General features: G+C 63.8%; 42 protein-coding genes and 1 pseudogene (2 of these 43 running past the window's edge). 19 read left to right on the top strand and 24 right to left on the bottom strand.

All coding sequences use genetic code 11. The features are described 5' to 3' along the window. The 3 genes from AC0L3X_RS15240 to AC0L3X_RS15230 all read right to left on the bottom strand — a co-directional run. Window positions 1–604: the 5' end (the start) of a filamentous haemagglutinin family protein gene (locus AC0L3X_RS15240; RefSeq protein WP_354099362.1), read on the bottom strand. The gene continues 12,773 nt to the left of window position 1, outside the view; the window shows 604 of its 13,377 coding nt (coding positions 1–604); it begins with the start codon at window positions 602–604; the stop codon falls past the left edge of the window. Between the two features lie 333 nt (window positions 605–937). Then, the gene (locus tag AC0L3X_RS15235; protein ID WP_283018557.1) at window positions 938–1,783 is read right to left on the bottom strand and encodes a hypothetical protein; all 846 of its coding nucleotides are present in this window, start codon (window positions 1,781–1,783) and stop codon (window positions 938–940) included. Between the two features lie 219 nt (window positions 1,784–2,002). Next, window positions 2,003–3,505 carry a substrate-binding domain-containing protein gene (locus tag AC0L3X_RS15230; RefSeq protein WP_231144459.1) on the bottom strand — a complete coding sequence of 501 codons (1,503 nt, stop codon included), beginning with the start codon at window positions 3,503–3,505 and terminating at the stop codon, window positions 2,003–2,005. A gap of 546 nt (window positions 3,506–4,051) precedes the next feature. On the opposite strand from AC0L3X_RS15230, the gene AC0L3X_RS15225 reads away from it, so the two are divergent. From AC0L3X_RS15225 to AC0L3X_RS15210, 4 genes are all read left to right on the top strand, one after another. Then, on the top strand, window positions 4,052–4,981 hold the full coding sequence (locus AC0L3X_RS15225; RefSeq protein ID WP_231144458.1) for a peptidylprolyl isomerase: 930 nt from the start codon (window positions 4,052–4,054) through the stop codon (window positions 4,979–4,981). 50 nt (window positions 4,982–5,031) lie between these two features. Next, on the top strand, window positions 5,032–5,946 hold the full coding sequence (locus tag AC0L3X_RS15220; protein WP_085402769.1) for a glycosyltransferase family 2 protein: 915 nt from the start codon (window positions 5,032–5,034) through the stop codon (window positions 5,944–5,946). Between the two features lie 45 nt (window positions 5,947–5,991). Further along, window positions 5,992–8,187 carry a glycoside hydrolase family 55 protein gene (locus tag AC0L3X_RS15215; protein WP_231144457.1) on the top strand — a complete coding sequence of 732 codons (2,196 nt, stop codon included), beginning with the start codon at window positions 5,992–5,994 and terminating at the stop codon, window positions 8,185–8,187. Between the two features lie 159 nt (window positions 8,188–8,346). After that, the gene (locus tag AC0L3X_RS15210) at window positions 8,347–10,116 is read left to right on the top strand and encodes a carbamoyltransferase family protein (protein WP_231144456.1); all 1,770 of its coding nucleotides are present in this window, start codon (window positions 8,347–8,349) and stop codon (window positions 10,114–10,116) included. Between the two features lie 97 nt (window positions 10,117–10,213). Here the strand turns inward: AC0L3X_RS15210 and AC0L3X_RS15205 are convergent, their stop codons facing one another. Beyond that, a complete protein-coding gene (locus AC0L3X_RS15205; RefSeq protein WP_166351439.1) occupies window positions 10,214–11,599 on the bottom strand; it encodes an MBOAT family O-acyltransferase in 1,386 nt (461 codons plus the stop codon). A gap of 47 nt (window positions 11,600–11,646) precedes the next feature. Further along, a complete protein-coding gene (locus AC0L3X_RS15200) occupies window positions 11,647–12,624 on the bottom strand; it encodes a hypothetical protein (protein ID WP_231144454.1) in 978 nt (325 codons plus the stop codon). A 509-nt stretch (window positions 12,625–13,133) separates the two neighbouring features. On the opposite strand from AC0L3X_RS15200, the gene asnB reads away from it, so the two are divergent. The 4 genes from asnB (at window position 13,134) to AC0L3X_RS15180 (ending at window position 19,283) form a co-directional block, all read left to right on the top strand. Further along, window positions 13,134–14,918 carry an asparagine synthase (glutamine-hydrolyzing) gene (asnB, locus tag AC0L3X_RS15195; RefSeq protein ID WP_231144453.1) on the top strand — a complete coding sequence of 595 codons (1,785 nt, stop codon included), beginning with the start codon at window positions 13,134–13,136 and terminating at the stop codon, window positions 14,916–14,918. 10 nt (window positions 14,919–14,928) lie between these two features. Next, the gene (locus AC0L3X_RS15190; protein ID WP_283018555.1) at window positions 14,929–16,095 is read left to right on the top strand and encodes a glycosyltransferase; all 1,167 of its coding nucleotides are present in this window, start codon (window positions 14,929–14,931) and stop codon (window positions 16,093–16,095) included. Window positions 16,096–16,633: 538 nt separating this feature from the next. Next, window positions 16,634–18,019, top strand: a complete 1,386-nt coding sequence (locus tag AC0L3X_RS15185; RefSeq protein WP_283018554.1) for a glycosyltransferase WbuB — start codon at window positions 16,634–16,636, stop codon at window positions 18,017–18,019. Window positions 18,020–18,044: 25 nt separating this feature from the next. Then, a complete protein-coding gene (locus tag AC0L3X_RS15180) occupies window positions 18,045–19,283 on the top strand; it encodes an acyltransferase family protein (RefSeq protein WP_231144450.1) in 1,239 nt (412 codons plus the stop codon). A 46-nt stretch (window positions 19,284–19,329) separates the two neighbouring features. On the opposite strand, the gene AC0L3X_RS15175 is transcribed toward AC0L3X_RS15180, so the two are convergent. Then, window positions 19,330–20,676, bottom strand: a complete 1,347-nt coding sequence (locus AC0L3X_RS15175) for a hypothetical protein (RefSeq protein ID WP_231144449.1) — start codon at window positions 20,674–20,676, stop codon at window positions 19,330–19,332. Window positions 20,677–20,924: 248 nt separating this feature from the next. Between AC0L3X_RS15175 and AC0L3X_RS15170 the strand changes: the two genes are divergently transcribed. Then, window positions 20,925–23,423, top strand: a complete 2,499-nt coding sequence (locus tag AC0L3X_RS15170) for a tetratricopeptide repeat protein (RefSeq protein WP_354099366.1) — start codon at window positions 20,925–20,927, stop codon at window positions 23,421–23,423. Window positions 23,424–23,452: 29 nt separating this feature from the next. Continuing rightward, window positions 23,453–24,715 (top strand): O-antigen ligase family protein, encoded by a 1,263-nt coding sequence (locus tag AC0L3X_RS15165; RefSeq protein WP_231144447.1) that lies wholly within the window; start codon window positions 23,453–23,455, stop codon window positions 24,713–24,715. Between the two features lie 56 nt (window positions 24,716–24,771). Here AC0L3X_RS15165 and gspM read toward each other — a convergent pair whose 3' ends face one another. The 9 genes from gspM to AC0L3X_RS15120 are packed head-to-tail and all read right to left on the bottom strand — an operon-like array spanning window position 24,772 to window position 32,116. Beyond that, window positions 24,772–25,329, bottom strand: a complete 558-nt coding sequence (gspM, locus tag AC0L3X_RS15160; RefSeq protein WP_071915597.1) for a type II secretion system protein GspM — start codon at window positions 25,327–25,329, stop codon at window positions 24,772–24,774. Beyond that, a complete protein-coding gene (locus AC0L3X_RS15155) occupies window positions 25,326–26,396 on the bottom strand; it encodes a PilN domain-containing protein (protein ID WP_231144446.1) in 1,071 nt (356 codons plus the stop codon). The genes gspM and AC0L3X_RS15155 overlap by 4 nt, the downstream gene beginning before the upstream one ends. After that, on the bottom strand, window positions 26,393–27,340 hold the full coding sequence (locus AC0L3X_RS15150) for a type II secretion system minor pseudopilin (protein WP_231144445.1): 948 nt from the start codon (window positions 27,338–27,340) through the stop codon (window positions 26,393–26,395). Before AC0L3X_RS15150 ends, AC0L3X_RS15155 begins: the two co-directional genes overlap by 4 nt. Continuing rightward, complete coding sequence (locus AC0L3X_RS15145; protein ID WP_231144444.1) at window positions 27,337–28,020, bottom strand: PulJ/GspJ family protein; 684 nt, start codon at window positions 28,018–28,020, stop codon at window positions 27,337–27,339. The genes AC0L3X_RS15150 and AC0L3X_RS15145 overlap by 4 nt, the downstream gene beginning before the upstream one ends. After that, the gene (locus AC0L3X_RS15140; RefSeq protein ID WP_231144443.1) at window positions 28,020–28,424 is read right to left on the bottom strand and encodes a prepilin-type N-terminal cleavage/methylation domain-containing protein; all 405 of its coding nucleotides are present in this window, start codon (window positions 28,422–28,424) and stop codon (window positions 28,020–28,022) included. Before AC0L3X_RS15140 ends, AC0L3X_RS15145 begins: the two co-directional genes overlap by 1 nt. Further along, complete coding sequence (locus AC0L3X_RS15135) at window positions 28,402–28,896, bottom strand: prepilin-type N-terminal cleavage/methylation domain-containing protein (RefSeq protein ID WP_354099368.1); 495 nt, start codon at window positions 28,894–28,896, stop codon at window positions 28,402–28,404. Before AC0L3X_RS15135 ends, AC0L3X_RS15140 begins: the two co-directional genes overlap by 23 nt. Next, window positions 28,853–29,323, bottom strand: a complete 471-nt coding sequence (gene gspG, locus AC0L3X_RS15130; protein WP_231144442.1) for a type II secretion system major pseudopilin GspG — start codon at window positions 29,321–29,323, stop codon at window positions 28,853–28,855. Before gspG ends, AC0L3X_RS15135 begins: the two co-directional genes overlap by 44 nt. Before the next feature lie 17 nt (window positions 29,324–29,340). After that, window positions 29,341–30,558: a type II secretion system F family protein gene (locus tag AC0L3X_RS15125; protein ID WP_231144441.1), complete on the bottom strand. Its 1,218-nt coding sequence runs from the start codon at window positions 30,556–30,558 to the stop codon at window positions 29,341–29,343. 4 nt (window positions 30,559–30,562) lie between these two features. Beyond that, window positions 30,563–32,116, bottom strand: a complete 1,554-nt coding sequence (locus AC0L3X_RS15120) for a GspE/PulE family protein (protein WP_231144440.1) — start codon at window positions 32,114–32,116, stop codon at window positions 30,563–30,565. A gap of 528 nt (window positions 32,117–32,644) precedes the next feature. Here AC0L3X_RS15120 and gspD point away from each other — a divergent pair. From gspD to AC0L3X_RS15075, 9 genes and pseudogenes are all read left to right on the top strand, one after another. Continuing rightward, the gene (gene gspD / locus AC0L3X_RS15115; protein WP_231144439.1) at window positions 32,645–34,918 is read left to right on the top strand and encodes a type II secretion system secretin GspD; all 2,274 of its coding nucleotides are present in this window, start codon (window positions 32,645–32,647) and stop codon (window positions 34,916–34,918) included. Window positions 34,919–34,949: 31 nt separating this feature from the next. After that, window positions 34,950–35,447 (top strand): tetratricopeptide repeat protein, encoded by a 498-nt coding sequence (locus tag AC0L3X_RS15110; protein ID WP_283018551.1) that lies wholly within the window; start codon window positions 34,950–34,952, stop codon window positions 35,445–35,447. A gap of 202 nt (window positions 35,448–35,649) precedes the next feature. Continuing rightward, the gene (locus tag AC0L3X_RS15105) at window positions 35,650–36,297 is read left to right on the top strand and encodes a transglutaminase-like cysteine peptidase (RefSeq protein WP_231144437.1); all 648 of its coding nucleotides are present in this window, start codon (window positions 35,650–35,652) and stop codon (window positions 36,295–36,297) included. Window positions 36,298–36,544: 247 nt separating this feature from the next. Further along, complete coding sequence (locus tag AC0L3X_RS15100; protein ID WP_231144436.1) at window positions 36,545–37,930, top strand: hypothetical protein; 1,386 nt, start codon at window positions 36,545–36,547, stop codon at window positions 37,928–37,930. A gap of 446 nt (window positions 37,931–38,376) precedes the next feature. After that, window positions 38,377–41,538 carry an AIDA repeat-containing protein gene (locus AC0L3X_RS15095; protein ID WP_283018550.1) on the top strand — a complete coding sequence of 1,054 codons (3,162 nt, stop codon included), beginning with the start codon at window positions 38,377–38,379 and terminating at the stop codon, window positions 41,536–41,538. Window positions 41,539–41,784: 246 nt separating this feature from the next. Next, complete coding sequence (locus AC0L3X_RS15090) at window positions 41,785–43,983, top strand: type I secretion system permease/ATPase (RefSeq protein ID WP_085402748.1); 2,199 nt, start codon at window positions 41,785–41,787, stop codon at window positions 43,981–43,983. Beyond that, window positions 43,970–45,391 (top strand): HlyD family type I secretion periplasmic adaptor subunit, encoded by a 1,422-nt coding sequence (locus AC0L3X_RS15085; RefSeq protein ID WP_231144434.1) that lies wholly within the window; start codon window positions 43,970–43,972, stop codon window positions 45,389–45,391. The genes AC0L3X_RS15090 and AC0L3X_RS15085 overlap by 14 nt, the downstream gene beginning before the upstream one ends. A gap of 133 nt (window positions 45,392–45,524) precedes the next feature. Further along, window positions 45,525–48,066, top strand: a pseudogene (locus AC0L3X_RS15080) (arylsulfatase). Continuing rightward, window positions 48,063–48,413: a hypothetical protein gene (locus AC0L3X_RS15075; protein WP_085402745.1), complete on the top strand. Its 351-nt coding sequence runs from the start codon at window positions 48,063–48,065 to the stop codon at window positions 48,411–48,413. Before AC0L3X_RS15080 ends, AC0L3X_RS15075 begins: the two are co-directional and overlap by 4 nt. Before the next feature lie 84 nt (window positions 48,414–48,497). On the opposite strand, the gene AC0L3X_RS15070 is transcribed toward AC0L3X_RS15075, so the two are convergent. From AC0L3X_RS15070 to AC0L3X_RS15030, 9 genes are all read right to left on the bottom strand, one after another. After that, the gene (locus AC0L3X_RS15070; protein WP_063986547.1) at window positions 48,498–49,178 is read right to left on the bottom strand and encodes a response regulator transcription factor; all 681 of its coding nucleotides are present in this window, start codon (window positions 49,176–49,178) and stop codon (window positions 48,498–48,500) included. A 274-nt stretch (window positions 49,179–49,452) separates the two neighbouring features. Beyond that, window positions 49,453–51,030 (bottom strand): Do family serine endopeptidase, encoded by a 1,578-nt coding sequence (locus AC0L3X_RS15065; RefSeq protein WP_028149896.1) that lies wholly within the window; start codon window positions 51,028–51,030, stop codon window positions 49,453–49,455. Between the two features lie 219 nt (window positions 51,031–51,249). Next, entirely contained in the window at window positions 51,250–52,593 is a 1,344-nt protein-coding gene (locus AC0L3X_RS15060) for a methyl-accepting chemotaxis protein (protein ID WP_063984544.1), read from the bottom strand. Window positions 52,594–52,721: 128 nt separating this feature from the next. Next, window positions 52,722–53,204 carry a cytochrome c-type biogenesis protein gene (locus tag AC0L3X_RS15055; protein WP_063984545.1) on the bottom strand — a complete coding sequence of 161 codons (483 nt, stop codon included), beginning with the start codon at window positions 53,202–53,204 and terminating at the stop codon, window positions 52,722–52,724. 4 nt (window positions 53,205–53,208) lie between these two features. Then, window positions 53,209–55,188, bottom strand: coding sequence for a heme lyase CcmF/NrfE family subunit (locus tag AC0L3X_RS15050; protein ID WP_063984546.1), 1,980 nt, complete (start codon window positions 55,186–55,188; stop codon window positions 53,209–53,211). After that, a complete protein-coding gene (ccmE, locus tag AC0L3X_RS15045) occupies window positions 55,185–55,694 on the bottom strand; it encodes a cytochrome c maturation protein CcmE (RefSeq protein WP_063984547.1) in 510 nt (169 codons plus the stop codon). Before ccmE ends, AC0L3X_RS15050 begins: the two co-directional genes overlap by 4 nt. Before the next feature lie 37 nt (window positions 55,695–55,731). After that, window positions 55,732–56,841 (bottom strand): c-type cytochrome biogenesis protein CcmI, encoded by a 1,110-nt coding sequence (gene ccmI / locus AC0L3X_RS15040; RefSeq protein WP_063986548.1) that lies wholly within the window; start codon window positions 56,839–56,841, stop codon window positions 55,732–55,734. A 131-nt stretch (window positions 56,842–56,972) separates the two neighbouring features. Continuing rightward, window positions 56,973–57,242: a hypothetical protein gene (locus AC0L3X_RS15035; protein WP_028149902.1), complete on the bottom strand. Its 270-nt coding sequence runs from the start codon at window positions 57,240–57,242 to the stop codon at window positions 56,973–56,975. Window positions 57,243–57,341: 99 nt separating this feature from the next. Then, on the bottom strand, window positions 57,342–57,671 hold the final stretch of the coding sequence (locus tag AC0L3X_RS15030) for a hypothetical protein (RefSeq protein ID WP_063984548.1). 1,074 nt of this gene lie beyond the right edge of the window; the window shows 330 of its 1,404 coding nt (coding positions 1,075–1,404); its start codon lies beyond the right edge, outside the window — the gene reads right to left on this strand; the stop codon is at window positions 57,342–57,344.

Raw genomic sequence — 57,671 nt, 5'->3', positions numbered from 1 at the left:
TCAGGTAGACGCCGCCGATGGCATTGATCTGGCCAAGAATGCGGCTCGGCGAGGCGCTGGGATCCTGCACCCGGTTCAGCGCAATCCAGTCGGACGCGGACTGCCTGAAATTGACCGTGGTGTTGGCGCCGACGTTGAACGTGTCCCAGTAAAGAATGCTCTTCTTCTGGGTCTGCTGGATATCGACCGAGACCTTCGAGCCGCTCGTCGTCTGCTTCGGCAAATTCGCGCCGAGCCATTTGGAGGCATCGGCCTTGATGCCCGCCAATGGATCGCCCGCGGTGCCGCCGAACGGCATCAATCCGCCCGGGCTCAATCCATTCGGGACGGACGACGCAGCGGCCTGGGCGGCGGCGGCAGCATCCGACTGGAGCTTGCGCGCGGCGGCAAGCGCTGCTGCCGCACGGGCAAGCGAGGTCTGGGCCTGGGTCGCCGCGCCGGCAGCCTGCTGCGCGGCCAAAATCGCCGCCTGCTGTGCGGCCGCCGTCGGCACCACCGTGCTGGCGCCCGGCGTGAGGCTGCGTGCATGGCCGAAACCGCCCGCGACCGACAGCGCCAGCAGGCTGACGCCACAAAGCAGCGTCCGCTCAAACGCACGCCGCATCCCGGGGGGAGAAACAAGGATATCGCGATGGGGCACGCTGCGGCACTTTCTGATTGCAAGTTCCAGTCGAGCACGCCGCTGATGCAGGCGCATTCGCGCCTCGCATTTACTTTTCGTTTACTAACATTCATATGTCAGATTTGTAGCATTGAAGCACTATGTGCATCCGCGACATCGCGTTCCTCCGGCCGAGGTGCGGCAAAATCGCTTCAATTTCAGCAGGAAAGCGTGCGATTAATTATGTTATTGCTTGTTATCAGCGCGTTATCGCGTCGATGCGGGCTGCGGCGGCCCGGCCAGAATGGCCCTAAAGCATGATGAGATTGAGCTGCCCTAGCGCTGGCCCTGGTTGGCAAACGGGCTAAGCAGACCCGGCGGCAGCTTGAAATTTGCCGGCTGCGCACTCTTGTTGATCGTCAGGTTCTTGCTGGCGCCAGGGTGGACGTCGGAAGCCGGGGTTGGCCCACCTCGCGGAGGCGGGACCGGCATGGCGACCGGAACGGGCGGCGGCCCTGCAAGCACTGGCCCGCCCGGAACCGCGCCGGCCTTCATGTCGGGCGACGGGATGTCCAGCACGGTAATATCGAGTCCCCTCGCGAACTCCACCTGGCGCCGCTCGACCGCCCGAAGGGTCCATCCTTTGTGGTTTTCGCCCGCTTTCAGCCGGACCACGGACTTGCTGGCGGAATCAATGAACAAGCCGATCTTTTCGCTGCCGACGATGGTGCCGAGCAGAGAAAGCTGCGGCCTCTCGGGTTCGGCCGGCGGCGGCGGAGCTACCTGCACGGGCGCCGGCATGGCAACCGGTGCGGGCGCAGGCGGCCGTCGCGTGGGCGCAAACAGCGGCCGCTCGCGGCCGGCTGTCAAACGCCCGAGCGGGATAGCCCACAGCGGGTTGTCGCTGAGCGCGCGTTGTGCCGGCGGAGGCGCCGGCGGCCGTTCGACAATCGCGGGCGCCGGCACGACGGCGGGAGCTGGGGCCGGGCCGGTCGGCTTCGTGGCAAACAGATCATCGCGCGACTCGGCGGACGGAGAATCCATCGAACCTGGCGCGCTGACGGCGAACGCCTGGACGCTTCCCCCGGCAAGGATGCCAGCGAGCAAAGCAATGTATAGGCGCGTCGACATGGCACTGACCGTCCCTGATCGGACCCGAGCGATAACCGTCATGAATATCAATCATGTGACATTTGCGAGCAGGGAACCGATGTCCCAGGCCGGTCCGCGGGATCGCAGGGCATGTCAGCATCAATGCGCGCGCGCCCTATCGTCCGCCGCCATCACATCTACTGGGGCACGATGTTGGATCAAAGCCGGGCGCGCTTCAAAAAAATGCACCCGGCGCGAGCCGGGTGCAAAGTGTTGTCGATCGTCGATCAGGCTGAGACCTGATAGCGATCAGTAAGCGCCGACCTTGCCGGTGCAGCCGCTGCCGCCCACACCGTTGGTCGGGTCGTTGAGGAGCGTGTAGATTTCGCCCTGCCAGACAGCCGGAACCTGAGCGAAGCCGTTGTCGTTCATGATCAAAGCCGACCCGCTGCCGTAAACGTAGTCGAGGAAGGTCTTGAACCAGATGAACGCGTTGTTGCTGTTCGAGTGCGTCTGGTAGCACTGATACATTTCGAACCAGGAGAAGCCGGAGATCGGATACGAACCGGAAACCACCGGATTCGGATTGACACCCTGCAAGCTCCAGGTCAGCGGGTTCGCACGGCTGACGCTGTCGAACTGCGGGATGGCGGTCGCCATCGCCTTCTGCGCACCCTGGAAGGTCGGCGGCTGGAACTTGCCGGTCGCGCCGGTGATGTCCCACTGCGACTGGAGGTTGGCGGTCTTCAGGCCACCGGCCTTGACGGGCAGCCAGAAGTCCTGGGAGGCGTAGCCGATCGCACCGTTCGTCGAGGTGACGAGGGTGACGAGGGCGCCGCTGCCCGAGGCGTTGGCGAACGTGCCGGGGCTGGTCACGGCGTTGCCGCACTGGTCGGTCGGGAACTGATCCGGCCAGTTCAGCTGGTTCGCACCGCGCGCGAGCAGCGGAGTGGTGCAGGCCTGCGAACGATCGGTCCAGGGGAAAGCGTACGACACGACGGTCGCATCGCTCTCGCTGTTCGGTCCGAACTCATAACGGCACTGCTCAACCAGCGCGTTGGAGAGCAGGAAGGTGGTGCCGCTGCCGTCCTGACGATGCACGAAGGTGATGTTGCCGGTGCCGAGCGTGCCACCGTTGAGCGTGGTCAGGATCGCGTTGTTCCACTTGGTGATGTGGCCCGACGCGATGCCGCAGAACGCGTTACGCGACAGGTTGAGGCCGCTGCTGCCGCCAGCCGGGGTCGCCGGCAGAATGTTCAGGGTAGCGCCGGCACCATCCTTGCCGTTCAATCCAAACGCAACGGCGCCGATGACCGCCGGAATCTGGATGAGATTGCCGAACTTCGACTGCGCGCTGCTGGCGCCGCCCGTGTTCCAGGCGGTCATGTCGGCGGCGTTGACGACGTCGTCGCTGCCGATGAACTGCACGCCATCATAGTCGGAGATGTTGTTGATGCCGAAGTTGCTGCTGGTGTAGGCGGGAGCGGAAGAGGAAGGCGTTCCGATCTGGGTCTTGTCGTTGGTGCGCAGCACGGTCTTGCCGTTGCCCGAACCGGTACCGGCATAGAGAATCGCGCCGCCGATGCCGCTGGTGTTGAAGCTACCGCAGCTCGCAGCCTTGGCCATCGGACCCGGCTTGCCGGGGCTGCCCTGCGCCTGGGTGTAGATGCAGTCCATCAACTGCCGATAGACAACCTGCGGGAACGTCGCGCCCGCGCCAAACGCAACCGACTGCGCCTGAGCAGATTCGGAAGCAACGCCCATCGCAGCGAACGCAACCGATCCCAAGAGTAAAGTCTTCAAGTTTCGCATAACCTCAGTCTCCCTGTTTGGATACCCCAAGCCTGCTACGATCAGCAGCCGGGCCCCGGAGCGAGGCGGACGCTATCGGCGGTATGTGAGACTTTGATTGTTGTTTTGTGAATTATGATACTCATCCCATCTACAATGAGATCGATCTTCGTGCCGATCCGGCGACAAGCTCATAATTTCACGAGCAGAAGCATGGAATTCTCGCCCGCACCAAATGTTATCCACGCATCAAATCGCATCGTAAAATATGTGGACGCCGTCGGATCGGACGCCTCGCACGTATCCCGAAGCTTGAAGCGCGAACATCCGCGGCGCAATCGACCCGCCCTATTCGACGATCATCTCTTTACGACGTGCTGTGAGCAAATGCCTGCGTGCTTTCACAGACCTGTCTTGTCGACATCACATCACCGTTAATGTCGCATCGTTAAAAGGCACCCCGGCAATCCGGCCGCGCCGCACATGATGCCTCGTATCACAACAATATCGTTCGCCATTGTGTGAGTGCTGCGCGGATAAGACCAGCAAGCAAGAAGGATCCACGAAATGAACGCTCTGCCCGGTTTCCGCATGCCTTACCGCGCAATGACGGCACGCGCCGGCTTAGCTACCGTCTGGCTGGCCGTCATGCTCGGCGCCGGAGCACCGGCATTTGGCCAATCGCCGTCGGCCGATCCCGTTGTCGCCGTCGTCAACGGAAGCCCGATCCATGAGAGCGATCTGGAACTGGCGGACGAAGTCATCGGCCGAAATCTGCTGGTTCAAGACCCCATCGAGAGGCGCGAAACCCTTCTGAAGATGGTGACCGACGCCGTGCTGCTCGCGAAGGTGGCGACCGATCGACACATAGAAGACCCGGCCGATCTTCAGCGCCGCGCCATTTTCGCGCGCAATCAGGGCCTCACCAATCATCTTCTGACTGTCGTTGGTCAGCAGGCGGTGAGCGAGGAGGCAATGCGCAAGGCATATCAGGAGGTCGTGCTCAATGGGGTGACAACCGAGCCCGAGCTGCATCTGCGCCACCTTGTCTTCATGATCGCTCCGCCCGCGGACGATGCCGCGGTCAAGGCGGCCGAACAAAAGGCCAAGGCGGCGATGGACAGGATCAACAAGGGCGAGGACTTCACAGTCGTCGTCGCCGAAGTGTCCGAGGACCCCGTCACCAAAGCGAGGGGCGGCGACTACGATTGGCGGCAGCGCGGCGAAATGGGCAAGGAATACGCCGACGTGGCGATCAAGCTGAAAAAGGGCGAGGTTTCGCAGCCGTTCAAGACTGCAGTTGGCTGGCATATCCTCAAACTCGAGGATACGCGTCCACGTAAACCGGCCGACTACGACAAGATCCGTGATCGCCTGGCCGCGATGGTCGCCTCTGCAGCGCAGATCGAGCTCGTGGATAAAGTGCGCGCCGAGGCGAAGATCGTGCGCATGGACCAGATTCATAAAGCGGACAAGGAAGGCGCCAAAGTCAGGTAGCGCCCCTGCCCTGCCTGCCAATCCCGCGATATCCCGGCAGTGAGTAAGCTATGGGCCTTGCCGTCATCATCCTGACGCACAACGAAGAGCGCCACATCTTGCGGGCTCTCGCCTCGGTTGCCAAAATTGCAACCGAGGTTTTTGTTGTCGACAGCTTCTCAAGCGATCGAACGGTCGAGTTGGCGCGCGCTCAAGGCGCAACCGTATTGCAGAACCGATTCGTCAACTACGCGAAGCAGTTTCAGTGGGCGCTCGAGAATGCCCCGATCACCGCCTCGTGGATCATGCGGCTCGATGCCGACGAAATCATCGAAGCCGATCTCGGCGCCAGAATTCGCGATGAACTGCCGCGCCTGAGCAACGAGGTCGTCGGGATCAACCTCAAGCGCAAGCACATCTTCCTTGGTCGCTGGATTCGCCATGGTGGCCGCTACCCGCTCCTCCTCCTGCGGATCTGGCGACGCGGCCACGGCCGCATCGAAGACCGCTGGATGGACGAGCACATGATTCTGTGGGGCGGCCAGACCGTTACATTCGATGGCGGGTTCGCCGATCACAATCTCAACGATCTGACGTTCTTCACCGACAAGCACAACAAATACGCCACACGCGAGGCAATCGATGTGATCAACGAGCGTCACCGCCTGTTCGGGCGCGATGTCGATCTGATATCGGAGGAAGGCTCGCGCCAGGCAGCCATCAAGCGCTGGATCAAGGAACGGCTGTACAACCGTATCCCTTATCAAATCAGCGCGCCGGCCTATTTCCTGTTTCGCCTGATTTTCCAGCTCGGTTTTCTCGACGGCAAGGAAGGCCTCGTCTATCACGGATTACAGGGTCTCTGGTATCGCTTCCTTGTCGGCGCAAAGGTGGAAGAGCTGGAAGCCGCCATCTCTCATCTGAAAGATCCGGCGGAAATGCGCGCGGAGCTACGACGCCTGACCGGCCTCGTCATCGAGCTCTGATCAACATGCGCTCGAAAGCCAAAATGATTTCAATGGGCACGGTCCATGACGCGTAGTGTCGCGGCCATGGTTGCCCTATTCCAGTTGCTTTGGATGGCGGAGGCAACCGCACAGTCCGCGATGTTCTGGTTCAACGATCCTGTCGGTCCGGACGAAACCGTGCTCGTCACCGGCGCCGAGCTCGACAAGATTACATCTGTGACGGTTGACCGAATTGGCGACGGCCCCTCCCGCGAGAGCGGACAGGAAACCTCCGTTCCGATTCTGCAGGCCAATCCCCTCTCCCTTAAATTCACGATCCCGGAGCAGTTCACACCCGGGATCTATCGCTTCAGCCTGACCCATGCCCAAGGCACTCTCAGCGGCCGCATCAACCTGCCAACAATCTATTGGACGCAGGGAAACCTCGGCGACGAGGTCTCGCCGTCGGGCTGGCTCCAGGTGTTCGGTCGCAATATCGTTCGCCAGGCAAGCCGTGCACAATTGTTGATGCTGCCCGATGCCGGGAGCGCACCGACGAAAGCCGTTCTGACCAAAGGCGACCTGTGGCGCGGTGCGTTTCGCATCCCTGATCAGGTTTCACCCGGCCGCTACCGGTTGCGCCTCTCCAACGGAGACGGCGGCGACACCGAATGGGTCGACGTGGGCAGCATCGTCGTGCGCTCTCCCGAGGCGAACGCGGTGCAATCCTTCGATGTACGGGCGTATGGCGCTAACGGCGACGGCAAGTTTGATTGTACTCGCGCCGTCAAGGCCGCCATCGAAGCTGCGAGCCAGGCCGGAGGCGGGACCGTGTACTTTCCGCGCGGGCGCTATCTGATCTCGGACATGATCGCCATTCCACCTCGCGTCAAATTGCAGGGGGAACGCATCGATCTGGTCAACCTGGTCTGGCCTAGTCTGGCAACGCTTCCGGCCGCACTGATACAGGGAAGGTCGCAGTTCTCGGTCGAAGACCTGACAATCTACGCATCGAACCACCCGCACATCATCGCGGGGGGCTTTCAGTTCGGCGACGCCCCTATTCCTGACGCGGCCGATATCGCCATCCGACATGTTCGCATTCGCGGTTCGGCCTTCCGGGGTCTCATGGAGGCTGAAGCCACCCTGCAGCAAATGAACGACTTCCGCCGGATCTATCCCGATGGATCTCCCGACACCATTCGATTGAGCGGAAACAGGATCGAAGTATCCGATTGCGACATTCTCGGATCCGGACATTCGCTTCGCCTCTTCAAGGCAACCAACGCGATTGTGGCCCGCAATATCCTGACCAACGGCCGCTATGGCTCCTACTCGATCGTGGGATCGCGTCAGGTCATATTTGAAGGCAATACGGTGACTGCCGCCGACCTCCAGGGAACTGGCGGCGGAATATCGACGCTGTCAAAATGGGTCAGCGCATCCGAGAACATCTTCGTCGGCGGCAACACGTTCAAGGCCATTTATGGCTGGGATCGGGAAGCCATGACGTCGGACGGGCCAGGCGGATTCTATTTCGGACACGCGAACAGCACTGGTCCGGATCGGTTGTCGCTGCTGGATGCAGCCAATCCGTATCCGGCCGGCACGGACTGGACCGGCGCCGCCGTCATGGTGGTCAACGGGCGCGGTGCCGGCCAATACGCCAGGGTCAAAGCATTCGAGAAAAAGCCGTCCGACTTGTCGGTGGTGCTCGATCGACCGCTCGAGGTGGCGCTGGACTCGAATTCGGAGATCACAATTACCCAGGCGCAGCAGAACTATCTGATCATCGATAATGACTTCGAAGACACGGGCGTCGCCGCGCAGACGTACGGGACGGCGCTGGGACATGTCATCTCCGGCAATCGATCCAACAGGACCAGCGGTTTTGCCGTCTTCGGACTGTCCTACGACAGTTTCCAACCCGGCTGGCGGATTCAGATCCTCGACAATCACATACTCGAGGGAAACGTCTACCGGGCCGGGCCCGAACGGAGCATTTTCTCCAATGAGGCTTCAATTCTCGTCCAGGCGAACCAGACCGCAAAGGCTCCGGGTCGGCCGCCGATGGTGCAGGCGGTGATCGTTCGAGGCAATCGCCTCGATCAGGACGCTCACATCGAAATCAAAGGCTTTGCCGCGACCTCGCCCGGCGTCCGCGACGTGGTCGTCGAAGGAAACACCATGGGGCCATCACGGGTCGGTCTGATGATTGATCGCGGCGTCGCGTGGTGGCTCAGCCGAAGGAACGTCGAAGAACGGCGTATCCAGAAATAGCGCTGCGAGCTAACGCCCCCGCCTCGCGCTCCCTCTCGATCGGTCACGGTAATGATAAGTTCCGTTGTTAGTTAAACCTCTGCTCTGGCTGCGATCTCCCGCTGTGGCCGAACGGAATTCCTCTCCGGCAGCCGCTTCACAACCTGAAAGACTGTACCGATGACCGCAATTCTCGGCCTCAACCTCAACCATCCCGATGCCTCCGCGGCGCTCATCATCGATGGCAAGGTGGTCGCAGCTTCGGCCGAGGAGCGCTTCGGCAAACGCATCAAGCATGACCCGTCCTTCCCGCTGCAGGCGATCCAATCGGTTCTTGCCATGGGCGGCATATCGTCGAAGGATCTGGATTTCATCGCGGTCGCGCGCGATCCGTCGCAGAATCGCGCGGCCCAGGTCTCGTATGTATTGCGCAATCCGCTTTCGGGCGGCAAAGCGGCGCTTGAGCATATCCGGCGGGCCAAGGACGAGCTGAGCATCAGCGAGCAGGTCGCCGAGGCGTCCGGGCAGGCCCCGGACATGGTCAAGGCCAAAGTCGTCAACGTGGAGCATCATCTGTCCCACATTGCGAGCTCGTACTACTGCTCGCCGTTCGATGGGCTGACGGCCGGTTTCTCCTATGACGGCAGCGGCGATTTTACCAGCGCGATGGCGGCGCGCTGCGAGGGGACACGGATCGACGTGCTCGACCGCGTCAACCTGCCGAACAGCCTGGGCTTCTTCTACACGGCATGCTGTCAGTTCATCGGCTTCGCCGAATATGGCGAAGAGTACAAGGTCATGGGTCTCGCGCCATACGGCGTCGACAGCTTTGCGGACACGATGCGAGAACTCGTCCAAACGCGGCCCGATGGCTGGTTCAAGCTCGCCGAGGGCTTCTTTGGCATGCACCGCGGCGGCGAAAGCGGAAAGATGGACGAGCGAAATCACGTGGAAATGTTGCGCTTGTTCACCGACAAATGGATCGAGAAATTCGGTTCACCGCGCCAGCGCGGCGAGGAGCTGACGCAACGGGACAAGGACATCGCCCGCTCCTGTCAGGTCCGCTTCGAGGAAGTGGCGGTGCATTGCTTCAACAAGCTGCACGATCTGGTCCCGAGCAAACAGGTCGTTTATGCCGGAGGTTGCGCACTCAACGGCGTCATGAACGCACGCCTGTTGCGCGACACGCCCTTCCAGCAGGCATATATGCAGCCGGCCTCATCGGATGACGGTCTGTGTCTCGGTGCAGGCCTGTGGACATGGCACAATGTCGCGGGCGGACGAGAACGATTCCATATGACGCATTCCTATTGGGGGCCGGCTCACTCGGATGAGACGATGCGGCGCGCAGCAGAATCGGCCAAAACTCCCATGCGCGAACTATCGCCCGGCAACGTTCCGAAGGCGGTCGCATCCCTGTTGCACGCCGGGCTGGTGGTTGGCTGGTACCAGGGGCGATCCGAATGGGGCCCGCGCGCTCTTGGCAATCGCTCCATTCTCGCCGACCCGACCCGCGCCAACATGAAGGATGTGATCAACGCCAAGATCAAGCGAAGGGAGGGCTTCCGTCCCTTTGCTCCGACCATCTTGCAGCCGGCGGTATCGACCTATTTTGAACAGGATGTGTTCAGTCCCTTCATGATGCATGTCGTCAAGCTTCGCCCGGAATGGCGGGAAAGACTTCCCGCCATCACCCATGTCGACGGCACCGGACGGCTGCAAAGCATCGCGCGGGACACCAATCCACTCTACTACGACTTGATCCACAGCTTCGGCGAACTGTCCGGGATACCGATCGTGCTCAATACCAGCTTCAATGAGAACGAACCGATCGTCGACACACCCGAACAGGCCATGAGCTGCTTCCTTCGCACCGGTCTCGACGCCATCTGCCTTGGCAGGTACCTGGTTGTGAAAGGCGAGCATGCCAAGCTGTTGTCGGACGCGTAGGCCGCTGACGCCGTGAATTGGGGCGGTTGCGCCCCCCCTTTCGTTCTTCGGATCAGGATCTTCACGCCCAACCTTCGCGGCCGTGCGTCGGCCGCGGTCAGAACTGGAAGTAGATGAATTCGGCATGTCCAAAAATGCCGAACAGCACGATGTAATAAGCCAGCGCGACACCGGCAGCCGTTGGCAGCCAGCGCACCTCCCACAGTTCACGAAGGCGCTGCGGCCGAAACGACAGGTGGAAGTCGATCACGAACAGCAGTGCGAGCGAGACGGCGAGCATCACCAGTTCGCCGCTCGCGAGATCCAGCATCTTCAGGGTGAAATAGGAGATGGGACCGAAGTCGCCCAGGCTCCGCAGGGCGACGATCGCATTGGCGACGCTCGTCGACCGGAAGAAGACCCATCCCACGAGCACGACGGCTAGCATCCAGGCCCAGCCGAGCAGCAGACGAGCCGGCTCGCCGAGCCATGCTTCCGGTTTCGCAAGCCTGATAAAGGCTCGTTCGACAACCAGGCAGACCCCATGCAGCGTGCCCCAAGCGACGAAGTTCCACGCTGCACCGTGCCAGATACCACTGACCGCGAATACGATGATGAGATTGCGCGCGGTGGAGCCTTCGCTGCCGCGGCTTCCCCCGAGCGGAATGAACAGATAATCGCGGAACCAGGTCGACAGGGAGATATGCCAACGGCGCCAGAACTCGTTCAGGCTGGTGGCGAAATAAGGTTGCCCGAAATTGATCATGAGATCGAAGCCCATGATGCGTGCCACGCCACGCGCAATGTCCGAGTACCCCGAAAAATCGCAATAGATCTGGAGGGCGAAGAGCACCGCCGCGAGCAGTTGATAACTGCCGGAATACTGCGCCGGATTGGCGTAGATCCCGTTCACCACCGACGCGACCACGTCGGCGATGCACATCTTCTTGAACAGGCCATAGCCGACGAGCAACAGGCCCGCTGTGACATTTTGGTAGGAAAGCCGATGCGTGATCCGGAACTGCGGCAGCATGTGTGCCGCACGCTCGATCGGACCGGCGATCAGCTGCGGAAAGAAGCTCACATATTGGGCATAGGTGATAAAGTCGCGCTCAGCGGCAACCCGGCGATTGTACACGTCGAGCGTATAGCCGACCGACTGAAACGTGTAGAACGAAATGCCCAAAGGGAGCACCAGGCCGAGGGCATAATCCGGCACCACATACCCGAACAGCCCGACCACGCCGAGCACGTTCGAAATCAGGAAGTCCAGATATTTGACCGTTCCGAGTACGCCCAGGTTGATCGACAGCGCGATGATCAGCGCCGCCTTGCGTCCGCCATCGGTCCGAGCCCGCGCCATCATGAGTGCGGTCGTGTAATCCACGATCGTCGTCAATCCGAGCAGGAGTCCAAAGGAAGGGCGCCAGCTCATGTAGAATATGTAGCTGGCGATCAGCAGCACCAGCGGCTGGGTTCGCCCCGGCAACGAGAAGAACACCACCAGGAACGTTACGAAGAACGCCAGAAATTCGAAAGAGTTGAAGAGCATCAGTCGAATGCTCCGGTGGCCTTCAGCAATTTGGCCAGATCGGCCGTGTAGGCGCGCGCCCCGGCCGGATTCATGTGCTGCGGATCGGCAAAGAGCGCTGGCGGATACATGAAATAGTCCGGCCCAAACACCCGAATGAGGGGCCGATCCGAGATCATCATCGACCTGGCGTCGTCAGCGGCTGGCAGCGGAGCAGCCTCGCCAGCGCGGAAGAAGCCCGGAACAATCATGATCTGGAAGCCATACTGGCTCGCCAGCCGTTCGAGGTGATTACGAGAGTGAGACTTTTCAGGGATCATCCGTAGCTCAATACGTGCGGGATGATCGGTCGGCAGGGTGTAGTCATCCGGAAGGCGATCGCCCGGGTAATGGCTCTGCGACTTGATGAAGTACCAGCCCCGGTCGCGGAGCATTGCAGCGCGCTGGATCTCCACATCGCGGCGCGCGTCGGACAGTCGATCCAGATTCTGAAAAGCGAACAGCGCTGCTTCACGGGGCAAATTACGAAAAGGAAACAGCGTGCTTGCCAACAAATTATCGTTGCGCAGGATATCAGCAAAATTATCGGATGCGCCCTTGTCGTCCCAAGGGATCGTCAACAGCACGTGCGTGGGAACGTTGCCGGCTTCCAACGCGGCTTCCAGAATCGGTAGAAAGCGAACTTCGCCGGGCAGGCCAAGGTTATACGATCGGAAGCCGGATCCGACGGCCGCATCCAGGTCGGATGGACGCAACGCCGAGAGAAGCTTGCTGTTGCCGAAGACCATCACCCGATTGCGGTCCTGCGGACCGAACATCCGGCCCTTCACAAGCGTATCCAATTTTGCGTACGCAATGACGACCGAGCCCGGCCTGATAAAAGGCAGCATGGCGTAGGCGGTGTACAGCGAGAGCCACACCGCGCCGAACAACAGCCCGAAGACGACGACGGATTTGAACCACGGAGCGGCGATCGCGGCCGGCTCTTCTGCATTCACGGCCGATGCGGCCTCCGGAGATGGCAGAGGCGAGCGGACCGTGGCTGTAGCTCGTTCCGATATCTCTGAGCTCAGTGAAATCCGGTCAGAGAGTTGGCGCCGGCGAGGCTTGTACATATCCGACGGAACTCACGGGACAGAGCATTGGGACGATCGGGTGCCGTCGGTGGTGACGGGCCGTTCGCCGTGCCCGAACTGCAAGCGCGCGTGCGCCGGCGTGGTGCGTTCGGAAGCGGAGAACATGCAGCCCTGTTATCATTCTGTTATGTTCAGCCGAGGTCCTATCAAACGAACATTACAGTTTGACGATATCGAGGTCGCAGCACTCGATACATGCAGCGCATTGCCGAAGACGGTAACATTGAGTAGATAAACCGGCCGCTGGTCCGGGCTTCCCCGTCACATCGCGCGAGGGCCTGCGCAGGGAGGACGATTCAGGGCGCCGTAACGCACCGTCGCACAATTATCATCGTGCATGACAACGTCCCTCGCTGACCGAAAGCTGAACCATGTGTGGAATTGCTGGCGCCTTCGCATACCGTGCCGAGGCGCCCCCCATCGACAAAGCCGAGCTGCTGCGCGTGCGTGACGCGATGCTCGCGCGCGGTCCGGATGCCGCCGGCCTGTGGATGGCCGCCGACGGGCGCGTCGGCTTCGGACATCGCCGCCTGGCCATCATCGACCTGAGCGAGGGCGGCGCGCAGCCCATGCTTGACCCCGAAACCGGCAATTGGATCTGCTTCAACGGCGAGATCTACAATCACCAGCAGTTGCGCGCCCGGTTGCACCACGACGGCGTCGCGACGCGAACTCAATCGGACACCGAAGTGTTGCTCAAGCTCTACGCCCAGCGTGGCGAAGAGATGTTCTCCGACCTTCGCGGCATGTATGCCTTCGCAATCTGGGACGCGCGTCGGCGCGAGTTGCTGCTGGCCCGGGACCCGTTCGGCATCAAGCCTCTGTACGTGGCCGACGACGGCGCCACCATTCGCTTCGCGTCCCAGGTCAAGCCGTTGCTGCAAGCCCCGGTGGACCGGAGGCCCGAACCGGCGGGCCACGCCGGCTTCCTGCTGTGGGGGTCGGTACCCGAGCCATACACCCTGTACCGCGGCATCCGCGCGCTGCCGCCTGGGCACTGGCAGCGCTTCAGCGCCGCGGGCGCCGGACGGCCGGTCCGGTTTGCAAGCATCGTGGATGCGTTGGGTCGCCTGCCCACGGCCTCCGGCGCCCGCACCGACGACGCACTTGATCAGATCGCCGCAGCGGTCAGGGACAGCGTCGCCGCGCACATGGTGGCGGACGTGCCTGTTGGCGTCTTCCTTTCGGCGGGATTGGATTCAACCATGCTCGCGGCCTGTGCGGCGAGTGCCGGCGAGTTGCGCACGCTGACCCTGGGCTTCAACGAGTATGCCGACGGCCCCAACGACGAGGCCGGACTGGCCGACGAGGTCGCCGGCCTGCTCCACGCAAAGCATGCGCTGCATCGGATTTCAGCCCGCGACTTCGAGTGCGACCGGCAGCACCTGATCGACGCGATGGATCAACCCTCGATCGACGGCATCAACGTCTGGTTCGTCTCCAAGGCTGCGGCCGCGCAAGGCCTGAAGGTTGCAATCTCGGGGCTCGGCGGCGACGAGCTGTTCGGCTCTTACCCGAGCTTCCGGCAGGTACCGCGCCTGGTGAGCCTGATGCGGCGCGCACCGGTCGGCGCGCGAACCGGGCTGCTGCTGCGGCATCTGGCCCAACCTTTCGCCTCGGCACTGCCGTCGCCCAAATATGCGGGACTCGCCGAATACGGCCACAGCCTGTCGGGGGCATATCTGTTGCGGCGAGCACTCCACATGCCGTGGGAGCTCGCGCAGCTGATGGACCCGGCCATGGCCAGAGATGGCCTGGAGGAGCTCGCGACTATGAACCGCCTCGATGCCAGTACCGAGGGCCTGGAGAGCGACCGGCTGGCGGTCTCCGCTCTCGAGATGCAGTGGTACATGCGCAACCAGTTGCTGCGCGACGCCGACTGGGCGGGTATGGCGCATTCGCTCGAAATCCGCGTGCCCCTGGTCGATCTGCAACTGCTGCAACACTTCGTGGAACTTCCGGATTTCGATGCGAACAGCGAAAAGCGCACCATCGTCAGGCGCGTCGCGCCCGAATTGCCGGAAGGCGTGCTGAACCGGCCCAAGACCGGCTTTGCGGTGCCGATCCATCAGTGGCTCAATCCGGGCGCGAGCAGCGGCGTCACGCGGCATCGAGACTGGGCGATGACGCTGTATCGACATTTTGCCGCAGCCTGAGGAGACACCAGTGAGGCTGCTTCACGTCATTTCCTCCGCCGATCCCAGCAATGGCGGGCCCATCGAGGGCGTGCGCCAGCGCGGCTTGCGACTGCTGGAGATGGGCCATCAGGTCGAAGTAGCGTGTCTGGATGATCCCAGGGCGCCTCATCTGGAATCCTTTCCGTTACCCGTGCATGCACTCGGGCCGCCGCGCGGCAGCTATCATTTCTCGACGTCGCTCCAGCCATGGCTGCGCGCCCACGCCGGCGGTTATGACGCAGTCATTGTGAACGGTATCTGGCAGTACCACAGCTTTGCCGTTTGGCAGGTCATGCGCGAGCTGAGGCAGCCCTACGTCGTGTTCACGCACGGCATGCTTGATCCGTGGTTCAAGCAGAACTATCCGCTCAAGCATCTGAAGAAGTGCCTCTACTGGCCCTGGGCCGAATACCGGGTTCTGCGCGACGCTGCGGCTGTGCTGTTCACGAGCGAGGATGAGCGGTTGCTTGCGCGCCGCTCGTTTTGGCCCTACCGGGCGCAGGAGGTCGTGGTGTCCTACGGCACGCGATTGCCGCCGCAGGACGGATCCCCGCTACGAGAGGCTTTCCTTGCCGCCCATCCCGAGTTGCGCGGCAAGCGGGTGTTGCTCTTTCTCGGGCGGCTGCACGCCAAGAAGGGCTGCGATCTGCTTGTCGAGGCATTCGCCCACGTGGCGGCCGAGGAGCCTCGCCTGCATCTGCTGATGGCCGGGCCGGACCAGACCGGCTGGGTCGCTCAGCTCAAGGCCCGGACCCGCGCCTTGGGCGTGGCCGATCGCATCTCATGGCCCGGCATGTTGCAGGGCGACGCCAAATGGGGCGCGTTCCACAGCAGCGAGGCCTTCGTGCTGCCCTCCCATCAAGAGAACTTCGGCATCTCGGTCGCCGAGGCCCTGGGTTGCGGCCTGTCCGTGCTGATTTCTGACAAGGTCAATATATGGCGCGAGGTTCAAGCGGCCGGCGCAGGTCTAGTCGCCGAAGATTCGCTGCCGGGCACACTCAAAAACCTGCGCGCATGGCTGGCCATGTCTCCGGAAGACCGGGCGGCCATGGGCCGACGGACCCACGACCTGTTCGCGGATCGGTTCAGTGTTGACCGGATGGCGACGGCACTGATCGATGTCGTGCGTGCGGTGCAAGCCTCTCCGCGCTCGTGACGCGAGAACCCGGTATTTGGCGAAGTTCGGACGACCGGATCGAGGTCTGAGTTCGTCGATGACCCCGCCGTAGCATGTCGCGATCTTTCGTCATCTGGAACGTGTGACCCGGACCGCCGCCGCGCCATAACCGGCAGCGACAATGCAGCCTCGCAACAACCTGCGACGCTTGGCCTCGCCGCCGCGATCCGCGTCCTGGCCTGATCTCGGACTGCCGCCCGTGCGGAGCCAGGCTTCTCATCGCCGTATGTTGCACCGATCGACTTAATTCCCGGGATCGCCGTGCCACGCCGCCCCTTGTTACTTGTCGTATCGTTATTACGATAACGTCACACAAGAAATGATATCAGACCTAACAATACGCAGGAGGGCGCACGCCGCTGTCGGTCCTATCCAGGATCGTCTCGGACTCGGCTTCACCCCCAAGACACGCTCCCGCCTGCAGGCGCCACGACCGAACCCGTAACCGGATCGGCGGGCTGGGATTTGTCGCGGCCGGTCGAAGCCCCTTTCGCTTCGACCGAAAATGAGGACGGTCATGCGGGTGTTGGTGATAGGGATAAATTATGCTCCCGATCTGATCGGCGTGGCGAAATACAACACCGAATTCTGCGAGAGTCTCGCCAGTTGGGGTCACGAGGTTCGCGTCGTCACGGCCCCGCCCTATTACCCCGACTGGAGCATCCCACCGGGATATCGTTCGAGATGGTATCGCCATCAACGTCTGAACGATGTGGACGTCATTCGGGCGCCGATCTACGTGCCGAGCCGGCCCTCGGGTCTCAAGCGACTGCTTCACCACACCTCCTTCATGCTTTCGGCAGCCGTTCCCGTTCTGTCGAGCGCGCTCTGGTGGCGCCCCGATATCGTCTTCGTGGTGGCGCCATCCCTGCTTTCCGCGCCCATGGCGGCATTGGCCGCCAGGATGACCGGCGCATCCTCCTGGGTTCATGTTCAGGACCTCGAAGTCGACGCAGCCTTCGAGGTCGGGCTGCTCCGCAGCGGCGTCACGCGCAAGCTGATGCGTACGGTCGAACGATGGATACTGCGTTCATTCGACCGTGTTTCGACCATCTCGATACAGATGGTACGCCGCCTCGAGCACAAGGGCATCGTGCCTACCAGACTACGCGAGTTCCGGAACTGGATCGATACCAGCATCGTCGTGCCGGGAAGCAATCAAACGCAGCTCCGCTCGGAGCTGCAGCTGGCGCCGACCGATATCGTGGCGCTCTACTCGGGAGCCATGTCGAACAAGCAGGGGCTTGAGCTGATCATCGAAGCCGCCGCAGCATTGAAGGACAGCCAGCCCTCGGTAAAGTTCGTTCTCTGCGGAAATGGCCCGGTCAAACCGGCATTGGTGCAAATGGCTGCCGGTCTGCACAACGTCCGCTTCCTTGATCTCCAGCCGCTCGATCGGGTCTCGGAGCTGCTCAGCACCGCCGACATTCAGCTCTTGCCGCAAAAGGCCGAGATATCCGACCTGGTTCTGCCGTCCAAGCTGGCCGGCATGCTCGCATCCGGCCGACCGCTCATCGCGATGACCGAGCCTGGTACGGGGATCGCGTCCGAGGTGGAAGGTGCTGGCCTCGTCATCGCTCCGGGCGACGCTGGCGCGCTTGCCGCGGCTGTCACGATTCTGGCCGAAGACGAGGCACTGCGGGATCGCCTCGGTGCCGTCGCGCGCGCACGCGCCGAACAGAAATGGGATCGCATCTCGATCATCCGTTCGCTCGAACACGAATTCATGTCCCTTCCGCAACGGACCGCCACACCTGCTCCGCGCACCGCGCCATTGGCGACGCCGGTTCGCTCGATCGAACATGTCACGACGGGCAGCCGCCGCCGGCCAGAGACGTCAGGGTGGCCGCCCTCAAGAGAGCCCTTGCGTCCGCGAGCCAGGGGCGTCGGCTCTGAACACTAGCAAGACTGGACGGGGATCAGTACCGATGACTTCCGCGCTGCCCAAAGGAGAAAGCATCTCCGCTCGGATGGAATCCGTTGAGGGCCATTCAACAGGCTTCGACTACCTCAGGATACTTCTCTCTACGGCCGTCCTCTTCATCCACAGCAAGACGTTTACGCTCGGCGCAGATGTCCAGACCTTCAAGTCGCTGGTTGACTCGACGGTCCGCGTCGGCATGTTTTCCATGGCGCAGCCCCCGATCTACCAGCCAATTCTCTGGGCAGTGGTGCCGGCTTTCTTCGCCCTTAGCGGATTCCTTGTTTCAGGAAGTCTGCATCGTTCAAAGACGACAATCGGCTTTCTGTTGCTGAGAGTGCTGCGTATTATCCCGGCGCTTTGTGTCGAGTCGCTTCTCGCAATGCTGGTGCTCGGTCCGCTCGTGACCAGCTTCACCTTGGCCGCGTATTTCAGTGATCCCCTGTTTCGGGCATATCCTCTCAATATCATCGGCGATATCCAATATTATCTGCCTGGTGTCTTTCTCAACAACCCTGTGCCGCGGGTCGTGAATCTGCAGCTCTGGACCATTCCGGCGGAGATGTACTGCTACGCAATCCTCGCTACCCTGCTCGTCCTGCAGCTCGCACACCTGCGCCGGACCGTTCCGCTCGTCACCGTGGCGACGTTCATCTGCTTGCTGGGAATGCAGGCACTGGGAATTCATGCGCCGGCGGACTGGTCTGCAGGCGACGGGAGAGTGCAGATCGAGACTCTCGTCCTCGCGTTCTTGATCGGCGTGTCCTTGTTCGAGCTCAAGGACAAGGTTCCGCTGCGAGCTGACCTTTTCGCTCTTTCGGTCGTGCTTTCCTACGCCCTGCTCTGGGGAGGAGCGCTGCAATATCTGGCGATGATCCCGATCGCCTACGCCACCGTCTTCGTCGGACTTTCCAACTTCCGCGAGACGTTCGTCAATCGGACGGGCGACTATTCCTACGGAGTGTACCTGTATGGACTACCGGTACAGCAGCTCCTCGTCTACCTCTTTCCTGAGAACCGGAACTGGCTGCTCAGCTTTGCCATGGCTTATGTCCTCAGCCTGGTGTTCGCGGCGCTGTCCTGGCATCTCGTCGAATCGAAGGTCCTGGCGAAGAAGAGGGTTATCGTCGCTGCTGCCGAAAATTTCCTGAGGCCTTTGTCATTCCGGTTGCCATGGGGGCCTGCAGCCAAGCCAGTCTCCGCTCCCCCCATCGCGATGGTGCCGAAACCGGCCGACTTGAGCTGATATCACAGGACTACAAGATCGGGGCTCGGCCGTCCAGGCTCGTCCCTCAGGGACGCAGATAGCGATATCCGACATAGAGCCCAACCAGATTCAAGACGACCTCTCCCGCCACGAAAGCATAGACACCAAGCATCGAAACCAGCAAGTAACTGACCAGCATTCCCGCCGCCGAGCCGATCGCCAGAGCTCCGGCGGCGAGGCCATACGCGCCCGTCGCAGCCAGGGCTTGCATCATCATCAGCAACAGCGACATCGTGAATATCGTCGGCGCGAAGCCGGCGATGACAATCGCAGCCCGGTGCAAGCCAAAATCCGGCACCTGCGCAGCGATGCCGGCGACGACTGTAACCCCGACTGCAAACGTCGCCGCGCAATAGAGCGCCATTCTCTGCGCCCCGAGCATATTGCCGAGGCTCTGCTTTCCGGCTGCCGACAGTTTCTCGACGAGGCTTGGGAATTCCACCCTCAGCACGAACCCTACGATCTGGGTCGATGCCGTCACGATCTGCTTGGCGTACACGAAAAGGGCGGTCGTCTCGGCGCTGAGATAGACCGTGCTCAATACCAACTGAACGCGCATGTTGACCTGCCCCGGCAAGATCTGGAACGACAGGGCACAGCCGTCCGTCAGTGCCCTTGTCAGGCCCGCACGTGTCACCCTGTGAAATCGCGGGTACCAGCCCTTGCGCGCCAGCGTCGTCCATTGCGCGATCAACGTCACGAGATAGCCTATGGAAAAGGCGCCGCCCAGGATCGCGCCTGCTGCGGCAGCCGACTTGTGGGCCGCCAAGGCGAGGCCGGCGGCGGTGGCCAGGTAAGCCACCGATCCCGTGATTCCGCTGATGCCACTAAGTCTCAGGCCGTCGAGCAGACCAACCCCGTTGACGGCCCACAGCAGCAATCCGGGGAGCGCAAGGGCGACGTACCATCGCGAAAACTCGTCAGACGAGAGTCGCCAGACATACAGGGCTGCAGCGACACCGACGATCAAGGCCACCGTGATCCTTATCGCGCTCGTCTCGCAGAATATCCGCCATACCTCGCCGCTTGCCTCTCGACCGCTCGGCAAGCGGGCGACTGCCCGGGCGAGTGTCGTACTCGCACCGGCATCAACGAGGACGATGCCCAGAATGGCAAAGGAATAATGCGTGCCGAATGCGGCGAGAAGTTCGTACTCGCCTGCGGCTACGAGTACGGTCTGGACGATGAATATCGCCCCTTGACCGAGGCCGAACCCGGCGACCAGCAGCCCGATGTTGGCAATCTGCCTCCATTGGCCATGGACGGCTCTGACCCACCCGGCGGCGCGCATTTGTGCAAGCCGGTATCGAGACGCCGCAGGGCTCCGCGTTCCATCCGAGGCGTTGGAGCTCGCGACACTTGTTTCAAGCATGATGTTTTCCGGGGCGGGCGTCGTTACCTGAACCTACGGCTGGCAGCGCCGATGTAGACCAATGTTACACTAATTGATACCTCGCATAACCGGTCCGACGACAGCTCGCGGATCATCGCATAGCTCGCCGCTAACTTCGCCGATGTCACAGTCTTGTGCAATTCGGAACGTAAGGAGTGGGGTCGGGTCAAGCAGAGCGGGAGTTCGTCCCGGCCATCGGGCCTTTGAGGCAGTGTGCGGTTCGAGCGATGCGTGACGAGCGACGGATATTGGATCGGGCGCTGTCCTTGCATGACAAGGGGGACATCGCGGCCGCCGCCAAACTGTATCGACGCATCATCGATGCCAATCCCAATAATCTTCACGCCGTGCACTTCCTGGGCGTGGCCGAGGCAGCGGCGGGAAATATTGATCGCGCAAAACTGCTGATGACACGGTCGTTGCAGTCAAAGCCGGTCAACGTGGAGTTCATTGAGAATTACGCGGCCGTGCTCCACCGGGCCGGCGAGCATGACGAGTTGGTCCGGCTGTGCCAGCACGGACTACAATTCGCGCCGACCAGCCTGGGACTTCTGCATGGAAGCGCAGCTGGGCTGTTGGCACTGAGCCGCCATTCGGAAGCCATCGAACATCTGACACGCCTGTTGATACATCACCCCGGGCATTTTCCGGCCCACTTCATGCTGGGTTCGGCGCTGGCGAAGTCGCGCCAATATGAACTGGCACTCGCTTCGTATGACCAGGCATTGCAGTTGAACCCACAGCTCGCGGAGGCGCATCTCGATAAGGGAACGATCCACTTCGCGACCTGCCGTTACAACGACGCGCTCTCGGCCTATGACAACGCCCTCACGCTGCGGCCCGATCTTGCGGCAGCGGCACTCGGCCGCTGCTACGCCCTGATCCAGCTGGGCCGGCGCGACGAAGCTCTGGCTGCCGCGGACCACACATTGAAGCTGCAACCCGACCTCCCCGAAGCATGGGCTGGCCGCGGCAACGCGCTCCTCGATCTCGGTCGCCTCGAGGACGCTGCGGCAGCGTACGACCGTGCGCTCACCATCGGGCCGTACCTCGCGTCGGCCTGGTCCGGACACGGCAATATTCTCCTTCGATCAGGCCGTCAGCGCGATGCGGAGGTCGCGTTCGATCGCGCCATCGCTGCGGATGCCGCTTTCGCCGAGGCCTGGCTCGGGCGCGGGACTGTGTTGCTGTCCCTTGGCCGTCACCACGATGCGGCGGCGGCTCTCGACCGCGCCACAGTCCTGAATCCCGGCCTGGTGAGCGCCTGGCTGGCGAAGGGCCAGGTCGCCTATCTCGAGAAGCGTTATGACGACGCGTTGGTCGCCTGGAACAGGGCTCTCGACCTCAATCCGGATCAGTCCGCCGTGGCCGCCGCCTGTTTGCGCGTCAAGTTGCATCAATGCGATTGGACGGATTTCGAGAGTGGTTGTGCCTCGGTCAGGTCATCGGTCCGAAGCGGGAAGCTCGTCTCACCGTTCATGTTCGTCGCGATTCCGTCCACATCGGCCGAGCAGCTTCAATGCGCGCGCACGTGGGCCGAGAACAACTTTCGTCTCCAGAGTTCGCCGGTCTGGCGCGGCGAGCGCTACACTCACGACCGCATCCGCATCGGCTATCTCTCGGCGGATTTTCATCAGCACGCGACCTCGCAACTGATGGCGGGCGTCTTCGAACATCACGACAGGACGCGCTTTGAAATCACCGCCATCTCGATCGGCCCAAACGACGGCTCGGACATGCGCCGGCGGATCGAAGCCGCGTTCGAGCGCTTTGTCGACGCCAAACCGCAAAGTGACACTCAAATCGCCGAGCTTGTCAGGGCTCTGGAAGTCGACATCCTCGTCGATTTGAAAGGATATACCCAGGACGCGCGCACCGGCATCTTGGCCATGCGTCCCGCCCCGATCCAGGTCAACTATCTCGGCTTTCCCGGCACCATCGGTGCAGGCTTCATCGACTACATCGTCGCAGACCGAAACGTCATTCCCGAGCACGATTACGATTGCTACGTGGAGAAAATCGCCTGGCTTCCCGAAAGCTATCAGGCAAACGATCGCGACCGTGCAATTGCGGATCTGATGCCTGTCCGCGCCGAGCACGGCCTTCCGGATGACGCTTTCGTCTTCTGCTGCTTCAACGACAACTACAAGATCACGCCCGACGTTTTCTCATCCTGGATGCGGATTCTCGCCGCGGTGGAGAACAGCGTGTTGTGGCTGTTCGAGGACAATCCAACGGCTGCGGACAATTTGCGTCGAGAGGCGCAGGCAAGGGGCGTGGCGCCGCGTCGTCTGGTTTTCGCCCAACGGCTCCCCACCTCCGCGCACCTGGCGCGGCATCGTTGCGCGGACCTTTTCCTCGATACAGTTCCGTACGGCGCTCATACGACCGCCAGCGATGCGCTCTGGACCGGACTTCCGGTCGTGACCTGCCTCGGCGAAACATTCGCGGCGCGTGTCGGGGCGAGCTTGCTCAATGCGATCCGCCTGCCCGAACTGATCACGACGACGCCGGCGGCCTACGAACAATTGGCGATCGAACTGGCGAACGATCCCGCCAGGCTCGCGGCGCTGAGAGCGAAGCTGGCCCGCGATCGACTGACGACACCTTTGTACGACACGGAGCAATACACGCGTGATCTGGAGACGGCATACGCGGCCATGATGGAGCGGCACATGGCGGGATTGCCGCCGGACCACGTCCGGGTGCCGGGAACCACCGTCTGACAAGCGCACCCGCAAGAGGGACGATTTCCTTGAACCTGCCAGCATCTTTCGTCGATCGATCGACGACCAACCCGGGCAAGCACCGATTGACCGCTGGTGCTGCCGCAATTTTCCGCGCACGCAGCGTTTCGACGATTGCAGTTATCGGGACTTTCTGGGCGTGGTGCGGCCTCCTTTCCTTCCCCATGATTGACCTGAACCCGGACTTCGCGGACGTTCCAACTTCGTTTGCCCTGGGCGGCACGGTTCTGATCGGACAGATTACCGGAATCGCGCTGTTCATCACGACGGTGTCCTTGATGCACGCTTCGCGGGCGTTCGCCAGCCTGGGGCGATTGAGCCTCGCCCAGGTCGCGATCATTGGCATCATCTACCTGTCTGTTGTCCTACAATTGCACGATGACGAGGCGGCGACGTTCGTTGGCGTTTTTTACACCATTCTGCTCATGCTGACTGCTTTGATGCTGTCTGTCGTATGGACGCTGCCACCGGACGACATCGAAACCTGCATGAAGGTGGCATCCATCATATTTTGTCTGTTCGGCATCTCCGCGCTGGCCGTCCTGGGATTACCGCAAGGCCGCAATGTCGGGGGTATTCAACCAAATCTTTTTTCCGCACCGTTACTCGCAGGCTTCATTCTGTCGCAGTTTCACGCTGGGAAAACGGGTATCGTCGTCAGAATCCTGTGCTTCTCGATGGCCGCTCTCGTCAGCTCGCGATACGCCTTGATCGGCTGCATTTCCGCGCTTGTCGTGCATGACTTGACCTTCAATTCCCTGCGCCCGTGGAAGGTTGCCGCGGCGATCGTTGCGTTGCTGTTGTGCATATTCCTTTGGCCGCAGATTGCCACCTTTCTCGCGCTTGACGATTCAAGTCGAGATCTGTCTTCAGGATTCACAGGAAGGGATGAATACTGGTACGCGGCCCTGGCGACGATCATGGATCATCCGCTCGGCATCGGATTCAAGCGCGCATCAGCCTTTGAGGCCGGGCACAATGGCTACCTGAAGACGCTGGTGGAATTCGGAATCGTCGGGGGCGGATTGATAATCCTCTTTGTCGGCTGCGTCATTGCCGCTGCACGCGCCGAAGCAGTGCGATCAACGGGGAAGGATCGGCAGCAACGCCGCTTTGCCTGTGCCCGCTTGGGCGGATTGGTCGCCCTGGCGTTTGGGGCCTTCTTCCAACCCCAGTTGTTCAGTCTCGGCGACGCGTTCGGGGTCTCGCTCCTGTTGCTGCTGTTCAAACCCGAAATGAAGCCGGTATCCGGTCGCGCAGCAATTGCGTGAGCGCAGACCGCGCAACGATCGCGAGCTGATTTCGCCTCCACCCGAGGTCGCTTCGTTCACTTCGCGTTCTGTCGCTGCGCCGAGATGCCGAGGACCAGGCGCAACTTGCTGTTGTCGGCGCTGCCCGAGGCGGTCTGGACGACCAGACCATCGATGAACAGAAAGGGCATGCCGGCCTCCAGGTCATAGAGGAGCGGCTGAAGAGATGCTGAAGCGAGCTCGATGTTGAACGTCGCCGAGACGAAGCCGGATTTGGCGAGCGGTCCCTGGACATCGACCTGCGACGACAGCGTGTTGCCGTTCACCCGCTTGGTCGCCGCGAGCACCCGCTGGAGCAGCACGGCGCTTGCGACCGAGGCCGTCTGTCCTTCGAGGAACGCCGAGCCCGTGGGAACGCTGATATCGGCCCGGACGGCGGGCGGCGGCGTAGCACGCCGAGCCTCGAGCGTCTGAAGGATCTCCGCGGCTGACGCCGCAGCATCGCGGCTACCCAGGATCTCGATCACGGTCTGCACTGTCGTGAACGCGAACAACACCACCAGCGCCACATAGGCCGCGACCGCGGCGACCGGTAAGCGCGTGAGATATCCTTCGAACTTCTGCATGCTGATCATGTGCCCGGCCCGAATTGCGGCTTGATCCTGGTCTCGATGTGGAAGCGCTCGCCCGCCTCGTTGGCGGCGCGCGTCGTCGGTGCGAAGAAGGCTGCGCTGGCGAAATGCGGCGACTGCTCCAGGATCTGGATCAGCGACGGGGCGTCGCTGGTCAGACCCGTGATCTGGAGCTTGTCGCCCTCGATCCTCAGCTCGGTCGCATAGGTGTGGTCGGGCAAGAGGCCGGACAGCTCTTCCAGCACCATCACGGCCGACGGCATCGTCTGCTTGCGGCGCGCCAGGATTTCGAGGGGCGAGCTGCCCTGGCCGCCCTGCCCGCCGCGCGCGAGCGCGCGGCGTTCGGCGATCCGGCGCTGGGTCTGCTGCAGCTGGGCATCGTAGGAATCGGTGGCGACCCCGCCGAGCCCGACCGACAGCATCGCCAGCACGCCGGTCGTCGCGAGGACTGCGATCAGCGCAAAGCGGAGCCGGCTCGAGCCGGTTTGCCCGCCGACGCGTTGACGATAGACGGCGACCTGCTCCATCCCGGGCGCCGAGGTCGATATCTCGACGGCGGCCGCGCCTGCATCGAGGAGAGCTTGCGACAACGACGTCACCGCCGCGCGCGCCGTCGCCACCACCGTCAACTCGACATGGTCGTCGGCGATCGCCTGCGGCGGCGTCCAGTGAAACACCGCTTCCGCCGGGCTCCAGGGTGTCAGCCGATCGATCTGGGCACGAATGATGCCGTCGAGAAACTCCACTGCACGTCCCGGTAGCTCCAGCGGACGAAATACGAAGCGCGATGGCTGAAGTGCGAGGTCGACCATCGCACCCTTCATCGCCGCGGACCATTCGTCCGACAGCGGCTCGGTGATAACGCCATCGACGATGTCGATGCGACCGGGCGGCAGGTCTGCGTCCTTGCTCGTCGTCGAGGCAAGGCGCAGCGTCAGAGCGCCCTCCTCGTCCTCGCTGATCGCGATCTGCCGCGCACCGCGCGTTCGTTCGAGCCGCGCGCTCACCGTGCGTGCAACGCTGTCGATCCACAGCGACAGCGCGGCTGCGATTTGACTGGGAATACTCATCGACTCTCCCGCGGCCTTGGCCGCCCTCCTCGATCCGGATCAACTTCGTCGGTCCATGCCAGTACGCGGAAGGCCTCCTTCTCGCCCGGTCCCGGAATCCGGATTACCGCCTCGGGCGTTCTTTGCCGGCCGTCCCGTAGCGTGATCCGTATGCGCACCCGATAGGCGTCGCTCGCCGATATCGTGGCACCCGGCTGCCGCCCGCCGAGCGCGCCGATGACGAACTCTGGATTGTCGGGCGGCAGGTCCGCGCGCTGATTGAGGAAGGCGTCGAGCCTGGCCGTCGTCATGTCCGGCAGTGCCGCGATCACTTCCGGCGCAGCATCGAGCACGTTGACCTCCGCCATACCGCTGTAGACGGTCACGAAAGGCATCGCATGCTCGACCAGCTCGACCGGCAGGCCGAGCACCAGCCACAGCTCATCGGCGCTGGCGAATGGCGCTTGCCGCGGCACGTAAGTGAGGTCCGCCGCAGCATAGGCCGCCGGCTCCGTATCCCGCCCGTCCGGTCTCGGCGTGCGCCGCCAGGCGACGACGCGCGCGGCATATTCGTCGGCTGCTTCCGCCGGCGCGCCGAGCGCCCTGAACAGTCCCGCGATCATCGCACGCGGCGCCATGTTGAGATTGATCCGTGCCGATTCCGACATGTACTCGACGCGTACGGAGGCATCGGCCAGGCGGAAGCCGAAGCCGCCATGGGTCGGACGCCGCATCGTCGCAGGCGCCGACAATTGGTAGGCGGCGAGCTCGACACCGGCCGAACCCAGCATCTCCCATTGCGTCGCGGCGTCCAGCGCCGAGAGCGCATTGGCCGATTGTGCGATGTAGACCGAAGCGACAGTCGCAAGCGCGGCCAATCCCGCAAGCAGCCACAGGGTGGCGACGACGATGAACCCGTCCTGCGCTGCAAGCCTGCGTCTCAGTCGAGCGGACGGACTGGTCATTGCGTCGGCCCGTTACCGGATTGCGTCTGCGTCGCCTCCTGCTCGGTCGACGGATCCGGCCGCGGCGCGCTTGTCTCGACATGGATCCGGGCGGCGCTCGAAATCACGGTTCCGCGCTCGACATCCCTGATGTCGAAGCGGACCGACATCGGCAGCTCGCCGGAGTTGAGCCAGCGGCTGCCCCATTTGCCGTCAAGGCCGGCATAGGCGAAGCTGATGCGATATGGCAGCCGCAGCAGCACGACGGGATCGACGAACGGAATCTGGTCTGCCCTGGGATCTCCCGCCTTCAGCAGCACGAACGGCGCGCGCGTGCGCACCAGTGCCGGACCGTTTCTGTCGTTGATCTCGGAGATCCGCACGATCTCCAGACCCGGCCGACCATTCGGGCCGAGCACGGAGCGAACGAACATCACGGCCTGCTCCCCGCCGCGAAACAACGGCAGATTGTCCGACCGCGTCACGTAGTCGGCCGCCGCCAGATCGGCCGTGAGCCGGTCGAGAGCGACCGCGACCTGCTCGTTGCGCTGGGCACGGATGATGCCGCGATTCCAGCTCGGCAGCCATTGCCCGGTGACCGAAGCCAGCGCGCCCATGATCAGGCCCATCAGTGCCAGCGCAACCAGGGCTTCGAACAGCGTGAAGCCGTCTTCGGCGCGCCATTGCCGGGCGTCGGTCATCAGCTCCCGCCCCTGCTCTGCAAGCGGATCGTTTCGAACGACACGATCGCTCCGCCCGGCGCCTGCACGCGCAATTCGACACGCTGCGGAACGAACCGCGACTCCGGCACGACAGGCACATCGTCGAGGAATGGCGTCAAGCGCATCTGCCAACGGTGGCCGGCGACCCGTCCGCGCAGATCATCAAGCATCGGCGCTCCGGCGCGCGGCAAGGTGGACACCACCACGCGCGCCGCATTGACGAGGGCGGCATGCTGCTCGAGCTTCCAGGCGCCGCGCGAATTGGTCGCGACCAACGTTCCGATCGCAGCGAGCACGATCGTCACCAGTGCGAGCGCCACGACGGCCTCGATCATGGTGAAGCCGGCTTCGCGCCGGCGGCTAGAGGACTTCCTGCGCGACAATGTCCACGCCTCCCGTCAGCCAATTCACGCGCACCTCGATGGCGTTGCCGAGACGTGTCAGGCGGATCGTGCCGCCGCATGACATGCCGCTGGCGAAAAAACTGATGGTCGAGAACGCCGGCCGGCCGTTGCAGCGTTGCGGCAGCAGCGCGTCGAACACCACGTCCTGCGGCACCTGGATGATCCAGGGGCCCGAACCCGACCTCACGGTACGTGCCCGCGCGTCCACAACGGCGCTGACCGCGCCGTAGCGCGACAGCGCGGCATTGCGGTCGGCCTTGAGCAGGGCCGCAACCTCGATCGCATAAGCCTCGAGCCGCGGCCGCGAGGTCTGCGACGGAAAGCGCGGCAGCAGCACGGCCGCGAGCATAGCGACGATGGCCAGCACGCAGACCATTTCGAGCAGCGTGAAGCCGGCCTCGCCCGTATCAGTTCGCTCCGGAGACGAGATCGGCCGACGTTCCCGTTCCACCCTCCTGCCCGTCGGAGCCGAGCGAGCGAATTTCGTAGGGCGCGCGTTCCGCCGGCTGCTTGTAGACATAAGGATTGCCCCATGGGTCGTTGGGAACGTTGCCGCCCTTTAAATACGGGCCATTCCAGGACGCCACGCCGCTCACGGCATGAGCGAGGGCGCCGAGTCCTTCCGAGCTGGTCGGGAAGCGGCCGGCGTCGAGGTAGAACAGGTCGAGCGCGCTGCTGAAACTCTGGATCTGTATCTTGGCCGCCTTGACGCGGGATTCGCTGAGATAGTTCAGCACCCGCGGGCCGACCAGCGCCATGATCATGCCGATGATGGTGATGACGACCAGCATCTCCACCAGCGTAAAGCCTTCCTCGCCGCGACGCCGGCGCCGCCGCCTCGGCGCAGGGAACAGCGCCTTCCTAGACACGCGGATCATGCGAAACCCTCCCCTTCTCAACCGACAACTTGCGTCACTGACAACAGCGCCGTCATGACCGACACGATCAGGCCGCCGACCACGACGCTGATGAGGATGATCGCGGCAGGCCCGATGATGGCGACGACGCGATCGAGCTGCCGTTGCAGCTTTTCCTCGTAGAACTCCGCGACCCGGCCCGACAGCGTCGGCAACTGCCCGGTCTCCTCGCCGAGCCGCAGCATCCGCACCGCGACGGGCGGCAGCACGGCCGAAGCAGCCAGCGCCTCGGCGAGCCTGCCGCCATGGCGCACGCGGTCGGCCATCGCCGCCCAGGCCTGCACGTTGCCGGTCGCATTCATGATGTCGATCAGGATGCGAAGCGTCGCCGTCAGCGTCACGCCGCTGCCGAGCAGAATACCGAGATTGCGCGAGAACAGCGCGGCGCGGTGGAATTCGACCACGGTCGAGATGACAGGCAGCCGCGCGATCTGCGTGACGATGCTGGCGCGGACCGATGGCCTGCGCCACGCCAGCCAGCCGCCGATGACGGCGATGGCAACCACGGCGCCGACCTCGAAGCCGTGACCGCGCAGGATGTCCGACAGCGTCAGGAACACCTCGATGACGGGATCGGTCTTGGCGTTGAAGTCGCGCAACACCGCCGAAAACTGCGGAAGCACGAACGTGACGAAGAAGATCAGCACGCCACCGGCCGCGAGCAGCACGAAGGCAGGATATTGCAGGGCGCCGGTCACCTTGCGGCGCAGAGCCTCCGCGCGCGTGCGCTCGGTCCCGATCGTCTCCAGAATGTGGTCCAGCGTGCCCGACATCTCGCCGACTCTGACCAGGGCGACATACATGGGCGGAAACAGCGTCGGCTCGCGCGCAAGCGCTTCGGCAAAGCTCTCGCCGGACATGATCGCGGTCTTGATGGTATTGACGACCGGACGAAGCCGGCTGACGTCCATATCGCCTGCGAGCAGTTCGAGCGCATCATTCAACCGGGCACCGGCCTTCAGGAGCAGAGCAAGGTCGCGCGTGAAGATCGTGACATCCGCGGGCCCCGGCTTCGACAACGTCAACGACGCCAGCGAGAGCGACCAGCCCTTGGCTTCCTCCGCGGGCCCGGCATCGATCGCGACTAGGCCGAGATATTCGATGCGTTGGGACACTTCGGCGAGGTTGGCCGCCGTGATCGAGCCGGAGACCACCTCTCCCTTCTGCGTCAGCGCACGATAGCGAAAATTCGGCATCTCGTCACCGCACGGTGGTCACGCGCAGGATCTCCGCCGCCGAGGTCATGCCCGACAGGCATTTGGCGAGGCCATCCTCGATCATGGTCGTCATGCCGTTGCGGATGGCCACCTTGTCGATGGATTCCCAGTCGGACTGTTCCTCGACCAGCGCGCGGACTTCCTCGTTCATCTCGAGCACCTCGAACACACCGATACGGCCGCGATAGCCGACATTGCCGCAGCGCTCGCAGCCGACGGGTTCGAAGATGACATTGCCGACGGACAGACCGACCGCCGTGTAGCGCGGATCGGCCTCGACGTCGGCATGGGTCAGCGGCCGGCTGCTCTTGCAGCGGTCACAGAGCTGCCGGACCAGGCGCTGCGCGATCACCGCGCGCAAGGTCGAGCGCAGCAGGAACGCCTCGACGCCGAGATCAAGCAGGCGCGGCACGGCGGCCGCCGCCGTCTCGGTGTGCAGCGTGGTCAGCACGAGATGGCCGGTGAGCGCTGCGTGGATCGCGACATGAGCGGTCTCGGAGTCGCGGACTTCGCCGACCATGATGACGTCGGGGTCCTGGCGCACGAAGGAGCGCAGCGCGGTGGCGAAGGTCAGGCCGATCGAGGGCTTGGCCTGCGACTGGGAGATGCCGGGGATCTCGTATTCGACGGGATCCTCGATGGTCAGGATTTTTCGGGTCGGCTCGTTGAGCAGCGACAGCACCGTCGCGAGCGTCGTGGTCTTGCCGCTGCCGGTCGGGCCGGTGACGATGATCATGCCGTGCGGCAGTGCCAGCATGCGCCGCAATTTGCCCTGGTCGCCGGCCAGGAAGCCGAGCTTGTCGATCGACAGCAAAGCGCGGTCCCGCGGCAGCAGGCGGATGACGGCGGACTCGCCATGCTGCGTCGGCATGATCGCGACGCGCACGTCGATTTCCGAACGCGCCGCCCGCACCCGCGCGCCGCCGTCCTGCGGCAACCGGCGCTCGGCGATGTTCAGTCCCGCCAGGATCTTGATGCGCGAGATCACCGCCGCCGGGGGCACGCCGTTCGGTGTCGCGACATTGCGCAACAGCCCATCGACGCGCATCCGTATCACCAGCGAGGTGCGGCCGGGCTCGATATGGATATCGCTGGCGCGCAGCTCGACGGCGGTCTCGAACATGTCGTTGACGGCGCGAACGACCGGCGCGCCGCTGGCAAGGTCGCGCAGATTGTCGATGTCGTCATCCTGCGCCGTGGCATTGACGGCGGTCTCGGCGCTCGCGCTCTCCTCCTCGCCGAGACGCTGGTCGAGCACGGTGGCGATGTCCTCGAACGAGGCAACCTTGATGGTCGGCCCCGTGCCAAGCACGATTGCGGCCGCCTGTATGGAGGCCCGGTCCGTGGGGTCGGCCAGTACAAGTACCGGCGATCCGCCAGTGGGCTGGCACGGGAACACCGCCATTTCGCGCAGGAACCGGCGCGAAAACTGTTGCGCGCGGGATTCCGTCGCCATCATCTCCTGAAGCGTGACGCGCGGAAGCTCGAAGAACAGCGACACCTCATCGGCGAATTCGCTCGCCGACAATTCACTCATTTCCCACAGCTTACGCAGACCACCTTCGGCAGGGCGGGACCCATTCAGCCTGCCGAGTTTGTCCGCGTCCGGTTTCAGGCCAACCTTCTGGCTGAAACGAGCTACGAACTCGTGCGCATTCGGGGAAGCCATGGACGTCTACCGCAGTCACTCTGATGGCCGCAGAGCGGCGAGCGGGCCGTTTACCTTAGTTTTCCGATTGGAAATGTGACGGCATGATCGAGCGCAATATCGTCCCCGGCCAGTCACAACATGATCGAACAGAACGTCCTTGATGTCTCTGCCCAATTTCCCGTCGCATCACATTCTCACAACAAGCTCGCGTGACGGGCGCAAGGCTAACAGAATTCGTAACACACGACTGTCATACGAGAGGGTTAAGCAAGCCGCATTCGGCCCGCCCCGCCTCGACGGGAACAACAGCGGGCGGCGCGTGAGTGAGGCAGTCCAGTGAGCCGAGCAACATTCCGGATCGGCTTGGTTGTCCAATGCGCTGCCATCTGCGTATTGCTCGGATCGTGCAACACGGTGAGCGGCATCGCCGATGCCGACACCAAGGATCCGGATGTCTTCGACAAGGTCCGCTCGGTTGACCTGTTGCCGCGCTATCCGAACCAGTTGCCGCAGCGCGAACTCTCGACCGGCCCCCGCGCCAAGACCGCGATCTACGCGGCGGTTGCCAGCGACGATGCGCCAACCGCCACCTCGTCGCAGCAAGCGGCGGTCAGCACCGACCGGTTCGAGCTCAATTTCGACAATTCGCCGGTCGCATCCGTCGCCAAGATCGTGCTCGGCGACATCCTCGGCGTCGGCTACGTCATCGATCCGCGCGTCCAGGGCAATGTCAGCCTCTCCTCGGGCCGCCCGATCCCCAAATCCGACGTCGTCTTCGCGCTCGAAAACGCGCTGCGGATCGGCGGCGTCGCGCTGGTGCGCGACGATACCGGCTACCGGCTGATGCCGCAGGGCGACGCGGTCGGCGTCGGCGGTGCGGACGCCTCCGATCGCATGACACCCGGCTACGGCATAACGATCGTGCCGCTGCAATATGTCTCGGCGCAGACCGTCATCAAGCTGGTCGACAGTTTTGCCACCAAGCAGGGCATGATCCGCGCCGACACCAGCCGCAACCTGATCCTGATCCAGGGCTCCGGCAGCGAGCGCCGCAACGCGGTCGATCTCGTGCTGAGCTTCGATGCGGACTTCTTGAAGGGACAGTCGGTCGGTATCTTCCCGGTGCAGAACAGCAATCCGGGACCGATCATCGCCGAGCTCGAGAAAATCGTCGATTCCGGCGAAGGCGGCATGACGCAGAACGTGATCAAATTCCAGTCGATCGCCCGGATGAACGCGGTGCTCGCGGTGACGCGGAAGCCGGAGCTGTTGAACCGTGTCGAAACCTGGATCCGCCGCCTCGACACCACCAATACAGGCCGCTCGGCGGTCCACGTCTACCGCGTGAAGTTCGGCGACGCCCGGCAGATCGCGCGGGTGCTCAACGACGTCTTCGGTTCGAGCAGCTCTTCCGGCTCGTCCGCCTCTCAGCTCGACAGCCCGGGTGGACAGGTCGCACCAGGATCCGGCCTCGCCTCGAGCTCGAGCGGCGGCTCTGCGCTCAGCCGCCTGTCGGCCTCGCCCAATCAGTCAAGCAGCGGCTTTGGCTCGAATTCAGGCGGACGCGCCGCAAGCGCGGGTGCTTCCGACGCGTCTACCGGCAATCAGGCCGCCTACGGTTCATCATCCGCTTCGCAGGGCGGCGGCAGCCTGTTCGACAACTCCTCCACAGGACAGAATTCAGGCCGCGGCGGCGCAGGTCCCGGCAACGTTCTCGACGGTGTCCGCATCACTGCCGACAGCGTCAATAACACGCTGTTGATCTATGCGAGCCAGGAACAGTACCGGATCATCGAGCAGACCATCAAGGAGATCGACCAACCGCAGCTCCAGGTCGCCATCGACGCCACCATCGCCGAGGTGACGCTGACCGACGATCTCCAATACGGCATCCAGTCCTACATCATGAGCCGCGATGTCGGCCTGAAGCCCAACACCGGCTCGGTGGGCTTTAACGGCGCAACGTCGGTCGCCGCGGCGGCAGCCGATGTCGTGCTCCAGCGCGCCATCCCCGGCTTCAACTTCCTGGTCGGCTCGGCGCAGACGCCGCGCGCCGTGCTCAACGCGCTGCATGCGATCACCGACGTCAAGGTGCTGTCGAACCCGTCCGTGGTCGTGATCGACAACCAGGTCGCGACCCTCCAGGTCGGCGACGAGATCCCGATCCAGACCGGAAGCGCAACCGTGCTGACCGGCAACAACACCATCGCCAACACGACCGACTATCGCAGCACCGGCATCATCCTGCGCGTGGTGCCGCGGATCAATGCCAACGGCAATGTCAGGCTCGATGTCGAGCAGGAGATCTCCAATCCGGTCAGCAACTCGTCGTCAGGATCGTCCTCGACGTCGACCAACTCGCTTACGCCGACGGTGTCGACCCGCAAGGTGCGCAGCTCGGTCGCGGTCGCGAGCGGACAGACGGTCCTGCTGGCGGGCCTGATCAGCGACACCCAGACCAAGAGCCGCGCGGGCATTCCGGGCCTCGACCAGATTCCCGGCCTCGGCGAAGCCGTGTTCGGGCAGACGGACAAGCAGGTCAAGCGCACCGAGCTTATCATCTTCATCCGGCCGCAGATCATCCGCGACGGCGCCGATGCTCATTTCGTTGCCGAGGAGCTGCGCACCAAGCTGCGCGGTACGATCAACGCGATCGGGCCGAGGCCCGCGCCGACGACCTACCGCTGAGCCAGTACAAATTGCCCGAGGAGCGGTTCACATGATCAGGTCCAGCAGACTCTTGATTGCCGCCATCGTGCTGGGACTTGCCTCGACAAGCATCGCCCACGCAAATTCCCTCGGCGCCGGAACCGGCGCCTTCAACCGCGGCGACTACAATACCGCTGCCCGTCTGCTGTTGCCGCAGGCCGAGCGCGGCAATGCCCGCGCGCAAGGGATGGTCGGCTTCATGTACGCGACGGGACAAGGCCTGCCGCAGGCCTATGACGCCGCCGGCTACTGGTACAGGCTGGCCGCCGAGCAAGGCGACACCACGTCGCAATATCTGCTCGGCCTCGCCTACGACAAGGGCCAGGGCGTGCCGCAGGACGACGTCGCCGCCTACAAATGGCTGAACCTCGCGGCTGCGCATGCACCGAGGAAAACCCGCGAGAATTTTGCAAAGCTGCGCAATGCCGTCGCCTCGAAGATGAGCCGCGGCCAGATCGCGGCCGGCCAATGGCACGCGCTGCGCTGGCCCGAGGAGTCGCCGTTCTGATCGACGGCGCGGGCCGCAAGCTGCGGGGAACGCCGTCATATCATGATGTGACGGCGTAACGCCGGTCTTAACGGAAATCATACCATCACCGCCGCCGTCCCAGCCGACATCGCGCGGATCGGTACAATTTGAAGCAATCGCTTAGCCGGATCGCGAGCTGTCTCTGCCAACGTCCCCTGCACAGGGAGCGTCGGGGCACGACATGGCGGGAAATCGCAACGCAAAACAGAGACTGACGACGCTGGCGGCCGCCGGCCTTGCCGCGGCCTGCCTGTCGATGGCGCTGCCGGCCCATGCTTTCCTGGCCCGCCCCACCCTGTTTGCTGCGATCGGCGCCGCGACCAAGGCACCGTCCGGCTGGCAACAGTTCTGCGCCGAGAATGCCGAGGACTGCCGGCCCGGCGCTGATCAGGCCCGGGACGTCGTGCTCACGCCCGAACTGCTTCAGCAGCTCTACGAGACCAACAAATACGTCAATGATCGCGTCGCCTGGACCAGCGATGACGCGCTTTACGGCAAGGCCGAACGCTGGACGCTGCCGCTCGATCGCGGCGATTGCGAGGACATCGTCCTGCTCAAGCGCAAGATGCTCGCCAAGCTGGGCTGGCCGCAGGGGTCGCTCCTGATCACAACGGTCGAGGAGCCCGGTCCGGCCAAAGGTCGTCACGCCGTACTCACCGTCCGCTCCGACCGCGGCGAGATGATCCTCGACAACCAGACCCCGGAAATCCTGTTCTGGTACGAGACCAAATACCGCTACCTGTCGCGGCAAAGCGCCACCGACCCGAACGTCTGGGTGGCCTTCGGCGCCGAGCAGCCCAGGCCGCCGGCTTTTCCCGTCGAGCGTTAATTCCCCGTAGAGCGACCCTGAAGACCAGCCTCTCGGCCACGGCGCGCCGCGCGGTCGCCGGTCATGCGCGACAGTCCGCATGACCTCGCAAGACGTCCGGCGTTTCGCCGCACCTTCTTGTTCTGAACATCACTATAACATTGTTCGCGCGTTATGATACAAAATATATCATTAGCGACGGAATGATTCCCATTCCGAGTTGTATCATCATCGCGACCATCCCCATTAGCGCTCATTTGAGGCATCAATGACCACTCAAGTTGTATTTGGCGGCACGACAACGATCTCCGCCCCCACCACCACGACCTACATCGTCGTCTCGGGCACGCTCGACGTCGCCAGCGGCGGCGTCGTGTCCGGCGCGACCGCGGTCGGCCCCGGCACTGTCATCATGATCGAGGCCGGCGGCACCGCCAACAACTCGACCATCGCCGGCGGTGTGCAGTACAATTACGGCACGGCCAACGGCGTCGTCATCTCCAACGGCGGCACCCAGCACGTCTATGGCGGCACCGCCAGTAACGTCGTGATCAGCGCCGGCGGTTACCAGGACGTCATGAACGCCACCGTCACCGGAACGACGCTCGCCGGCTTCCAGCAGGTGCATGTCGGCGGCGTGACCTACGCGACGGTCATCGTCAACGGCGGCAACGAATTCGTGGCGGCCGGCGGCACCACCAATGGCACGATCATCTCGTCGGGCGGCCTGCAATATGTCGGCGAGGACGGCACCGCCAACGGCACCGCGATCAACAACGGCGGCTATCAATTCGTGCTCGGCACCGGCAATGACACCGTCGTATTCGGCGGCGGCGTCCAGGAAGTCGCCGGCACGACCAACAACACCACCGTCAACAGCGGCGGCATTCAGCACATCGTGCTGGACGGCACCGCGATCACGACGACGGTCCAGGCCGGCGGCTTCCAGCAGGTCAACAGCGGCAGCGTGCAGGGCAGCCAGGTCAGCGGCGGCCTTCAGGTTCTCGGCACCGGCAGTTCGACCGACACGGTGGTTCTGTCCGGCGGCAGCGAATATATCGGCTCCGGCGCTTCGGCGACGGGAACGACGGTCAACGCCGGCGGCCTGCAATATGTGGACGTTGGCGCTTCGGCGGCCTCCACGACGGTCAACGGCGGCTTCGTCTTCGTGGCTGGCACGGCCTCGGGCGCGACCGTCAACAGCGGCGAGTTCGATGTGGTTGGCAGCGCCAGCAACACGCATCTCGCCGGCGGCGCCGAATATGTCTATGCCGGCGGCGTCCAGAACGGCGTCGATTTCGCTGGCTCGGCTTCGACGCTCTATCTCGAGGACGCGTCCGGCCTGACCGGCACGATCTCGAATTTCGAGATCGGCGACGTCATCGACTTCCGCAACCTTGCTGTGACCTCGTACGAATTCGATGGCGCGACGCTCACGCTGACCACCAGCAACGGCTCGCTCGCCTATCAATTCGCAGGCGTCGAGGCCGGCACCGCGTTGAACGTCGCCTCCGACGGCCATGGCGGCACGTCCGTGTCGCTCTCGCTGCTCTCGCAGTTCTCGGCGAGCCTGGTCCCGGATGCTGGCGAAGGCGCGATCACGCAGCAGGGCTCCGATCCCGAGAGCGCCTCGCTCGTTCACGCCCAGAGCTGACCTGAGACGACATTGCTGTACCGGGACAAGTCCCGGTACAGCTTCCTCGGCTGTCGAGCCCTGCTCCGGCCAAGGCCATCGACGCAAGCCTCGCCATCGCTCATCAAATCTCAGACGCAACAGGTCGCGCGCCATCGAGGGGCAACCCGCGAGCACGTCCGTGCGACGGCGGCTCCGGTCACGCCTGCCTATGCGGGAGGCATGCCCAGCGCGAGATTGCATACCATTTGGAGCACCCGCACCGGCTGCACGCGCGGACCCCCTTCATATCATTGATGTAACGTTATTCCGGACAAAATGCCGCACATCGCGCAAAAATGCATCATAAAATATCATAAATAGATCGTTTAGAGCGCATGCAGGTTCGGCGCAGGCCTCCGCAGCAGGCGGTCGCGGCGCGGAATTCAGCCCTTCAGCGCTCTCTTTAGCATCACTTGAGGTATGTTATGACCACCGTCGTAAAAATGGGTACCGAATTTCAGGTCAATAGCCAGACGGCTGGCAGCCAGTGGTATCCCTCCATTACCGGCCTCACCAATGGCGGCTTCGTCGTCACTTGGCAGGACGGCCTCGCCGGCTCCACCAGCGGCAGCAGCACGCTCGGCGACGCCAGCGGCTCCGCCGTCCATGCCCAGCTCTATGCCGCGGACGGCAGCAAGGTCGGCGGCGAATTCCTGGTCAACACCCAGACCAACGGCTCGCAGGCCTCCCCGGTCGTGACCGGCCTCAGCAACGGCGGCTTCGTCGTCTCCTGGCAGGACCAGAACTCCACGAGCGGCGACATCAAGGCCCAGATCTACGGCGCGAACGGCGCCCCGGTCGGCGGCGAATTCCTGATCAACTCCGTCACCGCCAACAACCAGAATACGCCGGCCATCACCGGCCTGCCCAATGGCGGCTTCGTCGTCGCCTGGACCAACCAGGGCAGCGTCGCGCCCGACATCAAGGCCCAGGTCTATGACGCGAACGGCGCCAAGGTCGGCTCCGAATTCCTCGTCAACTCCGCCAGCGCCAACTTCGATCAGGAGCGCGCCTCGATCGCAACGCTCAGCAACGGCGACTTCGTCGTCACCTGGAACGATTTCCGCACCGGCAATTGGGAAGTCCGCGGTCAGGTGTTCCACCCGGGTGCGAGCGGCGCGACCAAGGTCGGCTCCGAATTCACCGTCGACACCGCCTATTACAACAGCCGCATGGTTGCCGGCGTGACCGGTCTTGCCAACGGCAATTTCGTCATCAGCTTCGAGGACACCAGCGGCGAAATTCGCGCGCAGGTCTTCACGGCTGGCGGCAGCAAGGTCGGCTCGGAATTCCAGGTCAACACCCAGACCGGCGGCAACCAGGGCTTTTCGAGCATCACCGCACTGACCGGCGGCGGCTTCGTCGTGACCTGGTCGGACGAAGGAACGGCCGACGGCAGCGGCTCCGGCATCAAGGCGCAGGTCTATGATACGGCCGGCAACAAGATCGGCGGCGAGTACATCGTCAACTCGCAGACCAACAGCTATCAGTACTATCCGACCGTCTCGGCGCTCGCCAATGGCGGCTTCGTCATCAGCTGGCAGGACTTCAGCCAGACGCTTGGTGACAACTCCTCCTACGGCATCACCGCGCAGGTCTTCAACCTGTCGAACGCCCCGACCGCGCCGACCATCGTGTCGGTCACCGATGACGTCTCGCCCAACAGCGGCGCGCTCGCCAACGGCGCCAGCACCAACGACACCAACCTGACGGTCCGCATCGCAACCGGCAGCAACTTTGCCGGCGACGTCGTGCAGCTGTTCGACGGCCAGACCGCGATCGGCTCGGCAGTCACGCTCTCGCTCGCCGACATCGCGCGCGGCTACGTCGACATCCAGACCGGCCTGCTCGGCAACGCGGCCCACGCCATCACTGCGAAGGTCACCGATACGACCGGCGCCGTGAGCGATGCCGCCTCCGCGATCAACGTGACCGTCGACACGGTTGCCCCGGCCGTCGGCGTCACCGGCGTGACGCTCGACACCGCCAACCTGCCCACCTTCACGGTGAGCGGCACCACCGAAGCCGGCCTTCTGGTCTCGGTCTATGACGGTGCCACCCTGGTCGGCACTACCACGGCTGGCGCCAACGGCTCCTGGAGCCTCGCCGGCCTGACGCTGGTGGAAGGCGCCAACAACCTGACCGCCAAGACCACCGATGCAGCCGGCAACGCCGGCACCTCGACCGTCTTCGCGGCGCCGACGCTGGTCTCGACCGGCGCGGTTTCGGTCACGGGCGCGTCGACGACCTCGCAGGGCTATGTCGTGCTCGGCGACGGCACTCTCGATGTCGTCACCGGCGGCAACGTCTCCGGCCAGATCACGATCGGCAATGGCGGCGTCGTCGACGTCCTCAACGGCGCGACCACCGAGCATACCAACATCCGCAGCGGCGGCGTGCAGTACGACTACGGCACCGCGAACGACACCATCGTTCACGCGGGCGGCCAGCAGCACGTCTACTTCGGCGGCAGCGCCAACGGTTCGACGGTCGAGGCCGGCGGCTACCAGGACGTCTACTCGAATTCGACCGTCACCAACGTCAGCCTCAGCGGCAACCAGCAGGTGCTGGCGGGCGGAACGGCCATCGACACCACGGTCTATGGCGGCGGCTACCAATATGTCGGCGATGGCGGCACCAGCGCCGGCACGCTGGTCAAAACCGGCGGCTTCCAATACATCGATGCCGGCGGGTCGGCCAGCGACACCGTGATCGACGGCGGCTTCCAGTATGTCGACGGCACGGCGACCGGCGGCTCGGTCGGCGGCGGCAACTCGCTGGGCGGCGGCGTCGCGACCGGTGTGACCGTCAAGAACGGCGGCGCGCAGCACGTCTACCACGGCGGCAGCGCGACCGGCACGATCGTTGCGGCTGGCGGCTTCCAGGACGTCTACCACGCCACCGTCTCCGGCACGAACCTCAGCGGCAATCAGCAGGTGCTGGATGGCGGCATCGCCGCGAACACCGTGATCGAGAACGGCGGCAATTCGTACATTGGCGCGGGCGGATCGGTGACGGCGACCACGGTCAACGGCGGCGGTCTGCTCTATGTCGACGCCGGCGGCTCGGCCGCGTCCACGACGATCAACGGCGGGGTCGGGTTCGTGATCGGAACGGCGTCCGGCACGACGCTCAACAGCGGCGAACTCGACGTCGCAGGCACCGCCGACAACACCCACCTTGCGGGCGGGGTCGAGCATGTCTTCGCCGGAGGCGTCCAGAACGGCGTCGACTTCGCCGGCTCGGCTGCAACGTTGACGCTCGAAAACGCGTCCGGCCTGACCGGCACGGTGTCGAACTTCGAACTCGGCGACACGATCGACCTGCTCAACACGTCGGTCTCGTCGTTCACCTTCGACGGTACGACACTGACGCTCGCCACGAACTCGGGCAGCCACACCTACCAGTTCGCGGGCGTTCAGTCCGGCACCGAGCTCAACGTCACCGACGACGGCCACGGCGGATCGGCGATCTCGCTGTCGCTGCTGGTGCAGCAATCGGCGAGCATCGTCCCGGATGCCGGCGAGAGCAGCCTCGTGTCTTCGGACACGACGCAGCAGCAGCCCACGCTGGCCAGCCACGGCTGATCGGCCAACACGATCTGCGCACCGGGGTCCCCGCCCCGGTGCGTCATGCGATCGCGGCGGGAGGTGAACTTGCCTCCCGCCGTCCCGCATCCCGCCGCAGAACGCCAAATCCGACCGTTATGTGAGCGGTCCGACATAGTTATCAAACCGTAACATAGCCGCGTTAGCTATCGGCCGCCCTGCCGACCGGCGGGACACCCGTCCGTGAAATCGTCCGGACCCGATGACCGCGGATATTTGCTTCCAATGAGCCCGAACGAGACCATTTCACGCGACCCGGCCGCCAAAGAGCAGCCGAAGGAGCCGCCGGTGCAGGCCGTGCCGAAGCCGCCGGCCGACCCCGGCCTGACCGCGCTCGTCATGATGCTCCAATTCCTCGGGGTGCCCGCCGAGCCGGAGCAGCTCCGCCATCAGCTCGGCGTCACCGTGATCGGCACCACCGAGATGCTGCGCTGTACCAGGCAGTTCAACATCAAGGCGCGCGTGGTGAAGACGAGCTGGGACCGGCTCGACAAGACGCCGCTGCCCGCCATCGTCCCCTTGCGCGACGGCGGCTTCCTGATCCTCGGCAAGGCCGGCGACGGTAAGGCCATCGTGCAATATCCGGGCTCGCCGCGGCCGCAGATGCTGACCAAGGCGCAGTTCGAGGTGCTCTGGGACGGCCGCATCGTGCTGATGACCAAGCGCGCCGGCCTCGCCGATCTGTCGCGGCGCTTCGACATCACCTGGTTCATGGGCGCGGTCAACCGCTATCGCGGCCTGCTCGGCGAAGTGCTGCTCGCCTCGTTCTTCCTCCAGATCTTTGCGCTGGTGTCGCCGCTGTTCTTCCAGGTGGTGATCGACAAGGTGCTGGTGCATCGCAGCCTCGGCACGCTGGATGTGCTGGTCGCCGGCATCGTCGCGATCTCGATCTTCGAGGTCGTGCTCGGCGCGCTCCGCACCTACCTGTTCTCGCACACGACCAACCGCATCGACGTCGAGCTCGGCGCGCGGCTGTTCCACCACCTGCTGGCGCTGCCGCTGTCCTATTTTCAGGCGCGGCGGGTCGGCGACACGGTCGCGCGGGTGCGCGAGCTGGAGAATTTGCGCAACTTCATCACCGGCTCGGCGCTGACGCTGGTGATCGACCTGTTCTTCACCTTCGTCTTCCTCGGCCTGATGGCGTTCTACTCGCCGCTGCTGACCGCGATCGTGCTGGCGTCGTTCCCGCTCTACATCGTCATCTCGGCCGGCGCCACGCCGCTGTTCCGCTACCGTCTCGACGAGAAGTTCAAGCGCGGCGCGGAGAACCAGTCGTTCCTTGTCGAGAGCGTCACCGGCGTCGAGACCTTGAAGGCGATGGCGGTCGAGCCGCAGATGCAGAAGCGCTGGGAAGAGCAGCTTGCCGGCTACGTCGCCTCGAGCTTTCGCGTGGTCAATCTCGGCAATGTTGCAAGCCAGGCCGTTCAGTTCGTCAGCAAGATCAACATGGCGATCCTGCTCTATTTCGGCGCCAAGCTGGTCATCGACGGTAACCTCACGGTCGGCGAGCTCGTCGCCTTCAACATGCTGTCGGGACGTGTCACCGCACCGGTGCTTCGGCTCGCCCAGCTCTGGCAGGATTTCCACCAGGCGCGGCTGTCGGTCGAGCGGCTCGGCGACATCCTCAACACCGTGCCCGAGCCGACCCATCGCCCGGGTCGCGCGGCGTTGCCTGCCATCCGTGGCGACATCACCTTCGAGCATGTCGGCTTCCGCTATCGCGTCGACGGACCGCAGATCCTGAGCGACATCACCCTGAAGATTCCGGCCGGCCAGATCGTCGGCATCGTCGGCACCTCCGGCTCCGGCAAGAGCACGCTCGGAAAACTGATCCAGAGGCTCTATCTCCCCGAGAGCGGCCGCGTGCTGGTCGACGGCAATGACCTTGCGGCGGTCGACCCGACCTGGCTGCGCCGGCAGGTCGGCGTCGTGCTGCAGGAGAACATGCTGTTTAACCGCTCGGTGCGCGACAACATCGCACTCGCCGACCCCGCGCTGCCGATGGAGCGCGTCGTCGCCGCAGCGAAGCTCGCCGGCGCACACGATTTCATCCTCGAACTCCAGGATGGCTACGACACCGTCATCGGCGAGCGCGGCAGCACGCTGTCCGGCGGCCAGCGCCAGCGCATCGCGATCGCACGCGCGCTAACGACCAATCCGCGCGTTCTCATCTTCGACGAAGCAACGAGCGCGCTCGACTATGAAAGCGAGCGCATCATCCAGCACAACATGCGCGAGATCACGGCGGGCCGTACCGTTCTGATCATCGCCCACCGTCTGTCGACCGTGCGTACCGCGGACCGCATCATCACCGTGGAGCGTGGCCGTATCGTCGAGGACGGTTCGCACGACCAGCTGATCCGCAGCGGCGGCCGCTACGCCACGCTGCATCGTGTCCAGGCAGGCATCCATGAAGTCGGCTAAGGCGATGATGGCCTCGCTGCGCAGCCCGACGCGGACGCGCGACGAACTGGCGTTCCTCCCCGCGGCGCTCGAGATCGTCGAGACCCCGCCTTCGCCGATCGGCCGCGCCATCTCCGCGTCGATCTCGGCGGTGTTTCTGATCGCGCTGGTGTGGGCCAGCATCGGCACGATCGACATCATCGCGACCGCGACCGGCAAGATCGTCCCCGACGGCCGCACCAAGGTGATCCAGCCGTTCGAGACCGCGGTCGTGCGCGCCATCCACGTGCAGGACGGTCAGCGCGTCAAGGCCGGCGACCTCCTGATCGAGCTCGATCCCACCATGAGCCAGGCCGAGCTCGGCCATCTCCAGAGCGATCTGCTGGCGAGCGAGCTCGACATCGCACGTCTGCACGCCGCACTTGCCGGCGGTGATCCCGCCAAATTCATCGCGCCCGCGCGCGCGACCTCCGATCAGATCCGCACCGCAAAGCGTTTCCTGGCCTCGCAGGCCGCCGAGCAGGCGTCCAAGATCACCTCGCTCGAATGGCAGGGCACGCAGAAGAAAGCGGAGCGTTCGACCAGCGAGGCCACGATCGGCAAGATCAGCGCCCTGATCCCCATCATGCAGCAGCGGGTCGATGTGCGAAAATATCTCGTCGACCGCGAGTTCGGCTCCAAACTGCAATACCTCACGGAAACGCAGGACCTGGTCGCACAACAGCAGGAATTGCTGGTCCAGAAGAGCCACTATGCCGAGGCCGATGCCGCCGTTGGAGGCATCGAGGAGACGCTGCGGCGCACCGAGGCGGAATATCAGCGCGGCCTGTTTGACGAGCTTGCGAAAGCCGAGCAGAAGGCGGCTGGCCTGCGCCAGGACATCGTCAAGGCCGAGCAGCGCACCAGCCTGCTGCGCCTCGCCGCGCAGGAGGACGGCATCGTCCAGCAGCTCGCCGTGCACTCGGTCGGCGGCGTGGTGACGCCGGCCCAGACGCTGATGGTGGTGGTGCCCACCAGCGGCGGCCTCGAGATCGAGGCGATGATCTCGAACCGCGACATCGGCTTCGTCAATCCCGGCGAGGAAGCCGCGATCAAGGTCGACACCTTCAGCTTCACCCGCTACGGCCTGCGCCAGGGCAAGGTGCTCAGCGTCTCCCAGGACGCCATCGTCCGCCAGAAACCGCCGGAAAAGCCCGGCGACACGCCGGCCGGCACCGACACATCATCCAGTGAACCCAAGGGCCAGGAGCTGGTTTACTCCGCCCGCGTCTCGCTCGACCGCTCGCAGATGGACATCGACGGCCGCACCGTCAACCTCGCGCCCGGCATGGCCGTAACCGTCGAGATCAAGACCGGCACAAGGAAGATCATCAGCTATGTGGTGTCGCCGCTGATCCGCTATGGGCAGGAGAGTTTGCGGGAGCGGTGAGACGGCCGCGAATCCGGCGGGATGGTATCGGGATCTCTGGCCCAGCCCAACCGGCACATTTGACCTAAATCAAGCAGGTATCGGTTAGCGGTGACAGCCTCAACCCGCCAAATGGACTGCGGGAGGTCGGAATATGAAAATCCGTTGCCGCACCCTTGCGACCACAGCAAGTATTCTCGCCCTCGGTTGCATCTCCGCGTCGGCTCAGCAGGTCACGGGCACCCCAGGCTCGCCCGCAGCCACGACGACAATTGACGGCAAGCTGCTTCCGCCGCCGCCTCCAGAATTCGGAGGGGTCATCAACGAGAGAGCCTCGGAGTCGAAGGCGTGGTGGGCACCGCGTGTCGTACCGCCGAAGGGCGCGCCCAATGTGTTGCTCATCATGACCGACGACCAAGGTTTCGGAGCGCCGAGCACCTTCGGCGGCGTTGTCCCCACGCCCGCGATGGTTCGTATCGCTGCGCAGGGCCTGCGCTACACCAATTTTCATTCCACCTCGCTGTGCTCACCGACGCGGGCGGCGCTCATCACCGGCCGCAATCATCATTCGGTCGGCTTCGGAGTCGTCGGCGAAATATCGACGGGATTCCCAGGTTACGACTCGATCATTCCGATCGAGAAGGGCACCATCGGCACCACCCTGAAGGCGAACGGGTACGCCACCTCGTGGTTCGGCAAGAACCATAACACGCCCTCATATCAATCGAGCCAGGCGGGGCCATTCAATCAATGGCCCAATGGCATGGGCTTCGAGTATTTCTATGGTTTTGTCGGCGGCGATGCCAGTCAGTGGCAGCCGAATCTGTTCCGCAACACCACAGCGATTTATCCATTCCAGGACAATCCCCGCTGGAACCTGACGACCGCGATGGCCGACGAAGCCATCCAGCACATGAAACAGCTCAAGGAGATCGCGCCCGACAAGCCGTTCTTCGTTTATTACGTGCCCGGCGGCACGCACGCGCCGCATCATCCGACGCCGGACTGGATCAAGAAGATCAGCGACATGCACCTGTTCGACCAAGGCTGGAACAAGCTGCGGGAGACGATCTTCGCCAACCAGAAGCGGTTGGGCATCATGCCCGACCACGCCAGGCTGACGCCATGGCCGAAGGAATTGCCGCAATGGGATTCTACCGGCGAGTTGGAGAAGAAGCTCTTCATCAAGCAGGCAGATGTCTATGGCGCCTACCTTGCCTACACCGACTATGAGATCGGCCGCGTCATTCAAGCCGTCGAAGACCTCGGAGAGCTCAACAACACGTTGATTATCTACATCGGCGGCGACAACGGCGCGAGTGCCGAAGGCATGATCAACGGTACGCCCAACGAGTTCACGACCTTCAATGGCGTCCCGGTGCCGGTGAAGGCTCAGTACCTCTGGTATCCGTTCTGGGGCTCGGACAAGACTTTCCCGCATTTTGCCGCGCCCTGGGCGTGGGCGATGGACACTCCATTCAAGTGGGTCAAGCAGGTGCCGTCGCATTTTGGCGGGACCGCCCAAGGCGTCGCCATGTCCTGGCCCGGCCATATCAACGATGTCGGAGGCATCCGTCGCCAATTCCATCACGTCATCGATATTGCCCCGACCATCCTCGAAGCAACCGGCATTTCGCAACCTGACACGATCGACGGTATCAAACAGAGCCCCATGGAAGGGGTGAGTATGGCGTACACATGGGACAAGGCGAACGCCAATGCCAGGACGACGCACACGACCCAATATTTCGAGATGCTCGGCAATCGCTCCATCTATCACGATGGGTGGGTGGCGGCCACGACGCCGATCACGCTTCCATGGGAGCTAAGCAGCGCGCCCCCGCCAGATGTGATCACGGGCTACAAGTGGGAGCTCTACAACGTCCAGGAAGACCCCACTCAGTTCAATGATCTGGCCGCCAAAATGCCGGAGAAAGGTCAAGGAGCTGCAAGCCGTCTTTGATGTCGAGGCGAAGAAGTACAACGTGCTGCCGCTCGATAACACGACGCTCGCGCGTTGGAATACGCCGCGCCCAAGCCTGACGGCTGGGCAGACGGTATTCACCTATTCGGGCGAACTGACCGGTGTGCCGGCTAGCGCCGCGCCGAGCATCCTCAACAAGTCCTATACCATCACCGCCGAGGTTGAGATTCCCAACGGCGGCGCTGAAGGGATGATCGTCACCGAAGGCGGACGTTTCGGCGGCTACGGGCTACTTCTAAGCAAGGGTGTGGCGGGCCTTCGGCGGGGTAAGCCCGTGTTCCTCTACAACCTGCTCAACCTCAAGCGCACGGTCTGGTCGGGACCGGAGTTGACCGCGGGCAAGCACACCATCGTCTTCGACTTCAAGTCGGATGGGCCGGGATTGGGCAAGGGCGGTACAGGCGTACTTTCAGTGGATGGCAAGGAAGTAGACCGGAAATCCATAGAACACGGTACGCCGATCACGTTCCCCGAGGACGAGACCTTCGACGTCGGCCAGGACACCCGCACCGGGGTCGCGATGCTCGAGTATCGCTACGATCCTCCGTTCAAGTTCACGGGCAAGATCAACAAGCTGACGTTCAAGCTCGGACCTGAGTTGAAGGACCCAGCGCAAGCCAAGGCAGAACTTGGACCTATGCCAGCGCCGGAGCCGGATCCCATTGAAGAGTCGAAGTCTCAAAAGCCACCCGCGAACGTTGGGAAGAAATGAAAGGCGCATTGGCGTTCGCCGCCATCAGCGAAGCTGCAACGGGATTGGCGCTGTTGATCGCGCCGTCGCTGGTTGGCCAGTTGTTGCTGGGCGAGCAGCTTTCCGGTGTCGCAACGCCGGTCGCGCGTGTCGCCGGCATTGCGCTGATTGCCTTGGGGATCGCCTGTTGGCCAGGGTGGCCGCCACTGCCGGGCATGTTGATCTACAACGGAGCCATCACCCTATATTTGGCCTACCTCGGTTTCGCAGGTGGATTGAGCGGCGTCCTTCTGTGGCCGGCAGTCGTCCTTCATCTAATCCTGACCACGCTCTTGATGCGCGGCGGCTCGCAAAGCCGCGACCGCTGAATTTCTCATCGACCCCGCCGTTTCCGGGGAAGCTTCAAAATTCTTCTGGCTCAGTGCCTTGCGTATTGAAGAGTATCCAAAGCTTTAACGTATCCCATCCCGGATCATGTATCCGGCGCCGCGGATCGTGTGCAGCAGCGGCCGCTCAAAACCCTTGTCGATCTTGGAGCGCAGCCGCGAAATGTGCACGTCGATCACGTTGGTCTGCGGATCGAAATGGTAGTCCCAGACGTTCTCCAGCAGCATGGTGCGCGTCACCACCTGGCCGGCATGCTTCATGAGGTATTCGAGCAGGCGGAATTCGCGCGGCTGGAGCGTCAGCTCGTCCTTGCCGCGGGCGACGCGATGGGACAGCCGGTCGAGCTCGAGATCGCCGACGCGGTAGAGCGTGTCCTCGGCCGGACCGCCGCGGCGCCGTGACAGCACTTCGACCCGGGCCAGCAGCTCGGCAAAGGAATAAGGCTTCGGCAGATAGTCGTCGCCGCCGGCGCGCAGACCCTTGATGCGATCGTCGACCTGCCCGAGCGCGGAGAGAATCAGCACCGGCGACGAGTCGCCCTTGTCGCGCAACGCGCCGATCAGGGACAGGCCGTCACGCTTGGGCAGCATGCGGTCGACCACCAGCACGTCGTAATCGCCGCTCTCGGCCATGGCGAGGCCTTCCTCGCCGTCGGCGGCGTGGTCGGCAATGTGTCCGACTTCACGAAACGCCTTCACGAGATAGTCGGCGGATTCGCGGTCGTCTTCGATGATGAGGAGGCGCATCGTGCGTTCGGCGGCGGTCAAGGGGGTCAACCTTCTCTGAACATGGCGCGAGCGGCAATCGCATGCAAGCCAAGCAAACGGGACTTGGGTAGGCAAAAAGGCGGGCGGTGAAGCTGGGGGGACCTCACCGCCCTAGGCCTTCCGACGGAGGGGGGCGTAATTCCACCGGAAGGTAGGCTGGGGGAGCGGGCCTTACGCTGCTCCCCCGAAGGGCGTCGGCGGCGGGGGCGACTGATGCCGGCGACACCCCTCATCTCGTAGACCTCCTGACGGCTTAGCCCTTGGCGATGGGCACGGCGACGAAGCGCGACTGGCCGCCGCTCTTCACGCGCATCAGGACGCTGTTCTTGTTGTCGGTCCGCGCCGTGTTGATGGCGTCGCGGACTTCGCCGGCGGTGCTCACGCTCTTGCCGCCGACTTCGAGAATGACGTCGCCTTCCTTGAAGCCGCGTTCGGCCGCGGCGCTCTTCGGATCGACTTCGGTGACCACGACACCTTCCTTGCCGGCGCCGGCGACGGAGTCGGCGGGCGCGACGGTCATGCCGAGCTTGGGCACGTCGGTGCCACGGCTCGCACCCTTGCCGCTATCCTTGTCGGTGTCGGCCTTGGCCTCGATCGTGTTCGGCAGCTGGCCGAGGGTGAGGTTCACGACCTTGTCCTGGCCCTTGTGCAACACGTTGAGCTTCACGGTCGCGCCGGGCGCCATGCCGCCGATGGTACGGGCAAGCTCGCGGGCATCCTTGACGGATTCGCCGTTGACCGAGGTGATCACGTCGCCGGACTCGATGCCGGCCTTCGCCGCCGGACCGTTCGCCTGCGGCTCCGCCACCAGCGCACCTTCAGCCTTCTTCATGCCGAGGCTGTCGGCGATATCGGACGTCACCGGCTGGATCTGGACGCCGATCCAGCCGCGGCTGACCGAGCCCTTGTCCTTGAGCTGGGCCACCACGCTCTTCACGGTGCTCGCGGGAATCGAGAACGCGATGCCGACGCTGCCGCCGGAGGGCGAGTAGATCGCGGTATTGACGCCCATCACCTCGCCGTTGGTGTCGAAAGCGGGACCACCGGAATTGCCCTTGTTCACGGGCGCATCGATCTGGATGAAATCGTCATAGGGACCGTTGCCGATGTCGCGGCCGCTGGCCGACACGATGCCCGCAGTCACGGTACCGCCGAGGCCGAAGGGATTGCCGACCGCGAGCACCCAGTCGCCGATCCGCGGCTTGCTGTCGGCGAGCTTGGCGAACGGGAAGTTCGAGCTGCCCTCGACCTTGATGAGGGCGAGGTCAGTGCGCTGGTCGGTGCCGATCACCTTGGCGGTATAGGTCTTGCCGTCGTCGGTCGTGACCTCGACCTTGTCGGCGCCGTCGACCACGTGGTTGTTGGTCACGGCAAAACCGTCGGCGGAGATGAAGAAGCCGGAGCCCTGGCCCTGCACGACGCGGCCGCGGCCACCCTTCTGGCCCGGGAAACCATCCGGACCGCCGAAGCGGCGGAAGAACCGCTCCATCGGCGAGCCCGGCTGGAACGGCGAGGAGGAATCGTCGCCATCGTCGTTGCTTGCGGTCTTCTCCTTGATGTTGACCTTCACCGAGATCACCGACGGTTTCACGCGCTCGACGATGTCGGCGAATCCGACCGGACGCTCAACCTTCCGGACCTCGTTGTTGACCTGCGCATGCGCCGGGCTGGAGAACAGCTCGCTCGGCGAGGTCGACGGGCTGAAGCCGTGGACGGCAATCCCGAGGCCAGCGACGACCGAAGCCATCAGCGCGATCCTGCGCGCGGAGAAAACCGACCGGCGGGGCGGCCGGTAGGACGGAAGGTTCGTAAGGTCGGGACGGTCGGTCATGCAGGAATCTCCAAGGCCTTGAATTCTTTCGGTGCCGGATGGCAGCACGTTACGGACATGAAGATGGGGGCTCCCGCCTTACCGTGCGCTGGCGGCGGGGTTAAACTTTTGTAATGAAGGGTCGCGCCGTTGCGGCAGTTTATCGCACGCCGAAAGTCGTGGCCTTACAGGAACTTAATCGAGTTCCCCTGACGAGCGTCGAACACGCCTTTGGCGAGATCAGCTCGCCCTCACGCTGACGATGAATTCGTCGACTTCACGCTTCAGGGTTTTGGCCTGCTGCGACAGATCGACGGCGGAATCGCGCGCTTCGGCCGCCATGCGGCCGGTCTCCGCCGACGTCGAGGTGATCTGGACGATGTGGTTGGAGACGTCCAGCGTTCCATGCGCGGCATCCTGCGCGCTGCGGGTGATGTCCTGCGTGGCGTTGCGCTGCTGGGCGGTGTCGACCTCGATGCCCGACATGATCGACGAGATCTCCGACAGCGTCTTCGAGATGCCGTCGATCGCGCCGCGCGTCTCCGCGGTGATGCCCTGGATGCTGGCGACGTGCGAGGTGATCTCCTCCGTCGCCTTGCTGGTCTGGTGCGCGAGGCTCTTCACTTCGGAGGCAACCACGGCAAAACCCTTGCCGGCGTCCCCTGCCCGCGCCGCCTCGATGGTGGCGTTGAGCGCCAGCAGGTTGGTCTGCGAGGCGATCGCCTGCACGAGCTGCACGACCTCGCCGATCTTGTCGGCGGCATCCGACAGCGTGTGGATGGTGTCGCGGCTCTTCTCGGCCTGCGTCGCCGCGCCTTCGGCACGCTGCGTCGCGTCGGTGACGCGGCGGCTGATCGTGCCGATCGAGTTCGTCATCTCCTCGGCCGAGCCCGCGACGATCTGCACGCTGGCGCTGGCCTGGTTCGCCGCGCTCGCGACTGCATTGGCCTTGGAGCTCGTGTCGTTGGCCGTACGTGACAGCGTTTCGGCATTGCTCTTCAGGTGCGCGGCCGAGGACGCCACGCTGTCGACCACGCTGGCAACGAGATCGTTGAAGCGCTTGATCCGGGCGTCCAGGAATTTCGACCGCTCGGCCTGATGCTGCGCTTCGTGTAATTGCTGCTCGGTGAGGCGCCGCCGCTCCAAGCCGTTGGTCTTGAACACTTCCAGTGCGCCGGCGAGCAGGCCGATCTCGTTGGTACCGCCGAGACCCGGAACAGGCGTCTCGAATTTCTGATCGGCGACCTCACGCATGGCGTGCACAATCGCCGCCAGCGGATTGAGGATGCCGTTGCGCACAGCGAACCAGGTGGTGAGGCAGATCGCGACAGCGACCACCGCGATCACGCCGCAGGCGATCAGGAAATAGGAGAATGCCGCCTGCGCCTGCTGGTAGATCAGCATTGCATGCTCGCGCGCGGGGCCGCTGAGCGCGGCGAAATCCGACGACAGGCTGGTGATCTCGTTGTTGAGGTAGAGCACCGCGACGAAGCCGGTGCCGCCGCCGATGCCCAGCAGGAACAATAATGCAGCGACGACGGCGCCGACCAGGAAGCGGATCGTCAGATTGCTGTTCGTGAACATCGGCTGAGGACTCAAAAATCTGGAATCGAATTTCGCGACAAGCTTCCAGACAAAGGTCAACAGAGCATGAAACACGCGGCCGCAGACGGCCTACGTATCATTACGTAGGCCGGGACGACTTGAAGTCGCTAGGACGACTTCGTCTCGTCCGACATCAAGGCTGCGAGCCGAGCCTCTTCCTCGGGCGTGAGCGGCGGAGCTGGTAGGTCTGCACCGCTTCGCGCGCGCCGGCGGATTTGCAGCCAGAGCGCCAGGCCGCCGCCGATCAGCAGCAGCGGCGCGAGCAGCCACAACAACACGGTCTGCCGCTCGAAGCGCGGCTTGAGCAGCACGAACTCGCCATAGCGCGCGACCAGGAAGTCGAGCACCTGCGAATTGCTGTCGCCGGCAGCGATCCGCTCGCGCACCAGCAGCCGCAGATCGCGCGCCAGCGGCGCGTCGGAATCGTCGATCGACTGGTTCTGGCAGACCATGCAGCGCAGCTCGCGCGATAGGTCGCGGGCGCGCACCTCCTTCGCGGGATCCGACATGATCTCGTCGGGCTGCACGGCGTGGGCGGCGGGCAAAGCCAGCAGCGTGAGCGCAACGATCGTGACCATCATCCGCCGCATCGGATCACTCCGCCGGCTGAAGGCGCTGCTTGGCCCGCGCCGGCTTCGGTGCGCCGACCCGCAGGCGCCGATCGGACAGCGACAGCATGCCGCCAAAGGCCATGAGCACCGGTCCCCACCAGATCAGCAGCACCAGCGGCTTGTGATAGATGCGCACCGCAATGGCGCCATCGGCAGTCGCGTCGCCGAGAGAAACGTAGAGCTGGCTCGCGCCGCGCGTCAGCAATGCGGCCTCGGTGGTCGAGGACCCGCGCGTCGTGAAGTTGCGCTTGGACGGCGTCATGACGCTGATCTTCTCACCGTCGCGGCTGACGTTGAACTCGGCGATCATCTCGCGGAAGTTCGGCCCCTGACGCTGGGACAGGCCGTCGAGCTTGAGATCATAGCCGGCGACGTGTGCAACGTCGTTCTGCTTCATGGTCGCGATATACTCGCTGTTCCAGGTGGTCTCGCAGACGATCCCGATCAGCGCGACGCCGAGGCCCGCATGGGCAAACACAGAACCCCAGGCCGAACGCGGCAGGCCGCGGGCCCGGTGCAGCGTCGTTGCGAACGGCAGGCGGAACAAACCGGTCCGTTCGGACAGATCGGTCACGGCACCGGCGATGACGAAGACTCCAAGCCCAATTGCCAATGGTGCCAGCGCACTGCCACCACGGGTCCAGGCCCAGACGATGGCGATCACAACGAGCGCGGCAACGCCCGCCGCAAGCAGCCGCTGGGTGACGCCGAGCAGATCGCCGCGCTTCCACGCCAGCATCGGCCCGAACGGCACCACGAGCAGCAGCAGCGCGAACAGCGGGACGAAGGTGAGATTGTAGAAGGGCGCGCCGACCGACATCTTGAAGTCGAGCGCTTCCATCGCCAGCGGATAGAGCGTGCCGAACAGCACGACCGCGCAGGCTACGCTGAGCAGCAGATTGTTCAAGACCAGCGCGCCCTCGCGCGAGATCGGCGCGAACAGGCCGCCCTGCTTCAACGAGGTCGCGCGCCCTGCGAACAGCGACAGGCTGCCGCCGATGAACAGGCAGAGGATCAGCAGGATGAACACGCCGCGCGTCGGATCGGTGGCGAAAGCGTGCACGGAGGTGATGACGCCCGAACGCACCAGGAAGGTGCCGAGCAGCGACAGCGAGAAGGTCAGGATCGACAGCAGGATGGTCCAGACCTTCAGCGCGTTGCGCTTCTCCATCACCAGCGCCGAGTGCAGCAGCGCCGTGCCGGCGAGCCACGGCATCAGCGAGGCGTTCTCGACCGGATCCCAGAACCACCAGCCGCCCCAGCCGAGCTCGTAATAGGCCCAGTACGACCCCATCGCGATGCCGAGGGTCAGGAAGATCCAGGCCACCAGCGTCCACGGCCGCACCCAGCGCGCCCAGGCCGCGTCGATCCGCCCCTCCATCAGCGCCGCGATGGCGAAGGAGAACGAGATCGAGAAGCCGACATAGCCGAGATAGAGCATCGGCGGATGCACGGCGAGGCCGATGTCCTGGAGCACCGGATTGAGATCGCGTCCCTCGATCGGCGGATTGGCGATGCGCAGGAACGGATTCGATGTCACCAGGATGAAGAGATAGAAGGCGCTGGCGATCCACGCCTGCACGGCCAGCACATGCGCGCGCAGCGACAGCGGCAGATTGTTGCCGAAGGCGGCGACCATTCCGCCGAACAGCGCCAGGATCGAGACCCACAGCAGCATCGAGCCTTCATGGTTCCCCCACACGCCGGTGATCTTGTAGATCAGCGGCTTCATCGAATGGGAGTTCTCGTAGACGTTGGCGACGGAGAAATCCGAATTCACGTGAAGCATCACGAGCGCGATGAACGACGCACCGACGAACAGCAGCTGCGCCAGCGCGGCGGAGCGCGCCACGTTCATCAGCGCGTCATCGCGCAAGCGCGCACCGATCAGCGGCACGATGGACTGGATCAGCGCCAGGCCAAGGGCTAGCACCAGCGCGTAGTGTCCGGATTCCGCGATCAACGCACTGCTCCCTGCGGGTTGCCCTGCGCGGTCGTCGCCGCGGGCTTGACGCTATCAGAAGCCTTGGCGCCGTAATCGTCCTTCCAATGCCCCTGCTTCTTCAGGGCATCGGCGACTTCCTTGGGCATGTAGGTCTCATCGTGCTTGGCGAGCACGGTGTCGGCCTTGAACACGCCATTGGCGTCGAGCGCGCCTTCGGCGACCACGCCCTGCCCTTCCCGGAACAGGTCGGGCAGGATGCCCTTGTAGGCGACCGGCAGCTTGGCGCCGCCGTCCGCAACCTCGAAGGTCACGGCGAGATTATCGCCGCGCTGGAGCGAGCCGGGCTGCACCAGGCCGCCGAGACGAAACCGCTTGCCGGGCTCGACGTGCTTTTCGGCGACCATCGTCGGCGTCGAGAAGAACACGATGGAGTCGCGCAGAGCGTTGAGCACCAGCGCGGCTGCAAGCGCGAGCACCGCGAGGGAGCCGCCGATGATGGTCATACGTCGCTGCTTGCGCGTCATCGCGTATCCGTTCTCCGCTCGCCTCGTCCCGACATCGTCATCCGTCGAGCCCGAGAGTCTTGAGGCCTTCGTTGAGCTGGCGCAGCCGCGCGGCGTCGTTGGCGACCGCCTGTCGGGCGTCGGTCGAAGCGCCCATTGCCCTGTCACGATCGCCCATCACGAGATAGGCGCGCACCAGGCGCAGCCAACCCTCGACATCATCGCCGTTCTGCTTCAGCCGGGTGGCCAGGCGTTCGACCATGCCGCGCACCATCGCGTTGCGATCGCCCTCGTTCATGTCCTTGGAGGCTGCGATCGTCTCGTCAGACAGCGCCGGCATCGTAGCGCCACCGCCGCCGACCCGCGCCAACGAGGTCTGCACCAGAGGACGCCACGGCGCATCCGCCGGCGCTTTCGCCAGCAGTGCGCGCCAGATGTTGGCGGCATCGTCCTTGCGGCCATCCTGCTCGGCGGCAAGCCCGAGGAAATAGTTCGCCTTGGGATCGTCCGCGTTCAGGCCACGCGCGCGCTCGAATTCGGTCTTGGCCTCGGCGGTCACCACACCGCCGGCAGCAGCCGCGATCGCCTCGCCGAGATCGGCCCGGCGCTCCGAACTCTCGCCATTGTAGGTGAGCGAGTTGCGATAGGCGCGCACCGCATCGTCGAAGCGGCCGAGCCGCACCAGCACCGGCGCGAGCACGTTCCAGCCGCGCCCGTCGGTCGGATTCTTGTCCAGATGCTGCTCGACCTGCACGACGAGATTCTCGAGCGCCATGCCGGACCCGGCCCCGCGCTCCCGCTGCGCCAGGGGAAAGTCCTGAAGCCTGGGCGAGCCGAGCGGCATGTAGACGCCGATCGCAATGAGCGGCAGGCCGGCAAGCGCCAGCACAGCCGCCGCGCGGCGCCATTTGAGGCTCGATGTCGGTTCCGATACCGGCTCGCTCCCGGCCGCGGCAAGCAGCCTGCGGCTGATCTCGACACGTGCGGCCTCGGCTTCCGGCGCGGCGATCAGTCCTGCGGCGAGATCACGCTCGATCTCGGCCAACTGGTCCTTGTAGACCGCGACCTCGCTCCCCTGATTTTGCGCGCGTCCGCTGCGGCCGAGCGGCAGAAGCACGGCGAAAATCGCCGCGACCGTCATCAGCGCGAACACGAACCATAGCGTCATCTGGCAAGCTTCCGGCGGCGCGCGAACCGCGCCCATAGGTGGCTTTACACCACGGCCGGACGATGCGGCAATTGACAATTGTCAATTCGGCGCGACCGCACACAGTCCCGAAACTGTGAAAATCCAACGGCTTAACGGATCTCGAAGTCCGCGCTTTGAGCCGCGTCCTCGCCGTGCCCGTTGAAGGCCCTCAGGAAGTATGTTCCCGGCTCGATTGCTTCAGGCAATTTGATGCGCAACGCCCCGACGGGAACGGGCGATGCAACCCTGGTGACGGTCTCAGGCAGTTGCCGGCCGCTTGCCTTCTCGATCAGCACCACCTTCGCGCCAACCATCAGCCTCTGATACTTGGCGACAATGACGCGGTTTTCAATTTCGATGGAGCTGATAAGGGGTTTCATGCGCCCACAGATAGAAATTCCAAAATCTTGCACGGCGACCGTAGGGCCCGCCACCGGCACCGTCAACCACAAATTGTGATCACAAAAAAATGCGCTTGATCAGCTTGCCCGCGACGATTTGCGCTCGCCCGTGGCCGCGTTCTCCGCGGCGCGGCTCATCAGCGACGCATAATCATCGCCGAACAGCACCTGGCAGAAGCGGATCGCGGCCTGCACCTGCTGCTGCCGATAGGTGCGGACCTTGTGATCGGCCGCACGCAGCGACTGCACCAACTGCTCGGTTGAGCGTTCGACATATTGCTGGAGATCGGAATAGGTGCGCAGCGTCACCTCGTTGATCGCAAGCTCGCTCGCATAGTTGCGGCAGGTCGCGACGAAATCGATCAGCGCCGCGGTTTCCTCGACCTCGGTGCTGTCGATCCGCGCCCC

Source organism: Bradyrhizobium sp. MI1.7 (assembly GCF_055811795.1).
Note: the sequence above shows the minus strand (reverse complement) of the source record. Positions and strands in the feature narration are given on the sequence as shown.

Coding starts and splice junctions, on each gene's coding strand:
- AC0L3X_RS15230 (WP_231144459.1), bottom strand. CDS start 3,505: ATGCGAAACTTGAAGACTTTACTCTTGGGATCGGTTGCGTTCGCTGCG.
- AC0L3X_RS15225 (WP_231144458.1), top strand. CDS start 4,052: ATGAACGCTCTGCCCGGTTTCCGCATGCCTTACCGCGCAATGACGGCA.
- AC0L3X_RS15220 (WP_085402769.1), top strand. CDS start 5,032: ATGGGCCTTGCCGTCATCATCCTGACGCACAACGAAGAGCGCCACATC.
- AC0L3X_RS15215 (WP_231144457.1), top strand. CDS start 5,992: ATGACGCGTAGTGTCGCGGCCATGGTTGCCCTATTCCAGTTGCTTTGG.
- AC0L3X_RS15210 (WP_231144456.1), top strand. CDS start 8,347: ATGACCGCAATTCTCGGCCTCAACCTCAACCATCCCGATGCCTCCGCG.
- asnB (WP_231144453.1), top strand. CDS start 13,134: ATGTGTGGAATTGCTGGCGCCTTCGCATACCGTGCCGAGGCGCCCCCC.
- AC0L3X_RS15185 (WP_283018554.1), top strand. CDS start 16,634: ATGCGGGTGTTGGTGATAGGGATAAATTATGCTCCCGATCTGATCGGC.
- AC0L3X_RS15180 (WP_231144450.1), top strand. CDS start 18,045: ATGACTTCCGCGCTGCCCAAAGGAGAAAGCATCTCCGCTCGGATGGAA.
- AC0L3X_RS15175 (WP_231144449.1), bottom strand. CDS start 20,676: ATGCTTGAAACAAGTGTCGCGAGCTCCAACGCCTCGGATGGAACGCGG.
- AC0L3X_RS15170 (WP_354099366.1), top strand. CDS start 20,925: ATGCGTGACGAGCGACGGATATTGGATCGGGCGCTGTCCTTGCATGAC.
- gspM (WP_071915597.1), bottom strand. CDS start 25,329: ATGATCAGCATGCAGAAGTTCGAAGGATATCTCACGCGCTTACCGGTC.
- AC0L3X_RS15155 (WP_231144446.1), bottom strand. CDS start 26,396: ATGAGTATTCCCAGTCAAATCGCAGCCGCGCTGTCGCTGTGGATCGAC.
- AC0L3X_RS15150 (WP_231144445.1), bottom strand. CDS start 27,340: ATGACCAGTCCGTCCGCTCGACTGAGACGCAGGCTTGCAGCGCAGGAC.
- AC0L3X_RS15145 (WP_231144444.1), bottom strand. CDS start 28,020: ATGACCGACGCCCGGCAATGGCGCGCCGAAGACGGCTTCACGCTGTTC.
- gspG (WP_231144442.1), bottom strand. CDS start 29,323: ATGATCCGCGTGTCTAGGAAGGCGCTGTTCCCTGCGCCGAGGCGGCGG.
- AC0L3X_RS15125 (WP_231144441.1), bottom strand. CDS start 30,558: ATGCCGAATTTTCGCTATCGTGCGCTGACGCAGAAGGGAGAGGTGGTC.
- AC0L3X_RS15120 (WP_231144440.1), bottom strand. CDS start 32,116: ATGAGTGAATTGTCGGCGAGCGAATTCGCCGATGAGGTGTCGCTGTTC.
- AC0L3X_RS15110 (WP_283018551.1), top strand. CDS start 34,950: ATGATCAGGTCCAGCAGACTCTTGATTGCCGCCATCGTGCTGGGACTT.
- AC0L3X_RS15105 (WP_231144437.1), top strand. CDS start 35,650: ATGGCGGGAAATCGCAACGCAAAACAGAGACTGACGACGCTGGCGGCC.
- AC0L3X_RS15100 (WP_231144436.1), top strand. CDS start 36,545: ATGACCACTCAAGTTGTATTTGGCGGCACGACAACGATCTCCGCCCCC.
- AC0L3X_RS15095 (WP_283018550.1), top strand. CDS start 38,377: ATGACCACCGTCGTAAAAATGGGTACCGAATTTCAGGTCAATAGCCAG.
- AC0L3X_RS15090 (WP_085402748.1), top strand. CDS start 41,785: ATGAGCCCGAACGAGACCATTTCACGCGACCCGGCCGCCAAAGAGCAG.
- AC0L3X_RS15085 (WP_231144434.1), top strand. CDS start 43,970: ATGAAGTCGGCTAAGGCGATGATGGCCTCGCTGCGCAGCCCGACGCGG.
- AC0L3X_RS15075 (WP_085402745.1), top strand. CDS start 48,063: ATGAAAGGCGCATTGGCGTTCGCCGCCATCAGCGAAGCTGCAACGGGA.
- AC0L3X_RS15070 (WP_063986547.1), bottom strand. CDS start 49,178: ATGCGCCTCCTCATCATCGAAGACGACCGCGAATCCGCCGACTATCTC.
- AC0L3X_RS15065 (WP_028149896.1), bottom strand. CDS start 51,030: ATGACCGACCGTCCCGACCTTACGAACCTTCCGTCCTACCGGCCGCCC.
- AC0L3X_RS15060 (WP_063984544.1), bottom strand. CDS start 52,593: ATGTTCACGAACAGCAATCTGACGATCCGCTTCCTGGTCGGCGCCGTC.
- AC0L3X_RS15055 (WP_063984545.1), bottom strand. CDS start 53,204: ATGCGGCGGATGATGGTCACGATCGTTGCGCTCACGCTGCTGGCTTTG.
- ccmE (WP_063984547.1), bottom strand. CDS start 55,694: ATGACGCGCAAGCAGCGACGTATGACCATCATCGGCGGCTCCCTCGCG.
- ccmI (WP_063986548.1), bottom strand. CDS start 56,841: ATGACGCTATGGTTCGTGTTCGCGCTGATGACGGTCGCGGCGATTTTC.
- AC0L3X_RS15035 (WP_028149902.1), bottom strand. CDS start 57,242: ATGAAACCCCTTATCAGCTCCATCGAAATTGAAAACCGCGTCATTGTC.